The sequence below is a fragment of the Mesorhizobium sp. CA14 genome (assembly GCF_020165195.1).
Lineage (GTDB): Bacteria > Pseudomonadota > Alphaproteobacteria > Rhizobiales > Rhizobiaceae > Mesorhizobium.
In genome coordinates, this window is the sequence record NZ_JAIUHR010000021.1 from 57,672 (window position 1) to 110,810 (window position 53,139).

Annotated in this window: 42 protein-coding genes and 1 pseudogene (1 of these 43 cut by a window edge); 15 read left to right on the forward strand and 28 right to left on the reverse strand. The window is 62.7% G+C overall.

What is annotated here, in order from left to right:
* Together LB565_RS20550 and LB565_RS20555 are read left to right on the forward strand one after the other, a co-directional pair.
* Nucleotides 1–7,176, forward strand: partial view of an autotransporter-associated beta strand repeat-containing protein gene (locus LB565_RS20550; RefSeq protein ID WP_224587157.1) — the 3' portion only. Its footprint begins 4,344 nt before the window's first position; 7,176 of the gene's 11,520 nt are visible here — the last part of the coding sequence; the start codon falls outside the window, past its left edge; its stop codon occupies nucleotides 7,174–7,176.
* A gap of 113 nt (nucleotides 7,177–7,289) precedes the next feature.
* On the forward strand, nucleotides 7,290–7,835 hold the full coding sequence (locus LB565_RS20555) for an invasion associated locus B family protein (protein ID WP_224587159.1): 546 nt from the start codon (nucleotides 7,290–7,292) through the stop codon (nucleotides 7,833–7,835).
* Nucleotides 7,836–8,433: 598 nt separating this feature from the next.
* Here the strand turns inward: LB565_RS20555 and LB565_RS20560 are convergent.
* The 18 genes from LB565_RS20560 to LB565_RS20645 form a co-directional block, all read right to left on the reverse strand.
* A complete protein-coding gene (locus LB565_RS20560) occupies nucleotides 8,434–9,246 on the reverse strand; it encodes an NAD-dependent epimerase/dehydratase family protein (RefSeq protein ID WP_224587161.1) in 813 nt (270 codons plus the stop codon).
* 3 nt (nucleotides 9,247–9,249) lie between these two features.
* Nucleotides 9,250–10,452 carry a pyridoxal phosphate-dependent aminotransferase gene (locus LB565_RS20565; protein ID WP_224587163.1) on the reverse strand — a complete coding sequence of 401 codons (1,203 nt, stop codon included), beginning with the start codon at nucleotides 10,450–10,452 and terminating at the stop codon, nucleotides 9,250–9,252.
* Nucleotides 10,452–12,068, reverse strand: a complete 1,617-nt coding sequence (locus LB565_RS20570; RefSeq protein ID WP_224587165.1) for a hydantoinase B/oxoprolinase family protein — start codon at nucleotides 12,066–12,068, stop codon at nucleotides 10,452–10,454. The genes LB565_RS20565 and LB565_RS20570 overlap by 1 nt, the downstream gene beginning before the upstream one ends.
* Nucleotides 12,065–14,161 carry a hydantoinase/oxoprolinase family protein gene (locus LB565_RS20575; RefSeq protein WP_224587167.1) on the reverse strand — a complete coding sequence of 699 codons (2,097 nt, stop codon included), beginning with the start codon at nucleotides 14,159–14,161 and terminating at the stop codon, nucleotides 12,065–12,067. The genes LB565_RS20570 and LB565_RS20575 overlap by 4 nt, the downstream gene beginning before the upstream one ends.
* On the reverse strand, nucleotides 14,158–15,828 hold the full coding sequence (locus tag LB565_RS20580) for a thiamine pyrophosphate-binding protein (protein ID WP_224587169.1): 1,671 nt from the start codon (nucleotides 15,826–15,828) through the stop codon (nucleotides 14,158–14,160). Before LB565_RS20580 ends, LB565_RS20575 begins: the two co-directional genes overlap by 4 nt.
* Nucleotides 15,829–15,950: 122 nt before the next feature.
* Nucleotides 15,951–17,354 carry an FAD-binding oxidoreductase gene (locus tag LB565_RS20585; protein WP_224587171.1) on the reverse strand — a complete coding sequence of 468 codons (1,404 nt, stop codon included), beginning with the start codon at nucleotides 17,352–17,354 and terminating at the stop codon, nucleotides 15,951–15,953.
* 53 nt (nucleotides 17,355–17,407) lie between these two features.
* Entirely contained in the window at nucleotides 17,408–18,163 is a 756-nt protein-coding gene (locus LB565_RS20590; RefSeq protein WP_318012179.1) for an amino acid ABC transporter ATP-binding protein, read from the reverse strand.
* A gap of 9 nt (nucleotides 18,164–18,172) precedes the next feature.
* Nucleotides 18,173–19,252, reverse strand: a complete 1,080-nt coding sequence (locus LB565_RS20595; protein ID WP_224587173.1) for an amino acid ABC transporter permease — start codon at nucleotides 19,250–19,252, stop codon at nucleotides 18,173–18,175.
* Between the two features lie 5 nt (nucleotides 19,253–19,257).
* Entirely contained in the window at nucleotides 19,258–20,421 is a 1,164-nt protein-coding gene (locus LB565_RS20600; protein ID WP_224587175.1) for an ABC transporter permease subunit, read from the reverse strand.
* A 97-nt stretch (nucleotides 20,422–20,518) separates the two neighbouring features.
* Nucleotides 20,519–21,553 (reverse strand): amino acid ABC transporter substrate-binding protein, encoded by a 1,035-nt coding sequence (locus LB565_RS20605; protein WP_224587177.1) that lies wholly within the window; start codon nucleotides 21,551–21,553, stop codon nucleotides 20,519–20,521.
* A gap of 88 nt (nucleotides 21,554–21,641) precedes the next feature.
* Nucleotides 21,642–22,589: a LysR substrate-binding domain-containing protein gene (locus LB565_RS20610; protein WP_224587180.1), complete on the reverse strand. Its 948-nt coding sequence runs from the start codon at nucleotides 22,587–22,589 to the stop codon at nucleotides 21,642–21,644.
* Between the two features lie 81 nt (nucleotides 22,590–22,670).
* Nucleotides 22,671–23,420: an SDR family NAD(P)-dependent oxidoreductase gene (locus LB565_RS20615; RefSeq protein ID WP_224587181.1), complete on the reverse strand. Its 750-nt coding sequence runs from the start codon at nucleotides 23,418–23,420 to the stop codon at nucleotides 22,671–22,673.
* Between the two features lie 10 nt (nucleotides 23,421–23,430).
* The gene (locus LB565_RS20620) at nucleotides 23,431–24,141 is read right to left on the reverse strand and encodes an SDR family oxidoreductase (protein WP_224587184.1); all 711 of its coding nucleotides are present in this window, start codon (nucleotides 24,139–24,141) and stop codon (nucleotides 23,431–23,433) included.
* A 294-nt stretch (nucleotides 24,142–24,435) separates the two neighbouring features.
* Complete coding sequence (locus LB565_RS20625; protein WP_224587185.1) at nucleotides 24,436–25,224, reverse strand: FadR/GntR family transcriptional regulator; 789 nt, start codon at nucleotides 25,222–25,224, stop codon at nucleotides 24,436–24,438.
* A 56-nt stretch (nucleotides 25,225–25,280) separates the two neighbouring features.
* Nucleotides 25,281–25,628 (reverse strand): RidA family protein, encoded by a 348-nt coding sequence (locus LB565_RS20630; protein ID WP_224587188.1) that lies wholly within the window; start codon nucleotides 25,626–25,628, stop codon nucleotides 25,281–25,283.
* Between the two features lie 13 nt (nucleotides 25,629–25,641).
* On the reverse strand, nucleotides 25,642–26,448 hold the full coding sequence (locus LB565_RS20635; RefSeq protein ID WP_224587189.1) for an SDR family NAD(P)-dependent oxidoreductase: 807 nt from the start codon (nucleotides 26,446–26,448) through the stop codon (nucleotides 25,642–25,644).
* Nucleotides 26,441–27,253 carry a shikimate dehydrogenase family protein gene (locus tag LB565_RS20640; protein WP_224587191.1) on the reverse strand — a complete coding sequence of 271 codons (813 nt, stop codon included), beginning with the start codon at nucleotides 27,251–27,253 and terminating at the stop codon, nucleotides 26,441–26,443. The genes LB565_RS20635 and LB565_RS20640 overlap by 8 nt, the downstream gene beginning before the upstream one ends.
* Nucleotides 27,254–27,256: 3 nt before the next feature.
* Complete coding sequence (locus tag LB565_RS20645; RefSeq protein WP_318012180.1) at nucleotides 27,257–28,147, reverse strand: 2-hydroxy-3-oxopropionate reductase; 891 nt, start codon at nucleotides 28,145–28,147, stop codon at nucleotides 27,257–27,259.
* Between the two features lie 109 nt (nucleotides 28,148–28,256).
* Between LB565_RS20645 and LB565_RS20650 the strand changes: the two genes are divergently transcribed.
* Nucleotides 28,257–29,021, forward strand: coding sequence for an HpcH/HpaI aldolase family protein (locus tag LB565_RS20650; protein WP_224587195.1), 765 nt, complete (start codon nucleotides 28,257–28,259; stop codon nucleotides 29,019–29,021).
* A 14-nt stretch (nucleotides 29,022–29,035) separates the two neighbouring features.
* Nucleotides 29,036–30,253 (forward strand): NAD(P)/FAD-dependent oxidoreductase, encoded by a 1,218-nt coding sequence (locus LB565_RS20655; RefSeq protein ID WP_224587197.1) that lies wholly within the window; start codon nucleotides 29,036–29,038, stop codon nucleotides 30,251–30,253.
* 494 nt (nucleotides 30,254–30,747) lie between these two features.
* On the opposite strand, the gene LB565_RS20660 is transcribed toward LB565_RS20655, so the two are convergent.
* Nucleotides 30,748–31,782: a LacI family DNA-binding transcriptional regulator gene (locus LB565_RS20660; protein ID WP_224587199.1), complete on the reverse strand. Its 1,035-nt coding sequence runs from the start codon at nucleotides 31,780–31,782 to the stop codon at nucleotides 30,748–30,750.
* Nucleotides 31,783–31,964: 182 nt separating this feature from the next.
* Between LB565_RS20660 and LB565_RS20665 the strand changes: the two genes are divergently transcribed.
* The 10 genes from LB565_RS20665 to LB565_RS20710 all read left to right on the forward strand — a co-directional run bounded on the left by LB565_RS20665 (nucleotide 31,965) and on the right by LB565_RS20710 (nucleotide 41,155).
* Nucleotides 31,965–33,011, forward strand: coding sequence for a sterol desaturase family protein (locus LB565_RS20665; RefSeq protein ID WP_224587201.1), 1,047 nt, complete (start codon nucleotides 31,965–31,967; stop codon nucleotides 33,009–33,011).
* A 95-nt stretch (nucleotides 33,012–33,106) separates the two neighbouring features.
* Nucleotides 33,107–34,072 (forward strand): sugar ABC transporter substrate-binding protein, encoded by a 966-nt coding sequence (locus tag LB565_RS20670; RefSeq protein WP_224587203.1) that lies wholly within the window; start codon nucleotides 33,107–33,109, stop codon nucleotides 34,070–34,072.
* 206 nt (nucleotides 34,073–34,278) lie between these two features.
* The gene (locus tag LB565_RS20675; RefSeq protein ID WP_224587238.1) at nucleotides 34,279–35,223 is read left to right on the forward strand and encodes an ABC transporter permease; all 945 of its coding nucleotides are present in this window, start codon (nucleotides 34,279–34,281) and stop codon (nucleotides 35,221–35,223) included.
* Nucleotides 35,220–36,242, forward strand: a complete 1,023-nt coding sequence (locus LB565_RS20680; RefSeq protein WP_411970676.1) for an ABC transporter permease — start codon at nucleotides 35,220–35,222, stop codon at nucleotides 36,240–36,242. The genes LB565_RS20675 and LB565_RS20680 overlap by 4 nt, the downstream gene beginning before the upstream one ends.
* 75 nt (nucleotides 36,243–36,317) lie before the next feature.
* Nucleotides 36,318–37,163 (forward strand): ATP-binding cassette domain-containing protein, encoded by an 846-nt coding sequence (locus LB565_RS20685; protein ID WP_224587205.1) that lies wholly within the window; start codon nucleotides 36,318–36,320, stop codon nucleotides 37,161–37,163.
* Nucleotides 37,164–37,236: 73 nt separating this feature from the next.
* Nucleotides 37,237–38,241, forward strand: a complete 1,005-nt coding sequence (locus LB565_RS20690) for a Gfo/Idh/MocA family oxidoreductase (RefSeq protein WP_224587207.1) — start codon at nucleotides 37,237–37,239, stop codon at nucleotides 38,239–38,241.
* Nucleotides 38,238–39,197 carry a sugar phosphate isomerase/epimerase family protein gene (locus LB565_RS20695; protein WP_224587209.1) on the forward strand — a complete coding sequence of 320 codons (960 nt, stop codon included), beginning with the start codon at nucleotides 38,238–38,240 and terminating at the stop codon, nucleotides 39,195–39,197. The genes LB565_RS20690 and LB565_RS20695 overlap by 4 nt, the downstream gene beginning before the upstream one ends.
* 12 nt (nucleotides 39,198–39,209) lie before the next feature.
* Nucleotides 39,210–39,518 carry a MocE family 2Fe-2S type ferredoxin gene (locus LB565_RS20700; RefSeq protein WP_224587211.1) on the forward strand — a complete coding sequence of 103 codons (309 nt, stop codon included), beginning with the start codon at nucleotides 39,210–39,212 and terminating at the stop codon, nucleotides 39,516–39,518.
* 6 nt (nucleotides 39,519–39,524) lie between these two features.
* The gene (locus LB565_RS20705) at nucleotides 39,525–40,304 is read left to right on the forward strand and encodes a TIM barrel protein (RefSeq protein ID WP_224587213.1); all 780 of its coding nucleotides are present in this window, start codon (nucleotides 39,525–39,527) and stop codon (nucleotides 40,302–40,304) included.
* A gap of 26 nt (nucleotides 40,305–40,330) precedes the next feature.
* Complete coding sequence (locus LB565_RS20710; RefSeq protein ID WP_224587215.1) at nucleotides 40,331–41,155, forward strand: 3-methyl-2-oxobutanoate hydroxymethyltransferase; 825 nt, start codon at nucleotides 40,331–40,333, stop codon at nucleotides 41,153–41,155.
* An 899-nt stretch (nucleotides 41,156–42,054) separates the two neighbouring features.
* Here the strand turns inward: LB565_RS20710 and LB565_RS20715 are convergent.
* The 3 genes from LB565_RS20715 to LB565_RS20725 form a co-directional block, all read right to left on the reverse strand.
* Nucleotides 42,055–42,804: a glucose 1-dehydrogenase gene (locus LB565_RS20715; protein WP_224587217.1), complete on the reverse strand. Its 750-nt coding sequence runs from the start codon at nucleotides 42,802–42,804 to the stop codon at nucleotides 42,055–42,057.
* Nucleotides 42,805–42,890: 86 nt separating this feature from the next.
* A complete protein-coding gene (locus LB565_RS20720; RefSeq protein ID WP_140839134.1) occupies nucleotides 42,891–43,895 on the reverse strand; it encodes a sugar-binding protein in 1,005 nt (334 codons plus the stop codon).
* A gap of 52 nt (nucleotides 43,896–43,947) precedes the next feature.
* A complete protein-coding gene (locus LB565_RS20725; protein ID WP_246680072.1) occupies nucleotides 43,948–44,817 on the reverse strand; it encodes an ABC transporter permease in 870 nt (289 codons plus the stop codon).
* Between LB565_RS20725 and LB565_RS20730 the strand changes: the two genes are divergently transcribed.
* Complete coding sequence (locus tag LB565_RS20730; RefSeq protein WP_224587242.1) at nucleotides 44,801–44,953, forward strand: hypothetical protein; 153 nt, start codon at nucleotides 44,801–44,803, stop codon at nucleotides 44,951–44,953. The genes LB565_RS20725 and LB565_RS20730 overlap by 17 nt on opposite strands.
* A 111-nt stretch (nucleotides 44,954–45,064) precedes the next feature.
* On the opposite strand, the gene LB565_RS20735 is transcribed toward LB565_RS20730, so the two are convergent.
* The 6 genes and pseudogenes from LB565_RS20735 to LB565_RS20760 all read right to left on the reverse strand — a co-directional run.
* Nucleotides 45,065–45,805: an ATP-binding cassette domain-containing protein gene (locus LB565_RS20735; RefSeq protein WP_224587222.1), complete on the reverse strand. Its 741-nt coding sequence runs from the start codon at nucleotides 45,803–45,805 to the stop codon at nucleotides 45,065–45,067.
* Nucleotides 45,806–45,996: 191 nt separating this feature from the next.
* Nucleotides 45,997–46,164, reverse strand: a pseudogene (locus LB565_RS20740) (IS5/IS1182 family transposase); the annotation flags it as partial.
* A gap of 637 nt (nucleotides 46,165–46,801) precedes the next feature.
* On the reverse strand, nucleotides 46,802–47,257 hold the full coding sequence (locus tag LB565_RS20745) for a hypothetical protein (RefSeq protein WP_224587244.1): 456 nt from the start codon (nucleotides 47,255–47,257) through the stop codon (nucleotides 46,802–46,804).
* 267 nt (nucleotides 47,258–47,524) lie between these two features.
* Nucleotides 47,525–48,862: an HlyD family type I secretion periplasmic adaptor subunit gene (locus LB565_RS20750; RefSeq protein ID WP_224587224.1), complete on the reverse strand. Its 1,338-nt coding sequence runs from the start codon at nucleotides 48,860–48,862 to the stop codon at nucleotides 47,525–47,527.
* A 19-nt stretch (nucleotides 48,863–48,881) separates the two neighbouring features.
* Nucleotides 48,882–50,582, reverse strand: coding sequence for a type I secretion system permease/ATPase (locus LB565_RS20755; RefSeq protein WP_224587227.1), 1,701 nt, complete (start codon nucleotides 50,580–50,582; stop codon nucleotides 48,882–48,884).
* A gap of 181 nt (nucleotides 50,583–50,763) precedes the next feature.
* Nucleotides 50,764–53,139: Ig-like domain-containing protein (locus LB565_RS20760; protein ID WP_224587229.1), on the reverse strand; the 2,376-nt coding region annotated here is incomplete at its 5' end.

Genomic DNA, 53,139 nt, shown 5'->3' on the forward strand with positions numbered 1-53,139 from the left:
TCCAGCGCTGCGGCAACCAACTTGGTGCTCAATGGCGGCACGCTGCAATATATCGGCGGCGCCGGCAGCACGGACCGCCAGTTCACGCTTGGGGCCAGCGGCGGCACTCTCGATGCCTCCGGCACAGGCGCGATCAATTTCACCAGCACGACGCCGGTCACATTGTCGGGAACGGGCAACCGCACGCTCACGCTCGCCGGCAGCAACACGGCCAACAACTCGCTTTCTGCCCGCATCGACGATCCATCCGGGGGCGTCACGTCGCTGACGAAGTCCGGTGCCGGCACGTGGGTCTTGAACAACACGACCAGCACCTATACCGGCGTCACGACGATCAGCGGCGGCGTGCTTGCGGTCAGCAAGCTGGCCGACGGCGGCCAGGCGAGCTCGATCGGAAAGTCTACCAATGCCGCGACGAATCTGGTGATCGGCAGCGGCTCGACGCTGCGCTATACGGGTGCGGGCGACCAGACGGATCGCCTGTTCACATTGCAGACCGGCATCAGCTTCATCGAATCGTCGGGCACCGGCGCGATCGTCTTCAAAAACACCGGTTCGGCCGCCTATACCGGCAGCGGCAACCGCACGCTGGCGCTGGGCGGCACCAATACCGGGCTCAACACGATGGGCGGCACCATCATCGATGGTCCCGGCGGCACGACCACGCTCGCCAAGAACGACAGCGGCACCTGGGTGCTGACCGGCAACAACACCTTCACCGGCAACACGGTCGTCAATGACGGTAACCTGATCATCGGCAATGGCGGCACCACCGGCAATGCCGGCGCCGGCAACGTCATCGTCGCCAATGCGAGCTCGACGCTGTCCTTCAACCGCTCCGACAGCTTCAGCTTCACGGGCACGCTGAGCGGTGCCGGCAACATCGCCCAAATCGGCACCGGCACGACAATCCTCACTTCGGCAACAAACGCGATCGGCGGCAGCACACGCATCGACGCCGGCACATTGCAGGTGAACGGCAGCCTGACGAGCAGCGGGGGGATTACGATCAACGCTGGCACGCTGCAGAGCAACGGAGGGGGCGCCTCCATAACCACACCGACGATCACGATGAACTCCGGCTCGAAGCTCAACGTCGGCGGCGGCACGGTCCAGGCAGCCGGTGGCACGCAGACGCTGTTCACGGGCGGGACCGGCGGCGCCACGATCAACTTCACTGGCGGCACGTTGCTCGGCAACGGCACGCTGGGCGGAGGCGGCAACATTGTCAATCTCGCCGCCGGTTCGCTCAATACCGGCGCAGCCGCATTGAATCTCGGCAGCGGCAACGACACTTTCCTGTTGAGCGGTCTTGCGACGATCGCCGGCGTCGGGGTGGACGGCGGCGGCGGCTCCGACACGCTGCAGGTGACCACCACCTTCAGCCGTACGCTCAATGGCGCTCAGATTACCGGTTTCGAAAGCTTGAACAAGCAAGGCGCCGCCACCCTCACGCTGACGGGCGATCACAGCTACACGTCCGGCACGACGATCTCGGCCGGCACGCTGCAGATCGGCAATGGCGCCGTGGCCGGCGCGCTGGCGACGCCGAGCGTGACCAACAATGGCACGCTCGCCTTCAACCTGAACAACACCTACGCCTTCGACGGAGCCATCTCCGGCACCGGTTCGGTCAACAAGCTCGGCACCGGCGTGACCACGCTCACCGGCAACAACACCTATGGCGGCGCCACCAACGTCAATGCCGGGACGTTGCTCATAAACGGCAACCAGTCGGCCGCGACCGGACAGACCAATGTCGCGAGCGGGGCGACGCTGGGCGGCACCGGCACGATCGGCGGCAGCGTCACCGTCGCCGACGGCGGCACGCTAAGCCCCGGCGGGGCCGGCAACGCTCCAGGCACGCTGAGCATCAACGGCAATCTCGCGCTGGGGAACTCCAACCTCAACGTCAACTTCGGCCAGGCGAATGTCGTCGGCGGCGCGCTCAACGATCTCGTCAATGTCGGTGGCAACCTGACGCTCGATGGTACGCTGAACGTGACCCAGAGCCCGGGAGGGACCCTGGGTCCCGGCGTGTATCGCATCATCAATTATACCGGCTCCCTTGCGGATAACGGTCTCGCCGTCACGGATCCCAACTATTTCGTGCAGACCGCGGTCGCCAACCAGGTCAACCTCGTCAATTCCGCCGGGCTGACGCTCAGCTTTTGGGACGGCAATGCCGGCCCCCACTCCAATGGTGCGGTGGATGGCGGCAGCGGCACCTGGCGCGCGGCCGGCGACCAGAACTGGACCGACGCCACGGGCACCTTCGCCGCGCCCTTCGCCAATGCCAGCTTCGCCATCTTCCAGGGTGCTGCCGGGACGGTCACGGTCGACAACACCAACGGCCAGGTGCAGGCGGCGGGCATGCAGTTCGCCACCGGCGGCTATCTCATCCAGGGCGGCGACGTCGCTTTGGTCGGGCCGCAATCGACCATCCGCGTCGGCGACGGCACCGCAGCCGGTGCGGCCTATGTGGCGACAATCACCTCGAACCTCACCGGCAGCAGCCAGCTGCTGAAGACGGAGCTCGGCACGCTGGTGCTGTCCGGCGCCAACAGCTACAGCGGCGGCACCGCGATCAATGGCGGCACGGTTCAGGTCGCCTCGGACGCCAATCTCGGCGACGCGTCCGGCGGCCTTTCGCTGAACGGCGGCACGCTGCACACGACGGCCGATATCGTTTCTGCCCGCGCCGTGACGCTCAATGCCGGCGGCGGCACCTTCGACACCGACAGCGCGACCAGCCTGGCGCTGACCAACATCGTGAGCGGCGCCGGAACTTTGACCAAGGAAGGTGGCGGCACGCTGGTCCTCAGCGGCGCCAACAGCTACCAGGGCGGCACCGTCATCAATGGCGGCGCCGTCGAAATCACAGCCGATGCCAATCTCGGCAACGCAGCCGGCAAGGTGACCTTCGATGGCGGCACGCTGCATCAGACCCTGTCCAGCATCGTGACCGGACGTTCCGCCACCCTTCAGACGGGCGGCGGAACGTTCCAAGTCGACAACGCCTTGCAGTGGGAAGGCGCGGTCGACGGGGCAGGGGCGCTCACCAAGACGGGAACCGGCGCGCTGTTCCTTTCCGCCGACAATACCTATGCCGGCGGAACGACCATTGCGAGCGGCACGTTGTTGCTGGGCACCGGCGGCACGACTGGCTCGATCCTCGGCGATGTGGTCGACAACGGCACGCTCAGCTTCAACCGCGCCAATCTCTATGCTTTCGGCGGCACGATCTCCGGCAGCGGCGGCGTCAGCGAGGACGGCACCGGCAACACCGTGCTTACGGCCGACAATAGCTACGCCGGCACCACGCTGATCGCAGGCGGCGGCGGGCTCTACATCAACGGCAACCAGAGCGCCGCGACTGGATTGACCAACGTCAACAATGGCACGCTCGGCGGCAACGGCACCATCGGCGGCGATGTCTTCGTCGACGTTGCGGGCCGGCTGGCCCCCGGCGACCTCGGCTCCACGCCCGGCACCCTCACCATCAATGGCAAGCTCGACCTGGCCGACGGTTCGAACCTTGATTACTCGTTCGGTCAGGCCGGCGTCGTTGGCGGCGCCTATAACGACCTCGCGGTCGTGCATGGCAATCTGGCGCTCGACGGCACGATCAACGTCACCGAAGCCTCCGGCGGCAATTTCGGCCCGGGCATCTATCGCGTCATCAGCTATGACGGCGCTTTCGTCGACAATGGGCTGAACAGCAACTCGCCCAGCCATATCGTGCAGACCTCGGTCGCAGGCCAGGTGAACCTGGTCGATATCAGCGCGATGACCCTCAACTTCTGGGACGGCGATGCCGGGCCGAAGGCCAATGATGGCGTTGACGGCGGCAATGGCACATGGCGGGCGGCCGGCGACAACAATTGGACCGGCTCCGACGGCGACATAAACGCCGCCTTCTCGAACGGCAGCTTCGCAATCTTTGCAGGTAGCGCTGGGACGGTGACGGTCGACAACACCAACCGCCAGGTTCAGGCCGCGGGCATGCAGTTCGCCACCGACGGCTATCTCGTCCAGGGACAGGATGTCGATCTGGTTGGATCTCAGGCGACGATCCGCGTCGGCGACGGCACCCTGCCGAGTGCAGGGTACACGGCAACTATCAATTCGAACCTCACCGGTGTGAGCCAGCTGGTGAAAACCGATCTCGGCACGCTGGTGCTTGGCGGCACCAACAGCTACTCGGGCGGCACCGCCATCAACGGCGGCATGCTGCAGGTTTCGGCCGATGCCAATCTCGGCGACGCGGGGGGCGCTTTGTCGTTCGACAATGCCGCGACGCTGCAAAACACTGCCGCGTTCAGTTCGGCACGCGATGTGACCCTCAACGCCGGCAGTGGCACGTTCCAGACAGACGCCGATCTCACGCTCTCCGGCGTGCTCGTCGGCGCGGGCGGCTTCACCAAGACGGGCGGCGCGGTGCTGACACTGACCGGCACCAACACCTATGCCGGGCCGACCACCGTGGCGGCGGGCGGGCTCTATGTCGACGGCGACAACGGCCTGGCCACGGGACTTACCTCAGTCGAGATCGGCGCCACCCTTGGCGGCAAGGGCACGATCGGCGGCAACGTCACGGTGGCCGACGGCGCGACGCTGTCGCCGGGATCTGCCGACGGCACGCCGGGCACGCTGGCGATCGCCGGCGATCTGACGCTCTCTGGCGGCTCGATCCTCAACTACAGTTTTGGCCAGGCGAATGTCGCCGGCGGAGCTCTCAACGATCTGACCACCGTCGGCGGCGATCTCGTGCTCGACGGCACGCTCAATGTGACGGTCTCGCCAAGCGGAACCTTCGGTCCCGGTATCTACCGCGTGTTCCATTACAGCGGGACCTTGACCAATAACGGGCTGTCCGTCGGCTCCATCCCGTCCTCGAACTACTTCGTGCAGACGTCCGTCGATCATCAGGTGAACCTGGTCAATGCAAACGGGCTGAACCTGAACTATTGGGACGGCGATGCCGGTCCGAAGTTCGACGGCACCATCAACGGCGGCAACGGCACCTGGCAGAGCTCGTCAGGCAACGACAATTGGACTGAAGACACCGGCTCGATCAACGCAGCCTATTCGGACGGCGTCTTTGCCATCTTCGCCGGCCAGGCCGGCGCTGTGACGGTGGATAACGGGGTCGGGCAGGTAACGGCGGCCGGTATGCAGTTCTCGACCGACGGTTATGTCATCCAGGGCGGCGACATCGGTCTCCTCGGGCCGCAGTCGACGATCCGGGTCGGCGACGGCAGCAGCGCGGGCACAGGCTACACGGCCACGATCGCGTCGGCGTTCACCGGCAGTGCCCAACTGGTGAAGACGGATGCCGGAACGCTGGTGCTGACCGGCACCAATAGCTACACCGGCGGCACCGCGATCAATGGCGGCACGCTGCGGATCTCGGCCGATGCCAACCTCGGCGATGCGGCGGGCGGGCTCTCCTTCGACGGCGGCACGCTCAACACCACCGCCAGCTTCGCCAGCGACCGTGCCGTCGACGTCCTCGGCCAAGGCACGATCTCGACCGATGCCGCGACCACCTTGACCCTGAACGGGGCATTGACCGGATCGGGCGCATTCAACAAAGCAGGAGATGGAACGCTTGTCCTGACGTCCGCTGGCTCGACCTTCTCGGGATCCACCTCCGTCCAGCAGGGCACGCTCGCGGCGGGCGCTGCGGACGTGCTGAGCCCCTTGTTCGCCTTCACCGTCGCTTCCGGCGGCACGCTTGACCTTGCCGGCTTCGACCAGACGGTGGCTTCGCTCAACAACAGCGGGGCGGTACGGCTTGGTGCTGCGGCACCCGGCACGGTGCTTACGCTGAGCGGCGGCTATGTCGGCAATGGCGGCAAAATCCTCATCAATGCCGCGCTGGACGGCGATGCTTCTGCGACCGACAGGCTGGTCGTGCATGGCAGCACCTCGGGCACCGGCATCCTGGCGGTCAGCAATGTCGGCGGCGCGGGCGCGCAGACCAGCGAGGGCATCAAGATCGTCGATATCGACGGTAGCTCGGCCGGCACCTTCACGCTCGCCGGCGACTATGTCTTTGAGGGCGACCAGGCCGTGGTCGGCGGCGCTTACGCCTACCGGCTCTACAAGAACGGCGTCAGCACGCCGGCCGACGGCGACTGGTACCTGCGCTCCACGCTGATCAACCAGACCGGTCCGCTCTATGCGCCAAGCACGCCGCTCTACGAAGCCTATGAAGGCGTGCTGCAGAGCTTCAACGAACTGGGCACGCTGCAGCAGCGCATCGGCAACCGGACCTGGGGCGAGAGCGCGACGCCGCAGGGCGCGGATGTGCCCGGCCAGGGTCCGGTCGACGGCAACGCCATCTGGGCGCGCATCGATGCCGCGCATGGCAAGTTCGAGCCCAAGACCTCGACCACCGGCACCGACTACGATGTGACCACCTGGAAGCTCAATGCCGGCGTCGACGGCCTGCTGCATGAGAGCGAGGCCGGCATCCTGTTGGGCGGCATCACCGTCCATTACGGCACCGTCTCGTCGGACGTGTCGTCGACCTTCGGCACCGGCTCCATCTCGGCCACCGGCTACGGTGTCGGCGGCACGCTGACCTGGTTCGGCAACAGCGGCTTCTACGTCGACAGCCAGGCCCAGGCGACCTGGTATGACAGCGACATCAACTCGGCCGTGCTGGGCAAGCTTGCCGACGGCAACAACGGCTTCGGCTATGGCTTGAGCATCGAGAGCGGGCAGAAGATCGCGCTGCGCTCCAACTGGTCGCTGACCCCGCAGGCGCAGCTTTCCTACTCCTCGGTTCGCTTCAGCAGCTTCACCGATCGGTTCAGCACGGTCGTGTCGCCCGGCAGCGGCGACAGCCTGATCGGCCGCCTCGGCATCTCGGCCGACTATGAGGACCAGTGGGCCGACAGCGCCGGGCAGGTGAGCCGGGCGCATGTCTACGGTATTGCCAACCTTTACTACGACTTCCTCGACGGAACCGATGTCGATGTCTCGGGCGTGAAGCTTTCCAGCCAGAACCAGAAGCTCTGGGGCGGCGTCGGTCTCGGCGGCTCGCTCGACTTCGGCGACGGCAAGTACTCGGTCTATGGCGAGGCGCTGGCCAAGACCAGCCTGGCAAGCTTCGGCGACAGCAATGTCATCAGCGGCAAGCTCGGCTTCAGCGTGCGCTGGTAGCGGCGTCGACGAGGCACCGGCATAGCTTGGTTAAGCAATACAATGCGCGCTGTTGTGCGCATTCTCTGTCGTTCGCATTCTGGCGGTCCGACTTTTTGAGAGATGGAAACGAGATGAAACGAAACAGACGAATTGGTTATGCCACGCTGATCGCCGCAAGCTTGCTTTCGCTTGCGGTCGCATTCGCGCAAGACACGGCGGCCCTCCCGGGAGGCGCGACCTCGCTCAGGGAAGGGCATGCCGACTGGACTGTCTCCTGCAATCTCGCCACCCAGAACGGCGCCGGCGTGAAGGTGTGCGCGCTGTCGCAGGAGCAGACCGACAGCCAGTCGCGCCAGCGCGTGCTGGCGATGGAACTGCGCCCAGCCGGCGAGGCCGTCCAGGGAACGCTGGTGCTGCCGTTCGGCCTGGCGCTGGACCAGGGGGTGACACTGCAGATCGATGACGGCCCGACTCTGCCGCCGCTGCGCTTCCGCACCTGCCTGCCCGGCGGCTGCATCGTGGATCTGAGCTTTGACGCGGAGACCCTGGCGATTCTTCGTGAAGGCAAAAGCCTCAAGGTCAAGGTGATTGCGGACGGCGGCAAGGAGACGGTGCTTGCCCTGTCGCTGAACGGCTTCCCCAGCGCCGCCGACAGGACGGTCGAGCTGTTGAAGTGACACCGTTGGCCGTTTCGTGACGAGCCGGTTAAGCCGAGATCCACTTGGGCTTAAATTAGGCCGAGTGTCTCAATCAACGCCCGGCTTTCGGCCGCTGCATGCAAGGTCCGCTTTTTGCCCAATTATCACCAGCAGGATGGTTGAGAGACTGTGGGTTCAGCTAGATAGGCTGCGGAACCATGCGGAAAGATACGAGAAAGTTCTCGATTTACGCCACAAAAAACTCAACAAAATCAACGGTGCGAGGTCGCCCTCCGGGCCCACCAAAACATCCCGTAACCGATTTGTTGTGGCTATATTTTTTGAGAGTGGCCCACAATGTCGACTCGAACCCCCTTCGTTTGAAGAACCTCGAAGCGTTTTTACGCATTTCAAGGACATCGAATCGAGCCAGGCATCGCGAGTGCTGAACTCGAGTGACCGTTGTCGCGTTTCCGCGAAATCGGCGCGCTTCTGATAATTCAGTCCGCGGACAATCGCTTTGGGTCCGGGCCAGGTATTGCTGGCATCAGTCTGAGAGATTTCGCGCATGCGAAGCGCGTTCTGTGATGCCAGTTGGCGTGATTAAACCACATGTTACTCCCGCTGTCGTAAATCGTCATACTGGCGTATCGTCAGGGTGGCCAAGCTCGCAGAACCAGCCTCCGAGATACTTCACCGACGGTCTGGTTGGATCGGGAACTGGGGTCTTTGCCTCGACTGTGGCGCGAAACGGTTCGGCGCTGTCCTGCGGGATAAAGCCGAGGTGGTCCGCGCCGCTGTTGTCGACCATCTTTAGCTTGTTGTTGGAAATGCCGAAGGAGATCGTATGGCCGACGCGCGGCGCGGTCAGCGATGCTTCGACCAAGCGCACGCAGTCGGCGAAGGAGAGATACGACCACAGCATGCGGCGGTCGGCCGGCTCGGGGAAGGACGAAAAGATGCGCAGGCATACCGTCTCGATGCCGAACTTGTCCCAGTAGAGCCGGCTGAGGCTTTCAACGAAATTCTTCGACACGCCGTAGAGGCTATCCGGGCGCACCGGCGCGTCGACGCCGATATGCGCCTCGATCTCGTGATAGCCGATGGCATGCACCGACGAGGCGTAGATGACACGCTTCACGCCGTGTTTCCGCGCGCCTTCGTAAATGTGGTAGGAGCCCCGGATGCTGGAATCGAGGATGGTCTGCCACTCGCATTCGAGCGGCGCGCCGCCGAAATGCACGATCGCGTCGCAATCCTTGGTCGCGGCGATCGTGGCTTCCATGTCGGCGAGATCGAAGACCGCTTCCTCTTCGTGAGGCGCGAGATCACCGAACGGGTGGCGCCCCGCCAGGCGAATCGTCTTTGCCAGCGGCACCAGCCCCTTGCGCAGCTCTGACCCAAGCCGGCCGGCGGCGCCCGTGATCAGGATACGTTCGTAATGCGGCATCGTTTACTCCACTTGCGCGACGGCGGCATTGATCCGCGCGATCGCCTCGGTCAGCGTCTCTTCGCTGGTCGCGGTCGAGATGCGGAAATAGGGTGACAGTCCATAGGCAACGCCAGGCACCGACGCCACCCGACCTTCGCTCAGAAGGTAGTTCGATACGGCTGCGTCGTCTTCCAACACGACGCCCTTGGGCGTCTTGCGGCCGATCAGGCTGGCACAGCCGATATAGGCGTAGAAGGCGCCTTCCGGCGCCGGCAGTGTCAGCCCGTCGATCTTGCGGATGCCGCCCACAACCAGATTGCGGCGGGACTGGAACGCCTGCCGGAAGCGGGCTACCTCATCCTGCGGACCGTTGAGCGCGGCTACGGTCGCGGCCTGCGCGATCGAGCACACCGAGGTGCAGGACTGGCTCTGGATCGTCGACATCGCCTTGACGAGCGGCGCGGGTCCCGCCGCGTAACCGACGCGCCACCCGGTCATCGCGTAGGATTTCGAGACGCCGTTGACGATCAGCGTGCGGTCCTTGAGCTCCGGGCAGGCCTTGCCGAAGGAAACGAACTCGCGTCCATCGAACAGGATGTGCTCGTAGATCTCGTCGGAAAGGATGAGCACCTGCGGGTGCTTTGCCAGCACAGCCCCCAGCGCCTTGAGGTCTGATTCCGAATAGACCGCGCCGGACGGATTGCCCGGCATGTTGAGGAAGAGCCACTTCGTCCTCGGCGTGATCGCCTTTTCCAGCAGCGCCGGAGTGATCCGGAAGCCGCTGGTCTCCGGGCACTCGACGACGACAGGTGTGCCGCCGAGCAGCTTCACCATTTCGGGATAGGAGACGAAGTATGGCGCCGGTAGGATTGCTTCGTCGCCAGTTTCCAGGGTCGCCATCAGCGCGTTGAAGATGATCTGCTTGGCGCCGTTGGCCACCACGATGTCATCGGCCGCGTAGTCGAGTCCGTTCTCGCGACGGAATTTTCCCGCTATGGCTTCGCGCACTTCGACTGTCCCGGCAGCGGCGGTATAGAGAGTCTGGCCGGCCTTGGCGGCGAAATGCGCGGCATCGATGATGTGGAGGGGCGTCGGGAAATCGGGCTCGCCCAGGCCGAGGTCGATCACGTCCACGCCCTTGGCGCGTAGCGCCTTGGCGGCCTGCGATGCCGCCATCGAGGCCGAAGGCTTCACCACCGAGAGGCGCGAGACAATATAGCTCATCAGTCGTTCTCCGTGATGTAACCCTTGGACCGGTCATTGGCTCGTGCGGCCGCATTGCGTTTGACCGGATCGCCATAGCCGCCGCCGCCCGGCAGTTCGAGGATCAGCCGGCGTCCGGCCGGCACATGCTGCCAACCCTTGGGCCGCATCCTGGTGCCGTCGTCGAGCTTGACCACGCCGGCAACGCCCGGCTTGCCGCCGTTGCGGCCGTGGGCCGGATGATTGACGCGGTCGAACATGGCCGAGAAGTCGAATTCGTGGCCCTCGATGGCGGCGATCTCGATAATCTGTCCCAGCCCGCCGCGGAATTCGCCGTCGCCGCCGGAGTTGGGCCGCAGCTCCTTGCGCCAGATGACGATCGGGCCGGTATGCTCGGTGGCCTCGATCGGCATGGTGTGCACGCCGGACGGGAAGGCTGTCGCCGACAAGCCGTCGAGTTCGGGGCGCGCGCCCATGCCGCCGGAGTTGAACATCAGCACCTCGGCGCGGCGGCCGGATCCGCCTGCAACCGGGCGTGCCGAAATGTGGATGTTCCAGAGGGCCCCGGCGCCTTCAGCGAGGATCTTGCCAGGCAGCGCCTTGGCGAAGGCGCCCAGCACGAGATCGGGCACCATGTGGCCAAAAATGTGCCTGAGCGCCACCGGCGCCGGTCGCACGGCGTTCAGGATGTTGACCGGCGAAGATACGGTGAAGAAGGCAAGCGAGGCGGCGTTGTTCGGGATGTCGGGCGCCACCATGCATTTCAGCGCATAGCAGGCGTAAGCCTTGCTGTAGATGATCGGGCAGTTGATGCCCCAGCGGCTCATCGGGTCGGTGCCGGTGAAATCGACCTCGACATGGTCGTCGCGGACCGAGACGGTGGCCGCAAGCTTGATCGGCTCGTCATAACCGTCGGTCACCAGCTCGTTCGACCAGCTTCCCTTGGGCAGCGCCTCGATGCGTTCGAACATGGCGTCGCGGGTGCGCGAGAAGATGAAGTCGCCGAGCCCGTCGAGGGAGGTGAGGCCGATCTCCTTCATCATGTCGACGAGGCGGCGGTGGCCGACCTCGTTGCAGGCTGCAAGCGAATAGAAATCGCCGACGACCTGGTTGGGTTCGCGGACATTGGCGCGCAAGATGCGGACGAGATCGAGATTGACCTTGCCCTTTTCCGCGAACTTCATGATCGGGATCTGGATGCCTTCCTCATAGACCGACTTGCCGTCGGCTCCGAATCCGCGCCCGCCGACATCGACGACGTGCGCCGTGCAGGCGAAGAAGGCGACGAGCTCGCCATTGAGGAAGGACGGCGACACCATGGTGATGTCGTGCAGGTGGCCTGTGCCCAGCCAGGGGTCGTTGGTGACATAGGTGTCGCCCTCGAACATGTTCTCGCGCGGGATCTCGTTCATGAAATGCAGCACGGCCTCGGCCATGGTGTTGACGTGACCGGGCGTGCCGGTCACCGCCTGCGCCAGCATCTGGCCACGCGGGTCGAACACGCCGGCCGACAGGTCGCCGGATTCGCGCACGGAGGTCGAAAAGGCGGTGCGCAGCAGGGTCAGCGCCTGCTCCTCGACCACCGAGATCAACCGGTTCCACATGACCTGCATGCGGATTTCGCCAATATCACTCATGCTTGGCTGCCTTTGCGGATCAAAAGGATCGCGCCGTCGCTCTGAATAACGGCGTCGAAGCTGGTGGTGACGACGGTGGACGTCTCGCGCTCGACGATGACGGCAGGTCCCGCGATGCGATCGCCCGCGCAAAGTGTGTCGCGCTCGACAATGCCGTAGCTGCGCGGCGCGCCGCTGACCGGATCGAAGACTTCGCGCGTCGTTGTGGGTTCGCTCGATTTCTTGCCGGCGGTGAGTTCGTGCCTGACGACGGCGGGACGAACATCAGTTGCCTTGACCGACCAGGTGACGATCTCGATCTCCAGCCCGTCGAGCCCTTCGATGGCTCGGCCGAAGAAACGCTGGTAGTTCTCCTCGAACAGTTCCTTGAGTTTGGCGACGGCATTTTCGTCGAACGGCTCATCCGCCAGCGGCACAGGAATTTCCCAGCCCTGACCGGCATAGCGCATGAAGGCGGTGATTTCGCAGACGATCCTGCCACTGGCGCCGGTGCGCACAAACCCCTCGGCTGAGGCTTTGAGATCGGCGAGCAGGGCATTCACTTCCATTGACTTGAAGCGCGACAGGCGCGTCAGTTTCGAGGCCAGCGCCTCGTAGCCGAACGGCGCCTTGAGGAAGCCGATCGCCGATCCAACGCCGGCGCCGCGCGGCACGATGCACTGATCGATGCCGAGCTTTTCGCAAAGCCTTGCCGCATGCAGAGGCGCTGCGCCGCCAAAGGCGATCATCAGATTGTCGGAAATGTTCTTGCCGTTCTCGACGGCGTGGACGCGGGCGGCATTCGCCATGTTCTCGTCCACCACCTCGCAGACGCCGAAGGCCGTCGACATCGCATCGAGCGACAGGCGCTCGCCGACATCGCGCAGAATTGCCTGCTCGGACGCGGAGGTGTCCAGCTTGATCGCGCCACCGGCGAAATTGTCGGGATCGAGCTTGCCGAGCACCAGGTCGGCGTCGGTGATCGCCGGGCGCTTGCCGCCGCGGCCGTAGCAGGCCGGACCAGGTTCCGAGCCGGCGCTTTCCGGCCCGGTCTGGATGCGCCCTATGGCGTCGACCCAGGCGATGGAGCCGCCCCCGGCGCCGATCTCGATCATCTCGATCACCGGAATGGAGATCGGCATGCCCGAGCCCTTCGAGAAGCGATAGGTGCGGGCCACCTCGAACGTCCGCGCCGTGCGCGGCGCGTAGTCCTCGATCAGGCAGATTTTTGCGGTGGTGCCGCCCATGTCGTAGGAGACCACCTTTTCCAGGCCGAAGCGCCGGGCGATGTCTGCTGCGAAAATGGCGCCGCCGGCCGGGCCGGACTCAACCAGCCGGACAGGAAATTCCGAAGCGGTCTCCACCGAAATCAGGCCGCCGCCGGAATGGATCATGAAGACCGGGCAGTCGGCGCCCATATCCTTCAGGCGCGTCTGCAGGCGGGCCAGATAGTCGGCCATTTGCGGCCGCACATAGGCGTTGGCGCAGACCGTGTTGAAGCGCTCGAACTCGCGCATCTGCGGCGAGACCTCGGCGCTGATCGAAATTGGGATGGTGAGCTTGCGAGCGAGGATCTCGCGAGCGCGGCGCTCGTGGTCGGGGTTGGCGTAAGCGTGGATGAAGCCGATCGCCACCGACCCGAAATTTTCAGCAGCGATCCGATCGGCAATCGCTTCGAGCGCGGCCTCGTCGAGAACCTGCAGTTCCTGGCCCTCGGCGCCAATGCGGCCCTTGACCGTGAAGCGATCCTCGCGCGGGATCAGCGGCGTCGGCAGTTGCAGGTTGAGATCGTACTGCTCGAAGCGGTTTTCCGTCCGCATCTCGATGACATCGCGAAAACCTTCCGTCGTGACCAGTGCGGTCCTGGCGCCGCGCCGCTCGATCAGCGCGTTGGTGGCGAGCGTCGTGCCATGGATGATGATGCCGATCTCGGCTGCCGAAATTCCGGCATCGCGGATCACCACCTCAATACCGTCGAGGATCGCCTGCTCGGGCGCCGAATAATTGGTCAGCACCTTGGCGGAAAACATCGTTCCGCTGACATCGAGCGCGATATCGGTGAAGGTGCCGCCAATGTCCGCGCCGAGACGGATGCCGTCTGATCTGGAGGTCATGCCTTGGCCTTCTGCGAAGCGAGTGCTGCGTCGCGCATCTGGGAAAGGGTCTGCCGGGGCGTGAGCGCTTCGGGCGAGATAACGATATCGAGAACTGCGCCGGTCGCGGAGCTGAGCGCCCGCTCGAATGCCGCAACGAAATCCTGTGTCGCTTCGACGCGCTCGGCGTGGAAACCATAGGCCTTTGCCAGCGCCACGAAATCCGGGTTCTCGAGCGAGGTACCGGAGACGCGGGCAGGGTAGTTGCGCTCCTGATGCGCGCGGATCGTGCCGTAGATGCCATTGTTGATGATGAGCACGATCGGCTGTGCGCCGGCCTGCATGGCGGTGCCGAGCTCCTGGCAATTCATCTGGAAGTCGCCGTCGCCGGCAAAGCACACAACTGTGCGCTTCGGAAACGCGACCTTTGCCGCGATCGCTGCCGGCAGGCCATAACCCATGGCACCGGATTGCGGGGCGAGCAGCCGGGCTTGCGGTCCGAATTTGAAGAATTTGTTCGGCCAGACAGTGAAGTTTCCCGCGCCGTTGGTGAGGATGACATCGGCTGGAAGACGCTCACGCAGCCAGGCGCTGACTGCCACCATATCGACCGGGCCTGGCTGCACAGGCGCGATGAAGGTGCCTTCATAGGCCTTGCGCGCCGCAGCGCGCCAATCGACCCAACTGCCGTTGACCGGGGTGAGCGCCTTGGCGAAGGCGTTCGGGCCGGCATGGATGCCGATCGTCGGCACATAAATCTTGCCGATCTCCCGGTCGGAGCCGTGCACATGGATCAGTCTTTGACGTGGTACCGGAACCTCGAGCAGCGTGTACCCGTCGGTCGTCATCTCGCCGAACCGCACATTGACGGCCAGGATCACATCCGCATCGCGGATCAGCGTCTTGACGTGCGCAACCATGCCGACGCCGGCCTCGCCGACAAAGACCGGCGAATGGTTGTCGAACTGGTCCTGATAACGGAAAGCGGCGACGACGGGGATGTCGGATGCCTCGGCGAAAGCGCGGAGCGCGGCGCGTCCATCCGCGGTCCAGTTGGCACCGCCCATGAGCAGCACCGGCCTCTCCGCCGAAGCCAGCATCTCAAGTGCCGACACGATTGCCTCTTGCGAGGGAGCGGCTTCGGAGATCGAGGCAGGGCCGTTGAGCGGGGCGGCTTCGGTCGCGGTGGTCAACATGTCTTCCGGCAACGCGACCACGACGGGGCCGGGCCGACCCGTCAAGGCGGTGGTCCAGGCGCGCGCGATAATCTCGGGAAGTCGCGCGACGTCGTCGATCTCGACCGCCCATTTTGCGACCGTCCCGTAGACTGCCCGGTAGTCGATTTCCTGGAAGGCTTCGCGGCCCTTCATGTCGGTGCCGACCTGACCGACGAACAGGATCATCGGCGAGCTGTCCTGCATCGCTGTATGCACGCCTATGCTGGCATTGGTCACGCCCGGGCCACGTGTTACGAAGCAGATGCCTGGCGTCCCCGTCAGCTTGCCGTAGGCGGCGGCCATGAAAGCTGCGCCGCCTTCATTGCGGCACAGCACATAGTCCAGTTTGCCCTTGGTATCGTGCAGTGCGTCGAGAACGGCCAGATAGCTTTCGCCAGGAACGCCGAAGCTCTTGGTCGCGCCCAGGCCGATGAGGCACTCGACAAGAAGGCGACCGCCATTGCGGACCATGCTTCGACATCCTCTTGGAACTTGCGGCAAGCGAACCGAGCCTGCCTTTCGGGATTCATACCTGCACTCTGGCGGATCGGAGCGAAATCAAGAAATGCGGTCCATTCGAAAGTTTTTCTTTATTATCCCGCGCGCACCAGCACGCCGGGATTCATCGTGCCGAGTGGATCGAACGCATCCTTTAGTCGCGCCATGAGAGCCCGCTCCGCCTGACTTCTGTTCCGTTCGGCCATGGCGATCTTGGCGCGACCCAGACCATGCTCAGCGGCAAAGCTGCCGCCCATGCCGGTGACTAAAGCAGCCAGTGCCTCGGCGAACGCTGTGGCCTTGCCGTCGAAATCGGCGCGGCCCTCCGGCGGCGATAGATTGTAGTGGATGTTGCCGTCGCCGAGATGCCCGAACGGATTCATCCGCACGCCCGGAAGAATGTCGCTGCATAATTTCGCGCCCGCCTCGATGAAGCGGGCGATCGCGCCCGGCGGCACGGAGATGTCGTGCTTGAGCTGCTCGCCCTCCAACCGCTGGCCTTCTGGCTGTTCTTCGCGCAGGCGCCAGAACTGCTCCCGCTGCGCGCCCGAATTGGCCAGCGCGCCATCCACGACAAGGCCTTGCTCCATGCCCCATTCCAGCGCCGAATTCAGGATCTCGTCGAGCGGCACCCGCGGCGAACCCGAGGCCACTTCGACGAGCAGATAGACGTCGCCGCGTGTCTCCAACTGATAGGCGAGATCGGGCAGGTGCTTGAGCGCCAGCGCCAGGCCGACATCCGAAAAGAATTCGAGGCCGGCGAGGAATTCTCCGGCCTCGTCGCGCAGGAAGGCGCCGAACGAAACGGCCGCGGCGAAGTCGGACACGACCAGCAGCGCGCTCGCCCGCTGCTTTGGCGTGGGATAGAGCCGCAGCACTGCGCGCGTCACGACGCCGAGCGTGCCTTCGGCGCCGCAGTAAAGCTTGCGCAATTGATAGCCGGCATTGTCCTTCTGCACCGCGCGCAGACCGTCCCACACCGCACCGTCCGGCGTCACAACCTCGAGGCCAAGCACAAGGTCCTGCATCATGCCGTAGCGAAACGCCTGGCTGCCGCCGGCGTTGGTGCCGATCAGGCCGCCGATCCTGGCGCTTCCTTCGGCGCCAAGATGCATCGGGAACATCAGGCCATGCGGCTCAAGCGCCTCGTGCAGCGCGGCGAGCACGACGCCCGCGTCGACGAGGATCGACCCGCTCTCCGGATCCGGTTCGCCGATCGCCGTCATGCGCGAAAGCGAGACGATCACAGCGTTCGGCCGATCGGCGACGGCGCCGCCGCACAGGCCTGTATTGCCGCCTTGCGGGATCACCGCCAAGCCCGCCTCCCTGCATGCCTTGACAACCGTCGCTACTTCAGTGGTGTTCGCCGGCCTGGCGACGCCCAGCGGGGTGACACCATATCGGTTGAGCCAGTCGCGCAGGTAGGGCTCGGCGTCAGTGCCCGAAAGCCAGCCTTTCGGTCCGAGAATCTCACTCAGAGTGGTGACGGGGTCGTTCATTGGGATACCTGCAACGTGCGGCACGCCGCGTATAGACAGCAGCGGCACCCGGCTCAATGACCCAGGACCTGCGACAGGAATTGCCGCGTGCGCTCGCTTCGGCAGGAGGTGAAGAATTCCGCCGGCGGCGCTTCTTCGACGATCTCGCCGCCGTCCATGAAAACCACCCGGTCGGCAACGCGGCGCGCGAAGCCCATCTCGTGGGTGACGCAGATCATCGTCATGCCTTCAGAGGCAAGCGTGACCATGACGTCCAGCACCTCGGCGATCATTTCAGGATCGAGCGCCGAGGTCGGCTCGTCGAACAGCATGAGTTGCGGCTGCATGCAAAGGGCGCGCGCGATCGCGACACGTTGCTGCTGGCCGCCGGAGAGCTGGCCGGGAAACTTCATCGCTTGTTCGGGGATGCGGACCTTCTCAAGATAGCCCCGGGCCGTCGCCTCTGCTTCCGCGCGCGGCCGCTTGCGCACCATCATCGGCGCGATCATGCAGTTCTCCAGCACGCTCATGTGCGGAAACAGGTTGAAGTGTTGGAACACCATGCCGACTTCGCGCCTGATCCCGTCGATGTTGCCGACATCGTCGTTGAGCTCGGTGCCGAGCACGGTGATACGTCCGCCATCGTGCTGCTCGAGCCGGTTGATGCAGCGGATCATGGTGGATTTGCCGGAGCCGGAGGGGCCGCAGACGACGACCTTTTCGCCCCGCTGCACGCACAGGTTTATCTTTCGCAGCGCGTGGAACGAGCCATAGTATTTGTCGAGGTCTTCGATATGCACGGCAGCGCCGGGTGACTGGGTCGAATTCACTTGGGCTTCCTATCGTTCGCCGACCGACATGCGCCGCTCGAGGAAGGCGCCATAGCGGGACAGGCTGAAGACGAAGACGAAATAGATCATGGCGATGAAGGCATAGACCTCGACATAGGCGAAGCGCCATTCGCCGGTGCCGTAAGCGGCGTTGCCCGAAGCCAGGATCTCGAAGAAGCCGACGATCACCACCAGCGAAGTTTCCTTGAACGAGATGACGAACTGGTTGATAGTGGCTGGTAGCGCGTTGCGCATGGCCTGCGGCAGCAGGATGCGGCCGATGCGTTGCCAATAGCTCATGCCGAGCGCCATGGCGGCTTCTTCCTGCCCCTTCGGCACGCCTTGCATGCCGCCTCTGACGATCTCCGCCTGATAGGCGGAGAAGAACAGGGCGGAGCCGAAGATCACCCGGTAGAGTTTGTCGCCTACCATCCATTGCGGCAGCGCGAAGGGCAGGACGACGGCGAAGGTGAACAGGATCGAGATCAGCGGCAGCGAGCGGACGCCATCGATGATGAGACCGGTGGTGCGCGATATCCAGGGCAGGTCCGAGCGGCGCAGCAGCGCCAGGCAGATCGCCAGCGGGAAGCCGATAAGGCAGGTGGTGACGAAGATGAAGAGGGTGAGCGCCAGCCCGCCCCAGGCTTCCTCGCCGACATGGGGCAGGCCAAGCACGCCGCCCTTCATCAGCACGTAGTAGAGGCCTGCCCCGGTCCCCCAGACGAGCGCGATGCGGCGGCCTGTCCAGAAGGCTGGAATGCAGCTCAGCACCGTCATCACCACCACGGCTATACAGGCCAACGCCGAACGCCATTGCTCCTCGAAAGGATAGAGGCCGAAGAGGATGATGCGCCACCTGGCCGCGATGACCGACCAGCACGCTCCCGCCGCCGCCTGGCAGGCCTCGGGCCCGCCGCTTGTCGTGAACACGGCCGAGAAGATCGCCCAGTTGAGCAGCTTCCACACGACGAAAACCATGATTGCCAGGGATATCAGCGAGAGCAGTGTCTGAAGCGGCGTCGCGAAGAAGCGACGCCTCAGGTCTTCGAGCCTGCCCGGGGTAGGGGGAGCGACAATGACCATCTCCATCTCTGTCATCCCCTCAGTTGATTGCCCTTCAGGGCAATGGCCTTGTTGACGCGATTGAAGACGGCGGCGAGGCTGAGATTGATGCCGAGGAATCCGGTCATCAGGATGCCGATCGCTTCCAGCGTCTGGCCCGAGTGGTTAATCGTCAGCGCCACGATCATGAAGAAGTCGGTGAAGCCGACCGCAATACCCATGGTCGTCGCCTTCATCAGCCAGACATACTGGTTGGCGAGGATCGGCAGCATGGCGCGCAGCGCCAGCGGCAGCCGCACCAGCGTGAAGACCCGCCAGGGGCTGAGGCCGAGCGAGAGCGCGGCCTCCATCTGGCCCTTGCCGACAGCCTTGAAGCCGCCGCGCACGATCTCGGCGATGTAGGAACCGCCATAGATGGCGATGGCGATGGCTAAAGCGGAAAACTCCGGCGGAATGCGCAGGCCTCCCTTGAGATTGAGCCCTTGTAAGGCGGGGAAGTCGAGCAGCGGCAGGTCGGGCAGGCGGCCAAACGCGAGGATGACGGCTGCAGTGGCCAGTGCGGTCGCCGCCGCGGTGAGCTGAATGCCAAGCCGCTCGCCGATCGGTTGGCTGAGGCGCGATGTTCGTCCGAGCCAGGCAGGAAGCGCGACGGCCGCGATTATGGCCACGACGGCTGCCACCAATGCCGCGCGCCCGACATTGGGGATCGGCAGGTAGAGGCCGCGGCTGGTCAGCAGCATGCCGAAGGCCTCATGTGCTGCACGCGGCGTCGGCAGATGGGTGATCACCGCGTACCAGAAGAAGACCTGAAGGATCAGTGGGATGTTGCGGAAGATGTCGACATAGGTGCGGCCGAGCAACCGCGCCAACTCGTTCGAGGAGGTGCGCGCCAGGCCGACTATCGTTCCGACGATCGTCGCCAGCATCAGCCCGACGGTACCGAGAAACAGCGTGTTGACGATGCCGATGAGGAAGTACCACCAATAGGGGTCATTGGCCGTGGCAGGCAGCAGCGAGAAGTTCACGTCCCAGCCCGTCGACTTGAACAGGAAGTCGAAGCCGGACGTGATGCCTTGCTCAGCAAGGTTCCGCCTGGCGATCATCACGCAGGCGAGGACCAAACCGCTAAGCGAGCCGACGTAAAGAACCTGCAACAGCGTGTTGCGGACCCTCTGATTTCTCAGCAGGCTGATCATCGGCATCTTCCCAAATTGGCGCCGGCTCCGCCCGGCAGGAAGCCGGGCGAGGCTCGAAGCGATGCGATAGGAACGGATCAGTCGATCACCAAGGGGATCAATCGATCACCAGCGGGAACAGGACGCCGCCATTGTTCCAGAGGTTGGTCAGCTCGCGATCCATCTTGTAGGGCGAGTTCTTGCCGAGATCGCGATCGAAGATCTCGCCATAGTTGCCGACCTTCTTGATCACGTTGTAGGCCCAGTCGTCGGACAGGCCGAGACCCTTGCCCATACCAGGGGTGACGCCAAGGAATTTCGCCACTTGCGGCGAGGTCGGCTTGGTCTTGAGCTCGTCGACGTTCTTGGAGGTGATGCCTTCCTGCTCGGCGAAGATCAGGGTGCTCAGCGTCCAATTGGCGATGTCGACCCAGTTGTCGTCGCCCTGGCGCATGATCATCACTTCGGGTTCGACGGCGAGCACGTCGGGCAGGATCACATGGTCCTCGACCTTGCTCTTGGCGATGCGGGCGATGGCCAGCGTCGGGCCCCATTGCGCATAGAGATCGCAGCGGCCGGAGAAATAGGCCTGTTCGAGTTCTTCGGTCTTCTCGATCAGCACCGGCTCGAGCTTGATGCCGAGCTTCTGGGCGTAGGCTGCGACCTGCTGCTCCTGCGAGGTCCCGGCGGGGATGCAGATCGTGCCGCCATTGGCGTCCTTGAGCGACTTCAGATTGAGCTCCTTATGCGCCATTACCTTGGTCGTGCCGAGGTAATAGGACATCGAGAATTGCAGGCCGAGCTCGGTGTCGCGGCTGAGCGTGCCGCCGGACGCCTTGATGATGATGTCGACGTCGCCCGACTGGAGCGAAGGCCAGCGCTGCGCCCAACTGATCGGCACGACCTTCAGCTTCGCCGGATCGCCGAACACGGCCGTGGCCATCGCCTTGCAAAGGTCGATGTCCATGCCCTTCCAATTGCCCTTGTCGTCCACCTCGGCGAAGCCGAGATAGGAGCCATCGTGGCCGGTGCAGTTGAGCACGCCGCGGGCCTTCACGGTCTCCAGCGTCTTGCCGCCGGCGGCTTGCGCCGGTGCCGCCAGATGAACGAGGCCCAGGGCTATGGCAGCGGCCCCCCATTTGGTCATTTTCATGTTTGTTGTCTCCACTGTTGAGGTTGTTCCGTTTCTTGTTGTTGGAGCCCCACAAGATTGCTTCGGAGCCCGGTCTAGAAGCCGCTCCCTATTCGGAAAGCGGAGTCGGTTTCGGCAAGGAGAGCTTGAGGTCGCTGCGCCAATCCTGCTGTGCCAGCCAGCGATGCAGCGCGGCCACCGCCTTCACGCGCAGATGCCCGCGCGGGACGACGAGGTAGAAACCGGGGACTTCCTCCGGCTTCATGTCGGCGATGGCATCGCGGCCGATCGGCGCGACCAGCGCGCCGGAGCGGAAATCCTCCTCGGCGTCGATGACCGAAACCAAACCGACGCCGATGCCTTGCAGGGTCGCCCGGCGCATGGTTGCCGCGTCGTCGAAGCTGACGCTGCGGTCGCCATCCGTCAGCTCTACGCCGAGGTGTCGCAATATGTCCGGCCACAGGCGCTTCGACTTGACGGTGTCGAGCAGCGTGAATTTCGTCAGATCATGCGCCGACTTGATCTTCTCGCCGATCGCCGGCGTGCAGCAGATGATCTTGGGGTCCGGCACAAGCAGGGTGGTCTCGTAGTCGGGCCAGTTGCCGTAGCCCCACTGCACCGTCATATCGATGTCGTCGCGCCCGAAGTCGGGCAGGTCGACCATCGTGGTCAGGCGAAGGTCGGCGCCCGGCAGGATCTCGCGGAAGAGCGAAAGCCTGGGCAGCAGATAGTGCGTGGCGAAATAGGGGCTGGCATTGAGGTTGATGCGATCGCGATAGTTCGACTTGGTGACGCGGCGCACGCCCTCGGAGAATTCGTCGAAGCCCGCCTTGACGTAGTGCGAGAGCAGGATCGCCGACTCGGTCAATTCGATCGAGCGGCCCTTACGCTCGAACAAAGTGACCTGCAGCGTGTCTTCCAGGAGCTTGATCTGCTGTCCGACCGCCTGCGGCGTCACTAGCAGCTCGTCGGCGGCCTGCCGAAAGCTCTTGTGCTGCACGACCGCGTGGAAGACGCGCAGAGCGTTGAGCGAGGGAAGGCGAAGCTTGCCGGTCATGGTGAATTCCGCCTCCTTTCGTTCGAGACTCCATCGGTCATGCACTGCTGGATATCAGCCGTGCCCGGCTGGCGAAGTTGGTCAGGCGTAGATGTAACCACCTGAAACGATGACATTTTCGCCGGTCATGTAAGTGTTCTTGGGGCCGCCGGTCATGAGCACCCATTCGGCGATTTCGGTCGGCTCGGCGCCGCGGCCGAGCGGGCTTGCCTTGGCCAGCTCCTCTAGGAAGCCGAGCGCCTTCGCCTTCTCGGTCGCCATGCCGGCCGGCGCGACGGAGTTCACCAGGATGCCGTCCTTGGCGACGTAATGGGCGAAGGACCGCGTCAGGCTGACGACCGCTGCCTTTGTCGCCGCGTAATGGGCGTTCTGCGGATGCGCCTTGAAGGCGTCGACGGACGTCAGGTTGACGATGCGGCCACGCACTTGGGCTTTCGGTTCCTGTGACTGCATGTGGCGGACCGCCACCACCATCATATGGTAGGTGCCCTTGATGTTGATGCCGTTGGAGGCGTCCCACTCGGCATCGGTGATCTCAAGCAGCGGCCGGCGCGGATAGATGGCGGCGCAGTTGATCAGCGTGTCGACGCGGCCGAGCTTGGCCACGATGGCATTGAAAGCGGCATGGCATTGCGGGCCGACCTGGATGTCGCAGGTTGCGGCGGCGGCCGGCAGGCCCTTGGCCTTGGCCGGGGCTAGCGCGCTCTCCGCCGCTGCCTGGTTGATGTCGATGATGCCGATCTTGGCCGCCCCGGCCTCGACAGCCATTTTGGCCAGGAGCGCGCCGAGGCCGGCACCGCCGCCAACGATCAGAACGGAAAGGTCTTTCATCCTGTTTTCCTTACTTGGTGCCGCTCGGTGAAGTTGGCCAGGTCGGCATGATGTCGAAACGGGTAACGTCGGCCCATGCCGGGAGCGCGAGCACCGCAACGACCATCCTGGCCACGTCATCGGGCTGCACCACTTTGCTGGCGTACATGGCGGCGCGTGCCTTGGCGTCGAGGATGTCCTGGTAGAGCTGCGTCTCGACGCGGCCTGCGACGATCTCCGTGACGCGGATGCCGGACGGGGAAAGATCGGCGCGCAACGCGGCGGCAAAACCGGAGATCGCCGCCTTGGTTGCCGCATAGACGGCAATGTTGGAGAACGCGGCGTGGCCCGCGACTGAGCCGGTGAACAATATGTGGCCCGACTGCCGCTCGCGCATCTGCGGCACGACGAGCCGGGTGAGCAGGATCGCCGCGCTGAGATTGACCTCAAGAGTAGCGTCGATGTCGGCGATCTTCATGTCGGCGAAATTGCCGAGCGGCGGCATGATGCCGGCATTGTTGATCAAGACGTCGATGGTGAGATCCGCCAGCACCGATTCCAGAGCCTCGCGGTCGGTGACGTCGACGGCGATGGGGACGATGCCCGGGCGCTCGGCCTGCAGCTCCTTCAGCGCTGCTTGGCTGCGACCGATCGCATAGACGTCGTAACCGGCGTCGCTCAACGCGATCGCCATGGCTCGTCCTATGCCGCTCGTCGCTCCGGTGATGAAGGCTGTCGCCACGTGGGCCTCCCCATTTGCGGCTTCCCCATTGCCTGACCTTGAGTGTGCGGCGTGGGCCGACGCCGCGAAACCAAGAAAACCAGCAAAAAGGAAAGATAAACTTTCGAAAGCCTTGCTGCCGGCCGGAATATTCCAACGTGCCTGTGCGACCGCAAACGCAGCCAGTTCAAGGAAAACAACGTCATCAGCGCGCGAGAGTGGGTTGTCGGCCGCAAACTGAGAAAAAACATGGCTTTCGCAAACGGCTGGCGGGGCGCGCAACGACGGAGGCGAACGACATCGAAACCGGCCAAACTACCCGGCCGTCGGCACGGGCTTTCGCAGGTCGGTGAAAAGCGAGGCCGCAGCGGCTTTCTGCTCCGCTTCGGTTGCCTGGATGCCCGAGGCTTTCGCCAGCGCGCGCACGCGTCCCAGGCTGTTCTGCAGATGCTTGCGCATCGCCTGGCGGGCTTTGCTTCCGTCCTGCCTTTCGATGGCATCGACAATGGCTTTGTGCTCGCTGTGGATGCGCGCGTAGTAACTGTCCTTGAGTGCCGGCTCGACTACATAGCCGAGTTGGAAACGCGGCACGATCATCGGTCCGAGATAGGCGAGGAAACCATGAATGAATTCATTGCGCGCCGCCTTGGCGATCGCGAGATGGAAGTCGTAGTCGTAGTGAATCTGAACGGCGGCGGGGTCCGCATGCCGGGCGTCGATGTCGTCCATCATGACGCGGATATCGCGTGCCTCCTTGTCGGTCCGCCGTTCCGCGCAGAGCCCGGCGGACTCCACTTCAACGCTCAGCCGCAATTCGAGCAGCGCGATGGTCTCCGGCAGGGTGCGCAGCGCCTCGTCGGGAATCGAAAAATTGCGCGGGGTCGGCGTTTCGCTGACGAACATGCCGCGCCCCTGCTGCGGCACAACCATGCCTTCTGAGCGCAGCCTCGCCACCGCCTCGCGCACGACCGTGCGGCTGACATCGTATTCGGCGCAAAGCTCCGCCTCGGTCGGCAGCTGTGCGCCGGGCTGCAACTGACCGGAGCGGATCTTTTCGGCCAGGCTCTCCGCCACCAGGGTGGAAAGCGGCTTGCGCTTCGTCATTGAGGTCCTTCCGTTCAAATTCAGAATCGGGATGATGCCCGAACCGGCAAGACCATTCAAACCGCCGCGGTGACGATCAGTTCGACCAGCATGCCGGGCTTGGCCATCCGTCCTTCGCCAGAGGAGCGCGCCGGCGCATGCTCCTTCGGCATCCAGGTGTCCCACACCGTATTGACCTCGTCGAAATCGCGCACGTCGTCCAGCCACATCTGGACGTGGAGGATGCGGGTCTTGTCGGTGCCCGCCCTGGCGAGCAGCGCGTCGATCTTGCCGAGTACTTCACGCATCTGGTCGGCCGCGGACTGGCCTGGTCTCGCCACCTGGCCGGTGAGGTAAAGCGTGCCGTTGTGGATGACACCGTGATGAATGCGGGTGTCGAAGTCGAAGCGCTGGATGTCGCTCACTGGGTTTTCCTCGTCAGATCGCCGGTGTCTGCCGGATGGGGTTGCCCTGCAGGTATTGCGCGTAAGGCGCCTGGACGAGCCAGCCGGCATCGACGGGCAGCGTGACGCCGGTGATCGAGGCGGCGCGGTCAGAGCAGAGGAACAGGGCCGCCTCGGCAACGTCGCGCGGCTCGATGAAGCGGCGCAGCGCGGTCGTGGCCTGGATGGCTTGCGGGTTGCGCTCGCCCTTGGCGATCTTGGCCTTCAGCCCGTCCGACAGCGTGTAGCCCGGCGCCACGGCGTTGACGCGAACGCCATGGGGGCCGAGTTCCGCCGCAAGCACCTGTGTCAGCGCCAGCACCGCGTGCTTTCCGGGCGTGTAGGCCGGCAGCGACAGCGGCGCGAAGGAGGCGAGCGAGCCGACATTGAGGATCGCGCCGCGCCCGGCCGCCGACATCAGTCGGCCGAACACTTGGCAGCCGAGTAGCGTGCCGCGATAGTTGATGCGCCACATCTTCTCGTCTTCGTCGAGATCCTGGTCGAGGACGTGCTTGCCGCTCTGCAGGATGCCGGCGCAGTTGACCAGGATGTGCGGAGTGCCGAACGCGCTCACGACTTCCGTCGCCAGAGCCTCGACGGAGACGGGATCGGCGACGTCGGTCTGGACGAAGAGGGCGCGCGGCGCGCCGCCACTCTCGCAGGCATCGGCGGCTTTCTTGCCCCGAACAGCGTCGCGGCCAGACACGACAACCTGATAGCCGTCTTCTGCGAAGCGCTCGGCGATCGCGCGGCCGATCCCGGACGTGCCGCCGATGACGACGGCGCTCGATACGTTAGCCATGGCGGCGGTCCTTCCGCTCGATGTCGAAGAATTCGGCCATGGCCTCGACCTGGAAATCCATCATCGGGCGCCCGGGCTGGATGCGGCAGCCGACAGCCTTGGCCGCCTTGAGAAGCGCCGTCTCGGCCGGCTCCATGATGATGTCGACGACCGTCATATCCGACGTCAGCTTGCTCACATCCATCGGCAGCGGATCGCCGGCTTTGAGGCCGGACGGCGTGGCGTTGATCGCAATATCCATGCCTGACGGGTCGGGTTGGCCGACCTCGATGCGGCAGTTGGGAAAGGTCGTGTTGACCAGCGCGGCAAGCTTTTGCGCGCGCTCCTTGTCGATGTCGGTCAAACGGATTTCCGCCGCGCCTTCCTCGGCAAGGCAGTAAGTCAGCGAGGCGCCAGCGCCGCCGGCGCCGACCTGGAGGATGCGCTTGCCGGCGATCCGGTGTCCGCCCGCCTTCAGCCCATCGATGAAGCCGACTCCGTCGAAATTGTCGGCATACCAGCTGCCGTCCGGCTGGCGGCGCACCGAATTCGCGCTCTGCACGCGCGCGGCGCGATCATGGGCGGCAGCGCATTTGTGGTAGACCGGAACCTTGTAGGGCACCGAAATGATCACGCCGCGGATATTTTCCGCCGCAGTAATGCCGGCCCAGAAAGTATCGAAATCCTCCGGGCGGCAGCTCAGCGGCACCATCAGGCTGTCGAGCCCCTTCTGCTCGAAGATATCGTTGAAGATACCAGGGCTCTTCGCATGACCCACAGGATGGGCCAGCATGACGAAGACATCGGCCTTGCCGGTTCCGCGCATCGGTTATTCCTTTCCGTTTGACAGTTCGTGACCGCTAAGGGTTTCGAGGGCCCGCACAAGGGACGAATGATCCGCCTCCGCGCCGCCAGCCTGTGCCGAACAGGCGTTCATCAGCTGCTGCGTCGTTGCCGTGCCCGGCAAGGCGACGCCAAGCGCGCGGGCGCTTTCTAGCGCGAGGTTGAGATCCTTCTGATGAAGCCGGACGCGAAAGCCTGGCGCGAAGGTGCGGGAAATCATGCGCTCGCCATGCACTTCGAGCACGCGGGAAGAAGCAAAGCCGCCCATCAGTGCGGCGCGAACTTTCGCCGGGTCGCAGCCGGCCTTGCTGGCAAAGACCAGCGCCTCGGCGACGGCTTCGACGTTGAGTGCGACGATAATCTGGTTGGCGATCTTGCAGATCTGGCCGGCGCCGTTCTTCTCGCCGATCAAGGTGATGTTCTTGCCGAGCTTCTCAAAGATCGGCAGCGCGCGCTCGAACTCGGCGGCCGGCCCCCCGACCATGATGGTAAGTGTGGCCGCCTTGGCGCCGACCTCGCCGCCGGAGACGGGCGCATCGAGATAGCCTGCGCCGGCTTCCCTGATCCTTGCCGCGAATTCGGCGGTGACGATCGGGCTGATCGAGCTCATGTCGATCACCAGCTTGCCGACCGAAATTCCTTCGAGCACCCCGTTCCGTCCGAGCAGGACGCGCTCCACGTCGGGCGTATCCGGCAGCATGGTGATGACGATCTCGGACATCCGCGCCACCTCGGCGGGGGAGGCGACGACTGTTGCCTTTAAGTTCCTTGGAAGAGGGGAGCGGTTCAGGACCGTGACGATCTCGTGCTCCGCATCGGCGAGATGCCGCGCCATCGGCGCGCCCATGACGCCAAGCCCGATGAAGCCGATTTTCATACGCAACTCCCGTTCCGCGTCAGAGCGCCTTGCAGTTCAGATTTGAGATATGATATAGGACATCATACAAATTTCAATGCACCTTCTTTAGACGGGGACCGATCGCAAAATGCAGGAGCGGATCAATTCGCTAAAGGCGGCCGTTCAGGCCGGCCGGGCTCATATCGGCGTCTGGTGTTCGCTGGCTTCGGCGCTCACCACCGAGGTGGTGGCGGGCTCCGGAGCGGGCTGGCTGCTGATCGACGGAGAGCATAGCCCGAACGATCTGCGCAGCATTATGGCGCAGCTGCAGGTCGCGGCAGCGTTTCCTTGCGAGGCAGTGGTGCGCCTGCCCTCCGACGATCCCAATCTGATGAAACAGGCGCTTGATGTCGGCGCCCGCAGCCTGATGCTCCCGAATGTGCGCACGGCGGAGCAGGCGCGTACAATCGTCGCCGCGATGACCTACGCGCCTGCCGGCTTCCGTGGCTTCTCGGTCGGTCACCGCGCCAACGCGTTCGGTCGCATCGCCGGCTATCACGCCAAGGCACGCGAGCAGCAGCTGCTAGCCGTGCAGATCGAGGACGAAACTGGCGTCGCCAATGCGGCAGAGATCGCAGCGGTCGAGGGCGTCGATGTTCTCTTCGTGGGGCCAGGCGACCTTTCAACGAACATGGGCGCGATGGGCAATCCAGGTGCTGCGCATGTGCAGCAGGCGATTTCATCCGTGCACAAGGCCGCGGCTTCGGCAGGCAAGGCGAGCGGTATCCTGGCTCCCGCAAAAGCCGACGCGGACCGTTATCTCGCCGATGGCTTCACCATGGTGGCCGTCGGATCGGACCTCGGTTTGCTGGCGCGGGGGTCGGACGCCCTGATCGCCTCGTTCAACCGGTAGAGCGGAGAACAGTCGTGGCGGTCCCACCCTATAAAGCCCCTTCGCGCAACGCATATGATATCGTCATCGTCGGGGGAGCGGTCGTCGGTTCCTCGACCGCCTATTGGCTGAGCCAAGCACTCGGCAACGGCGCTTCGATCCTCGTCGTTGAACGCGATTCGAGCTACCAGTTCTCCTCGACGGCGCTTTCCACCAGCGCGATCCGCCAGCAATATTCCAATCCGATCAATGTGAAGATCAGCCAGTTCGGCATCGAGATCATCCGCACCTTCCAGGAGAGGATGGCACCATTCTACCCGAATGAGACGGCCCCCGATCTCGGATTCAAGGAACACGGATATCTCTATTGCTGCTCCCCCGAGGGGGTGGACTCGGCCAAGGAGCGGGTCGAGCTGCAGCGCAGCCTGGGCGCTCACACAGTCTTCCTCGATCCGGGCGCGTTGAAAGAACGTTTTCCGTGGCTGAATGTTGATGACCTCGGCGGCGGTTCGTGGGGTTCGCGCGAAGAGGGCTGGTTCGATTCGATGGGCATGCTCAACGGCTTCCGCCGCGCGGCGCGCGCGAGCGGCGTCGAATATCTCGACAATGCCGTGACGGCGCTGGACGTCCTTGACGGTCGGGTCGTTGCCGCGCGACTTGCGACCGGCGAAAGGATTGCTTGCGGAACGCTGGTCAACGCGGCAGGTCCACGCGCACAGCAGGTCGCCGCCATGGCCGGCCTTTCCATCCCGGTCGCGCCCTACAAGCGCTACAGTTTCGTTTTCGCCAGCGCCAATCCGATCCCGGGCAGAATGCCCAACGTCATCGACCTTTCCGGAACCTTCGTGCGGCCGGAGGGCGAGCTTTTCCTCACCGGCAACACGCCGCAGGGCGATGGGCCTGCCGACTACGACGACTTCGAAATGCATTTCGAGGAGTTCGACGACTATATCTGGCCGGCGCTGTGGCACCGCATTCCGGCCTTCGACGCGCTAAAGGTGCAGACGAGCTGGACCGGTCACTACGAATACAACATGCTCGACCACAACGGCATTGTCGGCTTCCATCCCGAGGTGAGAAACTTCATGTTCGCCAATGGCTTCTCCGGTCACGGTCTGCAGCAGTCGCCGGCGGTTGGCCGGGCGGTGTCGGAGCTGATCGTTCACGGCGCTTTCCAGACGCTCGACCTGTCGCCATTCTGCTATGAGCGAATTCCGCGCAACGAACCGTTCCTCGAGGAGGCGGTGATCTAGCAGGCGTTTTTCGGTAACTTACTCACTGGTGCCGGGTAATTGGCATTCGCCTGAGAGAAATGTGACATGAAAATTGCCCACCAAGTCCAGCACATGAAGGATCGGATGATTGAGGCTGGCGCATTGGAAAAAGCAGTGTCGGTCAGCAAGACGGTAGCAAAAAATGACTCAACCCCGTCACTTCGATCGCGGCTCAATGCGGTTTCGGTTAGGTTGCGGAGCCTTTTAAGGGCTTAGGATTTGACACTCCAGGGGCGAAACCTAACGGCCGTTGAGACAGGGACGCGGAGTCACGCCCCTTATGGCCTCCCTACGAATATGTGCCCAGCTGGCGTTGGCGAAAGGTCGTCGGAGATTTGGTTGTGCACGCGCAAAGCCGAGGAAGCATTGCCGGTCCCGGGCTACCCGGCACCACTGCGCCTCATGTCGGCCGCCCCTATTTGCCTGAAGGCGGACATTCGGACGTACAATGCGGTCAGCATCTGCGACGCGCCTCAGATGTTCTCCGGCGTAACTATTTCGAATGGTATCGACCGTTGCAGCGTGGCCAGCTGTGCCTGTGGGCTGATGACGTCGATCATTGTCTGCACGAGAAGGGCCGATGTGGCTTCGAGAGGATGACAGAGAGCTGCAGTGATCAATCCTTCCGAAAGACCTCTGCGTGTCTCGGGTCCGATGTCGCGGCATACCACCTTGATAGCTGAGCGCCTTTCCGGTGTGACCTCTTTTAGCGCGCGTAGCACACCTGTGATGCCGCCACCGACAATCAGAATCCCCACAAGGTCTTCAGTCGTCTTCAGCAACTCGGCCACCATGCGGTAGGCTTCGCTTGGTTCCTCATGCGTGGGGCGGCTTTCCTCGACCGTTAGCCGAGGCGCGTGCTCGCGCAGATAGGAGCGGAAGCTGGCGTCCGAGACATCCTGGCATTGGTACCGGTGGTTGCCGATGAAAACCGCAATGCGGCCCGGGCCTTGGGTGGTTTGCGCCATTAGGAAGGCCGCGGTCCGCCCCAGCTTCCAATTGTCAGTACCCACATAAGCCGCCCTTTCGGGCGCGGACTGATCCGTGATGTATGAAACGACCGGCTTTCCCACCTCCTTCAGGGCGCGAATGGCCTGACCAACGATTGGGTGATCGGCCGCGACGACCGCGACAGCGTCGCATTCCTCGCCGAGCGCGATAAGACGGTTCGAAATGGTTTCCGGCGTCAAAACATCCACGAAGTCGACGACAGGATCGATGACCTCGTCCCGACGCTCGCGACAAGCGGCAACGATCTTCTTGCCGAACAATTGGTAGAGGTCACGAGTCGACTGCTGGAGCAGAAAACCCAATCGGTAATGCGGCGATATCTTGCGGGCCCGATCGTCGATCGCCCGGATGCCGTAAAATCCGATTTCCTCCGCTGCGCTCTGCACGCGTTGGATCGTCTTCGGCCGCACCGAAACGGTGCCGCCCAAAATTCTGTTCACGGTCGCCACCGATACGCCTGCCGCAGTGGCCAGATCCTGGATTGTCGGCCGCTTCATGAACGTCCGTTCCTATCGTATCATAATGATTGATACTAAATGATACAAATGCAACTTTGATCTTATTTGTGCCTTCTCCGAATATCAACCCTCCGATATGAATTGCGCCAAGCTAGGGCTCGGCTAGGGCTAGGTCCGAACTCCCGAATATCAGACCGATCCGGCCAGGAGGCAATGCCGCGATGGATGACCTTCAGTATGGTACACGCGACAAGCGCGGCAACTGGGCGCCGCACCGCCGCGCCGAGCCGGCGCCAATCTGGCACCGCCCCTTCAATGCAAAAAAAGTGGTGGCCTGGATCCCGGAGTTTTTCTGGCCGTGGAACACGTTCCATCTCGCCACGGCGCTCATTTGGGTAAATCTGCTCATCCCGAGCTGGCAGAGTCTGGCGAGCTTCTCGTTGCTCAACTACCTTTGGCTGTACGGCCTCAACGCTGCAGGGATTTTTCTGTTCTACGGCTTCTTTGAGCTACGCTACTACATCCAGCGCAAGCAGCAGAACCGCTTCAAGTACAATCCGAAATTTCCTTCGGACGCTCCGTCCGATGTGTTCTGGTTCCAAAGCCAGAACATCGACAATTTCGCCCGCTCGTTTTTCGTCACGATACCGCTGTGGACGGTGGTCGAGATCGTGATGCTGTGGGTCTATGCAAACAGCTGGGCGGTCTGGCTGCCATGGACGACGAACTGGCTATACCTGTCGTTCCTGGTGCTTATCGCGCCAGCGGTGCACGAGATCTATTTCTTTTTCCTGCACAGGGCGATCCATTGGCCGCCGCTCTACAAATGGGTGCATTCGGTCCATCACAATTCGATCAACCCGAGCCCGTGGTCGTCGTTATCGATGCATCCGGTCGAAGGCCTCCTCTATCACGCTGAGGCCTGGCTGCACCTGTTGATCCCATCCAACCCGGTCTGCGCCTACTTCACGCTGCACGGCGCGGGTTTCGGCGCAGTGAACGGTCATCTCGGTTTCGAGATCTTCGAAATCACAGACAAGGTCAATCTCGATAGCCATTCCTACGTGCACTACCTGCACCACAAGTATTTCGAGGTGAACTACGGCGGCGACGGGCTGGTGCCCCTCGATAAGCTGTTCGGCACCTGGCACGACGGCAGCAAGGAAGCCGACGAGGCCATGAAAGCGCGCTTCCGCAAGAAGAAAGAAAAGATGCGGGGCCGCCAGGAAGGCCGCAGTGATCCGGCGTCTGGAATGCCGGCGGAATAACGAAGCAAAATGCTGTTTCGGCCGAGCCCGTGAGGAGCGGGCCTGGAACAGGAAGACTTTTGTCGAACCCTGCGGGGTAATCTGGGAGGAAGACCATGAAGCTTTTCAAGACACTCGTCTCGACAGCGGTGCTGATCGGGTTCAGCGCCGGCGCGACGCTCGCCGCCAACATCTTCGTCGTCGGCGGCAAGCCGGACGATCCGTTCTGGTCGATCGTCAAGCGCGGTGCTGAAGACGCCGGCAAGGTGGTCGAGGCACAGGGCGGCAAGGTCACCTGGCTCGGGCCGCAGAACTACGACAATCTGGGTGTGGACGCCGCAGAGCTGATCCGGCAAGCGATCGACCAGAAGGCCGACGCCATCGTTGGGCCGGACTGGGTGCCGGAAGCCATGGACCCCGCGTTCAAAGCGGTGAGGGATGCAGGCATTCCGCTGATCATCTACAATGCCGGCGGGCTGAAAGCGGCCGATCGTCTCGGCGCCATGAACTATGTCGGCTCTGACGACTACAAGGGCGGCGTCGCGGCCGGCGAGTATCTCACCAAGGCCGGCAACAAGGAAGGCGTCTGCATCAACACGCTGCCAGGCGCCGCCAACATCGAGGCCTTTTGTGGTGGCTTCAAGGAAGGGATGAAGAACGGCGGCGGCGAAGCCGACGTGCTGCCGTTGCCGGCCACCTCCTTCGGCTCGGCCACGGCCGTCGCGCAGGCGGTCAAGGCCTATCTGCTGCAGCATCAGGACGTGAACGCCGTCTTCACCATCGGCAACGTCGATGCGAATTCCGCCATGAACGGCATTACCCAGGCCGGGAAGGTCGGAAAAGTCCACCTGTGCGGCATGAATTTCGACGAGACCATCCTGAACAACATCAAGGGCGGCCAGCAGGACTGCGCGATCGACCAGCAGGGTTACCTGCAGGGTTATCTCGCCGTTGCGATCCTGAATGGCCACGTCAACTATGGTTTGTCGGTGCCCACCCGTGAGATCCTGACGGGACCAGGCGTCATCGACAAGGCGAACGTCGACGCCACCATCGCCGGCGTGAAAGCAGGGACGCGATAATCCTCCCGCCTGGGCCGCCCCGCTTCTGCTGCGGGCGGCCCCTTTCCTTTTCTCGGCGTCGGCCTCATCGTGGCCGGCGCATGTTCGCGGATTACCCAATGGCACATCCCGTGACGACCAAATCAATTCCGGCGCCGGACCGAACGCAGGTCGGATTGGCCCTCGGACGGCTCGCGCGGCGGCCGGAGTCGGGCTCGTTCCTCGGCATGCTCGCAGTGCTCCTCTTCTTCGGCGTGTTTGGCGGCGGCAATTTCCTGTCGGCCGCTGGCACGGCGAGCTGGCTGAACATCGCTTCCGAGATCGGGATCATCGCGCTGCCGATTGGGCTGCTGATGATCGCCGGAGAACTGGACATCTCGGTCGGCGCGGTGATCCCCGCGGCATCGCTCACCGCTGCCATCGTCTCGGGCCACTATGGGCTGCCCGATTGGCTCGGCATAGCGGCGGCGCTCGGCCTTGGCCTCGCGGTCGGCCTCATCAACGGCCTGTTCGTGACGAAGACGACCATCCCGTCGCTCATCATCACCATCGGCACCATGTTCGGCACGATGGGTCTGACGCTGGGCCTCACCGTCAAGATCGCCGGCAGCACCGGCGTCTCGCTTGTGCCCGATCCCTTCATCAAGGCGATTCTCGGTGACTATCTCGGCGGCATGTTCCAGGTCACGATCCTGTGGTGGGTGGTGTTTGTCATTGGACTGTTCTGGCTGCTGCACGTCTCGCCGATCGGCAACTGGATCTATGCGCTGGGCGGTGACAAGGAGAGCGCGCGCAATGTCGGCATCCCGACCAAGCGGCTCACCATCGGCCTGTTCATGTTATCCGGCTTCAGCGCCGCCTTCGTCGGGGTCAGCGAGGTGATGGTCTATCAGAGCGCGCAGGTCCTGGCGGGCCAGTCCTTCATCTTCAATTCCATCATGTGCGTGGTCATAGGCGGGGTCCTGCTCACGGGCGGTTTCGGCTCGATCGTCGGCATCGTCTTCGGCACGCTCACGTTCTCGATCGTGAACCAGGGCATCTATTTCACCAGCCTCGATCCCAATGTCGGCAGTGTCATCATCGGCGCGCTTCTTCTGATCGCAGTGCTGACCAACGACACGTTCCGCCAGCTGGCGCTGAACTATTCGTCGAAGAGCGGAGGTCAGTCATGATGGACGCAATCAAGTCCGTGCTGCGTCGCCCCGAAGCCGGCTCGGTCCTCAGTCTCCTCGGTGTGGTGCTGTTCTTCGTTCTGTTCGGCGGCGCCAATTTGGGCGCGCTGGTCGGGGCAGCGAGCTGGGTCAACTTCGCTGCCAACCTCGGCATTGTCGCCATTCCGGTCGGTTTGTTGATGATCGCGGGCGAACTCGACATTTCCATCGGCGCCTTGATCCCGGCGGGTTCGATGACCACGGCCATCCTGAGCGGCTATTATGGCCTGCCCATAACTGTTGGCATTGCCGGTGCGCTTGCGGTCGGTGCGGTGGTCGGTCTCGTGAACGGTCTGCTGACCATCCGCACCTCGGTACCTTCGCTGATCGTCACGCTTGCCACGCTCGTCGCCATGCAGGGCGTGGTGCTCAGCGCCTCGGTCCTTCTGACCGGCAATGCCAGCGTGGCGCTCACCGCGCCTGACTGGGCAAAATTCCTGTTCGGACAGCTGATCGGCGGCAGTCATCAAGTCATCATCGTCTGGTGGGTCCTATTCGCCGCCATCATGAGTTTCGTCCTGCACAAGACGCGCTACGGCAATTGGCTCTTTGCAATGGGTGGCGACAAGGTCAGCGCCCGCAATGCCGGCATCCCGACGGACCGCATGACCATTGCCCTGTTCGTGCTGTCCGCGCTCAGCGCAACTTTCGTCGGTGTCTGCCAGGCGATCCTGTTCAACTCCGCCCAGGTCTCGGGCGGCATGAACTTCATCTTCAATGCCATCGTGTCCGTGGTGATGGGCGGTGTGCTGCTGACCGGCGGTTTCGGCTCGGTTGTCGGCATCTTCGTCGGCACCATCACCTTCGCCATCGTCAGCCAGGGCATCTATTTCACCCAGATCGACCGGAACTGGTCGAACCTGATCATAGGCGTGATGCTTTTGCTCGCGGTGCTGATGAACCAATCGTTCCGCGACCTGGCGCTCTATTTCCGACCGCGGCGCAAACAAGGCCTGCCGCGGGAGCCGGCGAACCCATGAGAAACGAATTTTCAGATCAGCCCCCGCTTGGCCGAGCACCTCGGCGCAGCCGGATGCAGATGAAGAGATGATGCCATGAACGACAAACCTGCCATTCTCGAACTGAGGAACGTCAATAAGTCCTTCGGACCGATAGACGTCCTGCACGATATTTCGCTGAGGGTGCGCGTTGGCGAAGTGCTTTGCCTGCTCGGCGACAACGGCGCCGGCAAGTCGACGCTCATCAAGACGCTGGCCGGGGTCCACAAGCCCACAAGCGGCCAGATCCTGATGGATGATGAGCCGGTGACCTTTACCGGACCGAGCGACGCGCAGGGGCGCGGAATCGCGACGGTGCACCAGTTCGGCGGAACGTTTCCGCTGATGAGCATCGGACGCTCCTTCTTCGTCGGCGTCGAGCCGACCAAAGGTTGGGGTCCGTTCAAGATCTACGACCGCAAGCGCGCCAACGAGATCGCGGTGAAAGCGGTCCGGGATTTCGGCATCACCCGTATCGATGACGGCGACCGCTTGGTCGGCGGGTTATCGGGTGGCGAGCGCCAGTCGCTCGCTATTGCCCGCGCCGTGTATTTTGGGGCGCGCGTGCTAATCCTGGACGAGCCTACCGCGGCGCTCGGCGTCAAACAGGCCTCGCATGTGCTGCGCATCGTCAACGAGGCCAAGAAGCGTGGTCTGGCGGTGATCTTCATCACGCACCAGGTCATGCACGCCATGGCCGTCGGCGACCATTTCGCAGTGCTGATCCGCGGCGCCATCGCGGCCGATTTCCGCAGAGGCGAAAAATCCCGCGAGGAGATCACGGATCTGATGGCCGGCGGCGAGACCATGGCTGACCTCGAAGCCCAGGTCGAAGGCTACTTAGAAACACATGAGGGGCACCCGCCGTCGCTCCAGGTTCTGGAGGGTCCAACCGCGCACTAGACTTTACGAAGGTATTCCCAGCCTGGCGCCGCTCCGTGCCGCCCATAATTCGAAGAACAGAAACAGGACAGAAATGACAATCCGCATTGCAGTGATCGGCGCCGGCCTGATGGGCGCGGATCATGCCAAGATCGTTGCCGAGGAGCTGCCCGGCGCAACCCTCCAATTGGTTTGCGATATGGACGAGCAGCGCGCCCGTCGCGTTGCCGACGCGTGCGGCGCCTTTGACATTGCCACGGACCCGAAGGGCAGCATCGCGCGGCACGACGTGGACGCCCTGATCATCGCCAGCCCCGATTTCACGCATGCGCCGCTTTCGATGGCCTGCATTGCCGCCGGGAAGCGAGTTCTGTGCGAAAAACCTCTTTCACAGTCGTCTGCCGATTGTGTTGCCGTGATGGAGGCGGAGCAGAAGGCTGGGGCGAAATTCGTCCAGCTCGGTTTCATGCGACGTTACGACCGTTCCTACAAGGAGATGAAACGGGCGCTTCAAGAAGGCCGTCTCGGCCGCGCGCTGATGATGCATAATTTCCACCGCAATGTCGAAACGCCGGCTGCCGATTTCACCGGCGCCATGGCCATCACCAATTCCGCTCCGCATGAATTCGACGTGGTGCGCTACGTGCTCGGAACCGAGTATGCGTCAATTTCCGCATTCCAGCCGAGCCGCTCCGACGCACGCGTGGCCCCCGTCGTCATGGTGCTGGAAACGGTGGACGGCCAGCTCGTCAACATCGAGATCAACAACAATGCCGGCTATGGCTATGACGTTCGCGCCGAACTGGTCGGCGAGCGCGCCACCGTTGCGACCAACAACGTCGCCTATACCCGCATGGAGTCGGCGCTTACCCAAACCACAAGCTACGACGCCGACTGGCGGACCCGCTACTACGATGCCTACCGCCGCCAGAATCGCGACTTCCTTCGATTCGCCATCACCGGCGAGTTCCCCGCGACCGCCTCTAATTGCTGGGACGGCTATTGCGCCGCCGTCGTTGCCGAGGCGGGCGTGCAGGCGCTGAGGGAAGGCCGCCGCTCACCCGTCCAGATGATTGCAAAGCCGGAGTTCTACGCGTGAAGCTGGGTTTCGTTTCAGACAGTCTCGGCAACCTGCCGTTCGAGGCGGTGCTCGACCATGCCCAGCGCATGGGCGTATCCGGCATCGAGGTGAACACTTGCGGCTGGTCGACCGCGCCGCATTTCCGGCTATCGTCGATGCTGGGCAACAGGGAGGCCCAGAAGCGATTCGCTGGAGCGTTCGAGGAACACGGGTTGGAGATCATCAGCCTAAACGCCAACGGCAATCCGTTGCATCCGACCGATCATTCCCAAGGCGAAGGATTGAGGGATACCATTCGCGTCGCCGGTGAGATGGGCATCCGCACCGTCTGCACCATGAGCGGCCTGCCGGCCGGCAGCGCCGGAGACAGCATGCCGAACTGGGTCGTGTCCTCTTGGCCGCCGGAAACACAGACCATCCTCAAATATCAATGGGAAGAAAAGCTGATCCCGTTCTGGACCGAAATCGCAGCGCTGGCAAAGGCAAACGGCGTCGAGCGCATCGCGCTCGAGCTGCACGGCAATCAGTGTGTCTATAACGTGCCCTCGCTCCTGAAACTTCGAGCAGCGGTCGGACCTGTCATTGGCGCGAATCTGGACCCTTCGCATCTGTTCTGGATGGGCGCGGAACCTCTCGCTGCCGCCGAAGCGCTGGGGGCAGCAGTTTATCATGTCCATGCCAAGGATACGATGCTCAACAGGCCCGTACAGGCAACGACGTCGTTACTTGAAAATGGTAGCCTGATGGACATTCCGGCGCGCTCCTGGAGCTACATCACGCTGGGCTTCGGCCATGGCGAGCAGTGGTGGCGGCAGTTCTGCTATCGACTCAAGATGGCCGGCTATGACGGCTGGCTTTCCATCGAGCACGAGGACGTGCTCCTGAACTCGCTGGAGGGGCTCGAAAAGTCCGTCGCGCTCCTCCAGGGCGTGATGCCGTCGGCTCCTGCAGACTTCAAACCACAAGATATCTGAGGAGAAACGCATATGCCCTGGGTAGACGCTTGTGCCGCCGAAGAAATCGAAGCCGAGGAAGCCAAGCGCTTCGAGAATGGAGGCCGCACCTTCGCGATCTTCCGCAACGACGCGGATGAATATTATTGCACGGATGGACTTTGCACCCACGAGAAGATCCACCTTGCCGACGGCCTGGTCATGGGCAACACGGTGGAGTGCCCCAAGCACGCTTCCGTTTTCAACTTCACGACCGGCGAGGTGGAGACGCCACCGGCCTGCGAGAACCTCAGAACTTACAGGACCAAGGTCGAGAACGGCCGCGTCATGGTCGAGGTTTGAACTGTCATGGGCCAACCGTTCCAACTGGCCGCCTGCGCCGAGATGCTTTGGCGTGATCGTCCGATGGCTTGGCGCGTCGCACGGCTGCATGAAATGGGTTTCGGCGTCGGATTGTGGAATTGGCCGGACCACGACATCGCGGCGCTCGAGAAGACTGGCGCGAGCTTCACGATCATGAACGGCTATCTCGTAGGACGGCTCGCCGACGGTGAAGGCGCCGACATGCTCTTGAAGTCAGCTTCCGAGACCGCGAAGGTCGGAAAGCGCCTCGGCGTTGCCCGGTTGAACCTGCATGGCACCGGACTCGGCGAGAGCGGTATTCCCATCGTCAAGGCCGAGGTCGAGACCGGCCCGATGTGGTTGAAGGCGCGCGATACACTGAATCGTATCTGCGACATGGCCGAGGCTGAAGATGTCGTCTTCACGCTCGAAAATCTCAACCTGCTTGACCACCCTGGCTGCCCGTTCGGCTCGACGGCATCGGTGTTGGCTTTGGTGTCGTCGATCAACAGGCCTCAACTGCGGATCAATCTCGACCTCTATCACACGCAGATCGGCGAGGGCGACATCGTGCGCTGGTGTCAGAGGTGTCTCCCGTTCATCGGCGAGGTGCAGGTCGCCGACAATCCGGGTCGTTGCGAGCCTGGGACCGGAGAGATGAACTGGCCATACATCGCAAGAGCTCTGTTCGACATGGGATATCGCGGGGCAGTGGGGCTGGAAGCCTTTGCGAAAAATGATCCGGAAGCAGCGCTGGACGCTTTCCGGCGGGCGTTCACGATCTGAGAAATGAACTGCGGCGGAGGCTGAGCATGGGCATGTATCACAACCGTCCTCATGTCGAGGACATCCGCAAGATGAAGAGAAATGGACAGAAGATCTCCATGCTCTTCGTCAGCACGCCCGACGAAGCCTCAGCAGCATCGGCAGCGGGCATTCACATGCTTTCGATAGAAGGCCGATACTTCGACAAGGAGATGCGGGATGCGGCCGGCAACTGTTTCGTGCAGGTCGGTCTGCCTTATGGCGGCTGGGGCAGTTTTGGCGGCCGTCCGCTCGCGACGGCGGAGGACTATCTGCGTGCCGCGTTCCACTTTGCCGGCATTGGCGGCGACGCCTTCTACTGCGCCGCCTCCTATGACATCCAGAAGGCGCTCTGCGACAATCACCTCCCTGTCGTCGGCCATATTGGCCTGATCCCTTCTTACATCACCTGGACGGGCTGGCGCGCAGTCGGCAAGACGGCGGACGAAGCGATGCGCTTGTGGCGGCACACAAAGAAGCTTGAGGAGATCGGAGTCTTCGGGGCTGAATTGGAAGTCGTCCCGGACCGGATCGCGAAATTCCTGACCGAGAACTCGTCATTGGTGATGCTTGGCATGGGCGCCGGCAAACATGCGGATGCGCAATATCTCTTCACCGAAGATGTCTGCGGCTACGGCAAGAACCACAAGCCGCGACATGGAAAGGTCTACCGAAATCTAAGTCCTGAGTTGCAGAAGATTCAGGACGAGCGCATCGCGGCATTCAGAGAATACAGGGTCGATGTCGAGTCTGGCCGGTACCCAGGCTATGAGCACACCGTTCCGATCGGAGATGCCGAGTTCGACAGCTTCATGCAAGCGGCCAAACGGTGAAACGATGCCTCCGGAGCTACTCACGTCATTACCAGCAGGCGCCAAGCAGCCGGTAGTGCGAAGCACCAAAGCGCCAACTCTCGCCGAGCTCAAAACAATGATTGCAAAGAAGGAGCTAATACTTCCGGCGAAATTGGAGACAGCGGCTCGCCTGATGTTCTCGAACCCGGACTACGTCGCCTTCGAGAATTCGGTCTCGATCTCACGCCGGTGCAACGTATCAACGACGACCTTATCTCGCCTTGCTCCGCGCCTCGGCTTCAGCTCCTTCAAAGAAATGCAGAATTGCTTTCGCAATGATATCCTTGATCGAAAGGGCAGCGGAAACCGAGCTAACAAAACAACTGCATCGATCGCCAGACCCTGAACTGCATTTTACTAGCTGGCGACGTCAGGTGGGCTTTCTAATCTGGCTCCTAGAAGCCGACGGTCCGCTTCCGGCCTCATTGCGGCCATTCCAGAAATTGGGCGGGCTCATACGGAGGCATACGGGAAGCTTCGGAGTTTTGGCCCACAAAAAAAATAATAAAATCAACAATTTAAGTACGTCCTCCGGGCCCACCAAAACATCCGCATAAGCCGTTATTCTCGCTGTATTTTTTGAGAGTTGCCCATAACATGGGCTCGAACCCCCTCTCGTTTGAAGAACCTCGAAGCGCTTTTAGGCATTTCAAGGACATCGAATCGAGCCAGTTCATCGCCAGTGCTGAACTTGAGCGACCGTTATCGTGTTTCGGCGAAATGGCACGTCTGACGTTCAGACCGCGGTTTACAGGATGGCAATCGCGGCAATGGTTGCGCTGCCATCCGGTGGCGGAGGCGGGATCGACGCAGGTCGTGCCACAATCTGGCTGGCGCCGTCGTGATCGGGCTGTTCTCCAGCGCCTTGCCGTTCTGGCTCAGAGGGAAACCGATAGTCCGCCGTCAACCGTCAGCACATGTCCATTGACGTAAGCGGCAGCGTTAGAGGCGAGAAACACCACGGCTCCGCCGAGTTCCTCAGGCTGCGCCCAGCGGCCCGCGGGGGTTCGTGCCTCGACCCACTTGGTGAAAGCCTCATCGTTGATAAGCGCGGTATTGAGCTCGGTGGCGAAATAGCCGGGGGCGATCGCGTTGATGGTTATGCCGTGACGGCCCATTTCGGCGGCGGCGGAGCGCGTCAGCCCATGCAGGCCGGCCTTTGCCGCCACATAGGCGTGAATGGTGGGACGGCCAAGGACCGCCGCAACGGATCCAGTGTTTATGATGCGCCCGAATTTGTTTGGCAGCATGAGGCGCGCTGCATCACGCATCATGCGAAAGCAGGCCGAAAGATTGACGGCAATCACACGGTCGAAATCCTCGTCCTCCCATTCGACCAAAGGCCTGCGATGCTGGATGCCGGCGTTGTTGATCAGAATATCGAGGCGGCCGCGGCGTTCGACGATCCCTTGGAGCGCCGCTCTTGAGATCGCCGCGTCGGTAACGTCGAACGGCAGGGCTTCGGCCCCGATGCTGTCCGCCGCCGCGGAGAGGGCGTTCATGCCGCGGGCGTTGACGATTACCGTCGCACCGTTTTCCGCAAGTGCTTTGGCCATGGCGAAGCCGAGGCCGCGCGAAGCACCGGTGACCAGTGCGACACGGCCGTTGAGCGAGAACAATTCCGACATTGAAACCCCTGGAGCGAGATGAGAATGCTTCAGTTTAGCCGCATCTCGCTCCAACGAAAGGGCGGGAGTTCCTCCCGCCCAAAGCCCTATTTGGCGACGCAGGTATCCGCCGTCTGCGGAGTGCAGACGTCGAGGCCGGTGTAGGTCGGGTCAGCCGGCGGAGCTTTGCCGTCCTTCATATCCTTCAATGCCATCATCGTCTTGTAGCCCATTTCGAACGGCCGCTGGCCGACCTGGCCAAGGGAGAGACCTTCCTTCATCTGATCGATCTGGACGGGAAGCGTGTCGGCGACGACGAGGGCCAGGGCCTTCGAGGCGATCTTGTCCTTGTACGGGGCTACCGCAGCTCGGTTGGCATCTGGGATGAACTGCGGGAAGCCACCGGTTGGGATGAATGCGTCGAGGTTCGGGTTTTTCCCCATGATGTCCTCGAATTGCTGCACCGAAAGCGGGAAATCATCGTTGGTATAGAGCGGACAGCCTTCGATTTCGGTCCAGCCATTCTGGCCCGTCAGCCGGTCCCCGGGCGAGGCTGCCGATTTGGTGCCCGAAAGCGTATCGCGAATGCCCTGCATGCGCTCATTGTGGTTGGCCGCCGCCGCGCCGCCCGACTGGATACAGATCGTGCCGCCCTTGGGCTTAATCTGCATGGCAAGCTTGGCAAGGTTCACGCCGATCTCATAATTGTGGGTCCCGATATAGGCGGCGCGAAGATCCTTGTTCTCGGGCAGGAGGTCGGAATCCCAGGTGAGGACCGGGATGCCGGCTTCCTTGGCGGCCTGCAGCGCGACTGCCATCGCCGCGGCATTCGATGGCGACACGGCGATGCCGTCCACCTTCTTGGCAACGAGGTCCTGCACGATCTGTACCTGCTCGTCGCCGCCGCCATGCTCTCCGGGGCCGATATACATGCACTCCAGGGCCCCATTGGATTCGGCTTCGGCTTTCTTGCAGCCGTCGCGTGCCTGGTCGAAGAAAGGATTGTTCATGTTCTTCGGCACCAGGGCGAAGGTGTATTTCGCCTGGGCGCCGGAAACGGCGAGCACCATTGCGCCAAGCGCCACGGCCGCCGTCAGCAGATGCTTTTTCATGGGACGTTCTCCTCCTTTGGTGTGATCCCGCAGGCCTCCCGCCGGCGGGTTTCTAACGGCTTCGTTTGGGCATCAAGGCTGCCAGCGACGCTGCGAGCATCGATCTGCCGCCGGTTTGCATGCCCAAAAGAACCGCAAGAACGATGAAGGCGCCCACGAAGGCACCCTGCCAATTTGAATCGATGCCGGCCATCAGGAGTGCATTCCTGATCACCTCGAGGAAGGCCGAACCGATTATCGCGCCGAACGCCGTGCCGGCGCCGCCCATGAGGCTGGCTCCGCCAATGACTGTCGCGGCGATCACGCGCAGCTCATAACCTTGGCCCATGGCGTTGATGGCCGAGCCGTTGTAACCAAGCAGCAGCAGCGAGGCGAGCGAAGCGGTGAAAGCCGAGAAGACATAGGCCTGGAATTTGATCCAGTCGACCGGCACGCCGGTAAGCCGGGCGGCCTCCTCGTTACCACCGATGGCAAAGAGATGTCGGGCCCAGGCAGTGAAATTGAACACGAAGCCGACGATCAGCGCGAGAATCACCATGGTCCAAAACTGCGATGACAGTCCCGGTATCCAGTGGGGTGCCCAGTCCTGCGGCCCATGCAGCGGCCATCTCGCCTGACCGATCGCCTTCACGATCGGAGCATCGGGCCCGAATTGGTAGAGCATCTGGTTGGCCGAGAACACGACCGCCAGCGAACGCGCCACGGACAGCATCCCGAGGGTGACCACAAAGGACGGCATTCCGACATAAGCAACAAAGAACCCGTTGACCGCGCCGCAGGCCAGACCGGAGAAAAGGCCGATGGCGAAGGCGACGTACCAAGGATAGTGCCAGGTCAGGAACAGGCCGGCGACGATGGCCACCAGGCCCATGATCGAGCCGACCGACAGATCGATGCCGCCGGTGATGATCACCACCGTCATGCCGAGCGCCATGAGGCCGAAAGGTGCGAAGTTGCGCGTGGCGTTGGCGACGTTTTCGGAGGTGCCGAAGCTCGGCTCGATGGCTGTCATCAACATGACGAGAGCAATGAGCGCGATCGTCACCCAGAATGGCTGACTTGAAACCACACGCTGCAGCGCCGTCTTCTCCTTGGTCGGGACGAAGTCCGCCATGGCCGGGCGGCCGGTTTCCACGAGCGACTCCCTGACACTAACCGACTGCCGAGCACTATTCGCCACGGATGGCCCCCGTTATGAGTCCGGTGACTTCCTCGGGCGAGGTGTTGTCGACCTGCTTGTCGGCAACCTTCGAACCTCGCCTCAGCACGATGATACGATCTGCCACGGCGAAAACGTCAGGCATGCGGTGGCTGATCAACATGACCCCGACCCCTTGCGCCTTGAGGCGTCGGATCAATTCGAGCACTTCCGCCACCTGGCGTACGGAGATCGCGGCGGTCGGTTCGTCCATCAACACCAGCTTGGCGTTCGAAAGCCGGGTTCGCGCGATGGCTACCGCCTGGCGCTGCCCACCCGACATCTTCCTGACCAGGTCGCGCGGCCGGGTTTCCGATTTGAGTTCCTCGAACAACGCTGCCGAGCGGTCGATCATCGCCTGCTTGTTGAGCACCCTGATCGGCCAGAAGCCCTTCTTGATCTCGCGGCCAAGAAAGACGTTCTGCGCGGCCGTCAGATTATCGGCGAGCGCCAGGTCCTGATAGACGACTTCGATTCCCTTGGCGCGGGCTTCGACGGGTTTGTGGAAGTGACAAACCTCGCCGTCCACGACGATTTCGCCGTCGTTCGGCGGGAAGTTCCCGGCCACCGTCTTGACTATCGTCGACTTGCCGGCGCCATTGTCCCCCATGAGACCCACGACTTCGCCCCGCTCTACCTGGAAGCTGACGTCGGTCAGGGCCTGGATGGCTCCAAAGTTCTTGGAAACGCGGCGAACTTCAAGCACCGGCATCGCGGTCCTCCCCGGGCAACATTTGCCAACCTTGTCCCGGACTTATGCAAGACAGCTAATCAGCGAAACGCATTCAACACAATCATTATTAGATCAAGATTTTCGGGGCGTTGGTGCGGCGACGCGACTTGCGGCGCAATAGGATCTTTGATGCCGCCTATGCTCAGCTTTGTGTGCAACGAACGGACTCCCGGGCGTGCACAGGCCAGCATGCGGTTGAGAACAGCGCAACCGATGGCAACCTCGATCTTTTGGGCGGCAAAGGAGCGGGCCTGTAAACGTCGGACGATGTGTCCCTTGTAGCGCCCGATGGCCGTTTTCGATCAAAGCTGCTTTCCGTACCCTGTGGCAGCCTGCCAAGGAGATGGCGCAGGACTGGCATGAGCATGCAACGTCCGTGATTTTCTCGCGGCACTACGATCGATGAAGGTCGGTCCGTCTTCTGAGATCGAGGGACGGAGCGTCGTTGAATGGATCGCATAGGGCGAAAATTGGCTTGAGCGCGCCGATCCACGGTCAACGGCGTCGATTGGAATTCAGGCAGATCGCCGCCATCACCGATTGGACCACCAAAATTGATTAAAAGGCGTGCGCAACGCATCAGAAGGGATGCGGGCCTCGTAATGCGAGGTTCCACGATCTTCGCAGAGATTAACGGACAGCTCGCTGACTTTTCAGCGCTCGTACCCGCTATGATCAACATGCGTTCGTTGTGTCGGGAAAGACAGAGATTGCGAAAGCTAGTCCATATCCTGGTCCTTAGGTTCGCCAGACCATACGAGCTCATACGAAGGATACGGGTTGGCTAACCATCCGCTAAACCATTGATTTTCTTCGAAACTCTCACACCCTCCGGGCCCACCATATTGATAAATATCAATGGCTTACACCAAAATCGTAAAATTTTAGTGTCATTGCAGGTGGTTAGCTGGGCAGGCCTGCTCAATTGTCGGTCACGTTGTCGAATTTCCTTCTTTGTTATCGCACCAGCAACACTTAACGCAGAGCTTCTGGGTCGAACGGGCTTTGATCGACGGGTGCGGTAGGGTGCGGCGAAGGCGTGCCAAACGGGAAGGTCCGTAAGGCGTCGGGTTGATAAAGGAAGATTTCGATGATCGCCAGTAGTCCTTCGTAGATCGAAGGTCCGGGCTGACCCACGCCGCTTCCCAAACCTGGTTCGGAATTCGCGCAGCCAGTGCTGCCTTGGGGTAGAAAGCGCCCGTAGTGGTGGACGACCATGTCGGGCGTGTCTTGGATGGCATAGCTGGCCTGCTCGTAGGAGCCCGTCTGCTTCAGAATATGAGTCGCCAGGGCGTCGCGCACATTATGGGGTCCGTCTTGTTCGCGGTCATCCGCCAGCTCCTCGACCTTGTCAACGGCAATGGCAGTCGTTCGGACGAGGGTCTCGCGCTCAAAGTGCGCGCCGGCGCGCAGCTCCGTGAGCAGCCTCAAAAGGGGCTCGCCACCGAGCGCGCTAAAGCCGACAAGGAGCTCGTGGCCGATAGGCGCTGCCGTTCAGACCAGGGCTTTCCAGCGCTGCCAATAGGAGTGAAGTGATGCTTGCATCGTCCTGTTTCGCCAGAGCTGACAGCGCGGCGCACGCGACGAACGGATCGGCAGAGTGCGCAAGCTGGTCATGTCGCTCGGTGTCGGACAGTTCCTTGGCAGAATGCGGGGGCTGGGATTATGAGACCGCACAGAGGCTTAGCGTAGCACAAGTTACTTTTGGCGGAAGGAGGAATGAACCGAGGCAAGAAGTGGGCTCAGGATATAGTCGAGAGCGGTGCGCTCCTCGGTGACGATCATCACGGAGGCGGGCATTCCCGGATAAAGCGCGATCTGTGGGGCTGCGGCCAGTTCGGCCGGGTCGACCGCAACGTCGGCGACGTAGTAGGGGAATCCGGTTTTGCTGTCGGTGACGCGATCTGCTGAAATGCGGGTTACACGTCCATGGATAATCGGAATGGAACGCTGCTTATAGGATGTAAAGCGCACTTCCGCCATCATGTCGGATCGCAGGCTTGATATGTCCTCGACGCGCACCTGCGCCTGGACGACTAGCGAGTTCCGCGTCGGCACGATGTCGAGGATCGTCTGCCCGGGGGCAACTATCGCACCAGTCGAGAAGACACTGAGGTTCATCACCTGGCCGTCGTAGGGCGAGCGGACCACGGCCCGATCCACGGCGGTTTGACTCGCAAACATCTTAGGCACAAGGTCTGCCAGCTGCGATTGCGTATCGATCAGCATTGCCGAGAGCTTGGCGCGGCGTTCGTTGGTAAGCTGTGCGATCTGGCTTTCGAGTTCGGCCTTGTTCTGGCGGTTCCCCGCGATCTCGCCTAGAGTCTGGTCTATCAGGCCTTGCAAGTCGGAGGCGGAGCGGTCGAGCTCAAGGATGCGCGTGCGCGTCGTCAACCCAGCCTTCAGCAGCTTGTTGAGGCCCGCCTTCTCGTCGATGGTGGACATCAGCTGCGCGCGAAAGGATTCGACGCGCGCCTGCTTGCCGTCGATCTGCTCATCGAGTTCTGCGATCCGCTTCTGCAGAATCTGCCGGGCGCCTGCCATCGAGGCGCGCTGGCTTTCGAGATCGGCGATCTGGCTGGCCATCGCGTCCTGCAGATACGCCTGATGCTCGACAGTCATGTCCTTCGGAAAAGCGACCGCCTCCTTGCCGTCCAGCTCTGCCCGGATGCGGGCATCCGTCGCGCGCAACAAAGCATATTGCTGGGAATAGAGATTGAGCTCGGATCGGTTCTTTGTGTCGTCCAGCACCAGCAATATGTCGCCGGTCTTGACGATGTCGCCGTCCTTGACGTGTATCTCCTTCACCGTACCGCCATCGAAGTGCTGCACGCTCTTGCGATTCCCTTCCACCTTCACGACCGCGTCCGCGAGCACCGCGCCGTTCAGCGGCGCAATGGCGGCCCAGCCCCCGAAAATGCCGAAAAAGGCAACGATGATCAAAAGGCCGACGAGAGTGGGCGCCTTAATCGAATCCGAGGCGATGGGGCCGGTTTCGTCGGGCAGGCTGCGATAGATAAAGGCGCCGTCGCTCAACGATCTCTCCTGACCCGGCTCATTGCGTTGCCACCACGGTCGGAGCCGCGCGCTGGTTGAGCAGCGCCACGATCTCGTTCCGCATGCCGAAGGCTTCGACCGCACCCTCACGTAACAGAAGGATCTTGTCGACATTCGCGATCGTCGAGGGCCGGTGCGACACGATGATGACCGTGCTGCCGCGGCGCTTGAGCTCAATCGCGCACTCGCTCAGCGCGCGATCTCCGTCGGCGTCGAGATTGGAACTCGGCTCGTCGAGAATGATCAGCTTCGGCATCCCGAACACCGCACGGGCAAGCGCTATCCGCTGCCGGTAGCCACCCGACAGCACCGCGCCGCCTTCGCCGATCTGCGTCTCATAACCCTGCGGCAGCCGGATGATCATGTCGTGCACGCCCGCCAAGCGGGCGGCCTCGACGACCTCCTGGTCGACATTGGTCTTGAAGCGCCCGATGTTGGCGGCGACGGTGTCGGAGAAGAGCTCGATGTCCTGCGGCAGGTAACCGATATGGTCGCCGAGCGCGTCTCGACCCCATTGTATCATGTCGGCGCCGTCCAGTCTGACGGTTCCGCGGCTGGGCTGCATGACGCCGGCCAGGTGACGGGCCAGCGTGGATTTGCCCGCGCCGGAGGGGCCGATAATGCCTAGGGCCTCGCCAGCCTCGAGCCGGAACGAGATGTCGCGCAACAGAACCTTTTGCAGACTGGGAATCGCATAGCTGACCTGCTCGACCGAGATCTTGCCTGTTGGCCTCGGCAGATTGAACGAACGGTCGCTGCGCGCATCGCTATCGACCAGCTTGCGAACCCTCGCGAGCGCGCCGCGCGCCAGGACAAGACTGCGCCACACGCCGACGATCTGCTCGACGGGTTGGAGGCCCCGGCCCAGCAGAAGGCTGGCCGCGAAAATAGAGCCGGCACTCGTTTGCCGTTCGATGACCAGATAAGCGCCAAGGCCGAGGATGAGCGACTGCATGGTCAGCCGAAGAAACCTGATCAACCCGGACATAAGTGCGGCGCGGTCGCTGGCGTCTGCCTGACGCCGAAGCGCCAGGTTTCGATCGCGTTCCCAGCGGCGGATGAGGCCGTCGAGCATACCCATGGCACGGACGACTTCCGCGTTCCTGAGACTCATCTCGGTGAAGGCGTAATTGGCTGTTGCCAGGTCATTGGCCTGCTTCAGCGGCCCGCGCACCAGATATTCGTTGCCCACCGCCATTGCAATGAGCAGCAGCGACGAGCCGAGCGCGAAGAACCCCAGCCACGGGTGCAACAGGAAGATGATGGCGATGTAGATCGGCGACCAAGGCAGGTCGAGCAGCGCATGGATGCCACTCCCGGTAATAACCTGCCGGAACGTATCGAAGTCGCGGATCGGCTGGCTCTGCGAGGATCCCGGCAAGGACGCTTCGAGCGAGTTGGCGACGACCTTCGCCGAAAGCAGCCGGTCGAGGCGTGCGCTGGCGCGGGTCAGGATCCTGGCGCGGACCAGGTCGAGGCCGGCTAGTGCAAGGAAGGCCGCCAGCAGCACGATCGTGAGCATCAGCAGCGTGGTTTCGCTGCCGCTGGTGACCACCCGGTCGTAGATCTGTAGCATATAGAGCGGCGAGGCGAGGTAGAGCAGGTTGATCGCCAAGCTGAACGCTGCCGCGACCAGGAAATAGTGGCGGCACGCCAGCAGCGCGTCCTTTACGATCTTGCTATTGCTGTTGAGACTCAATTACCCAGCGGAGAACCGCCCCCTGTCCAAGTGCACGCCCGGAGCCGATGTTACTCCAGATCCTTCAAACGACCACGCAGTCGGTTCCTTTACCTGCCGTAAACCTTAATTGGTAAGCTGAATCGGCGACCGGCCGACCCAGAAGGTGAGCCCCGTGGTGCCTGCGGCTCACCCTCAACGTTCACGCCACCAGACCGCTCGCCGTCAGACCATACTGAACCACCGTCCTACCAGCCCCGTCGTCGACAAGCGTGAAGCTGTGCGCATCGAAGATGCCGAGGAGGTGAAGCGTGGTATTGTGAATGCCGTCGGTCACGGTCAATGTTCCTCCAGTGCCGGTCGAATCCGCCTGATAGGCAGCCGACGTTCCCGCGCCGAACAGGATATCGCCGAGATCGATCTTGTCGTCGTTGGTCATGCCGCCAATCCTGCCGCTGAAGTCGAAGGAATCATCCAGTTGCAGCGTGCCGGCTGCATTCTGCGCGAAGGTCACATCCGCCGACGAGGCGGCGCCGAACTCCAGCTTCGACAAATTGCCGATCGTGGCGTCGCCCGTGCCGGTGACCTGGCCGTTGATCGTGATGTTGCCGCCATTGGCCCAGAGCAACCCGGAATTGGCGAGCGTCCCGGTGATTGTTAGGCCGCCGGAGCCTGTCGCCTCCAGCGTCCCCGAGTTGACGGTTGTGTTGGCGCCAGTGTCGATGACCAGCGTGCGGGTGCCGGTGGCGATGATCGTCCCCTGGTTGTTCAGAGACAGCAGTCCGCCTCCCAGTTGGCCGGCGCCCGAGATGGTGTTGTCGACATTGGTCAGGGTGACGTCGGCACTCGTGCCGGAGATGATGTTCCAGTCGCTGTCGGACAGGACGACCTGCCCGCCGCCCTGCAGGGTTGTGCCGTGCTGGATAAGCTGCAGCAGCGTGTCGCTGCCTGCGGAGTCGAGAGAGATGATGCCCGTATTGTTGATCGTGCCGCTCAGCGGCAGCATGGCGCCGTCGCCGATCGTCATGGTGCCGGCATTGTTGACTACCGGCGTCTGGTCGAAGACGAAATTGCCGTCCGTGAGCGCGCTCGAGTGGACGCCATCGAGCGTGATGGACTGCCCGTCGGCAAGCGCAATCACCGCATTGCCGCTGCCGTCGTCGGTCATGTGGGCCTGCACGTCGGCAAAGCTCTGGAAGCCGGAATAGCCGATCAGGTCGATCTTGTCCGCGGCCGTGTCGAAGCTATGCACCGTGTCGTTGCCGATCGGCTGCGCGAAGACGAAGAGGTCGTTGCCGTGCGAGCCGGTCAGGGTGTCGTCACCGGACCAGGCGAAGATGGGGCTTCCAGCAGCATACGATTCAAAATTGTCGGCAATGTTGGCTGAAGTTTGAGTCCCGTCTGCGTTAGCCCATGTCTCTGTTACGCTGAGCACAACAGCGCCGACGTAACCAGCAGCGGGCGTGACGCTCAACGATCCAACGTCGTTGGTTACGATTGACCATGATCCATCAGCGTTTTGGACGCCAGCATTCAGGGTCCAATTTGCCGGAAGGCCTGTCACAGTCACTTCGGTTGCAGAACCTGATTGTCCAGCAAAAGAGAATAACCCGAGGTTCGTGGACTCTCCCGATATTCCCGCGGGGGCAGTGTTCGTACTTACCCTCGTATTCCCAGCGTTGTCGTACTCCGTAACGACCAAGGTATGATTGTTCAAGCCCGCCTGCGAAAGCGTCCAAGTTCCCGCGCTTTGCAAGGATGCACTGTAATCGGTGTTAGTATTATTGTCATGAACCGTAACCTTCCAGACGTCAGCAGTATCTGTTGTGGCAGTGAGCTTGCTTAGCCCGTTGCTGTAGCTCCAGCTAAGCGTCGCAGGTGGCGTGGTATCGATCGTCACCGCCAGACTGGCCGAAGCCACGCTGGTGTTGCCGGCGACATCGGTCTGCTTGGCCGTCAGCGTGTGACTGCCACTTGATAAGTTCGAGCTGGTGATCGACCAGTTGCCGCTGGCGTCCGCTATCCCGGTACCAAGCACAGTCGTACCGTTGGTATCGTACAACGTCACTGTTGCACCCACCTCCGCCCCACTGCCGGTGAAGGTCGGCGTGGTCACTTTGGTGAGGTTGTCAGTGCTGGACGAACCGGTGTCCGTTGCCGCCGTCATATCCGGCGCAGACGGCGCAGAGGCCGTCTGGTCGAGCGTGTAGCTGTGGCCGGCGCCGGCGGTGGTATTGCCTGCGGTGTCGATCGTGCGCACCGACAAGGTGTTGGCGCCGGACGACAGCGTCACGCCGGACGCCGAGAAGGTCCCGCCACTGGCGCTCGCCGTCACCCAGGTGGTGCCGCCGTCGGCGCTGACCTGGATCGTCTCGCCCGCGCCGAGCGTGCCGGTATAGGTGCCGCTCACCGTCTGCGAGGCCGTGCTGGTGATGAAGTCGGTTCCCGAGCTGCCGGTGTCGACGCTGAGCGCCGTCACCGTCGCAGCCGCGCTCGGCGCGGTCTGGTCGAGCGTGTAGGCGTGGCCGGCGCCGGCGGTGGTGTTGCCTGCGGTGTCGATCGTGCGCACCGACAAGGT

Excerpts from the sequence above, each read along its gene's own strand:
- LB565_RS20625 (WP_224587185.1), bottom strand. The coding sequence starts at position 25,224 with ATGACGAAGCGCAAGCCGCTTTCCACCCTGGTGGCGGAGAGCCTGGCC.
- LB565_RS20735 (WP_224587222.1), bottom strand. The coding sequence starts at position 45,805 with ATGCCGGTGCTTGAAGTTCGCCGCGTTTCCAAGAACTTTGGAGCCATC.
- LB565_RS20725 (WP_246680072.1), bottom strand. The coding sequence starts at position 44,817 with ATGACGGTGGTGATCATCACCGGCGGCATCGATCTGTCGGTCGGCTCG.
- LB565_RS20640 (WP_224587191.1), bottom strand. The coding sequence starts at position 27,253 with ATGCGCGGAACCGGCAAGGCCGATGTCTTCGTCATGCTGGCCCATCCT.
- LB565_RS20665 (WP_224587201.1), top strand. The coding sequence starts at position 31,965 with ATGGATGACCTTCAGTATGGTACACGCGACAAGCGCGGCAACTGGGCG.
- LB565_RS20605 (WP_224587177.1), bottom strand. The coding sequence starts at position 21,553 with ATGAAAATGACCAAATGGGGGGCCGCTGCCATAGCCCTGGGCCTCGTT.
- LB565_RS20720 (WP_140839134.1), bottom strand. The coding sequence starts at position 43,895 with ATGAAAAAGCATCTGCTGACGGCGGCCGTGGCGCTTGGCGCAATGGTG.
- LB565_RS20615 (WP_224587181.1), bottom strand. The coding sequence starts at position 23,420 with ATGAAAGACCTTTCCGTTCTGATCGTTGGCGGCGGTGCCGGCCTCGGC.
- LB565_RS20675 (WP_224587238.1), top strand. The coding sequence starts at position 34,279 with ATGCTCGCAGTGCTCCTCTTCTTCGGCGTGTTTGGCGGCGGCAATTTC.
- LB565_RS20595 (WP_224587173.1), bottom strand. The coding sequence starts at position 19,252 with ATGGAGATGGTCATTGTCGCTCCCCCTACCCCGGGCAGGCTCGAAGAC.
- LB565_RS20660 (WP_224587199.1), bottom strand. The coding sequence starts at position 31,782 with ATGAAGCGGCCGACAATCCAGGATCTGGCCACTGCGGCAGGCGTATCG.
- LB565_RS20555 (WP_224587159.1), top strand. The coding sequence starts at position 7,290 with ATGAAACGAAACAGACGAATTGGTTATGCCACGCTGATCGCCGCAAGC.
- LB565_RS20680 (WP_411970676.1), top strand. The coding sequence starts at position 35,220 with ATGATGGACGCAATCAAGTCCGTGCTGCGTCGCCCCGAAGCCGGCTCG.
- LB565_RS20600 (WP_224587175.1), bottom strand. The coding sequence starts at position 20,421 with ATGATCAGCCTGCTGAGAAATCAGAGGGTCCGCAACACGCTGTTGCAG.
- LB565_RS20570 (WP_224587165.1), bottom strand. The coding sequence starts at position 12,068 with ATGAGTGATATTGGCGAAATCCGCATGCAGGTCATGTGGAACCGGTTG.
- LB565_RS20700 (WP_224587211.1), top strand. The coding sequence starts at position 39,210 with ATGCCCTGGGTAGACGCTTGTGCCGCCGAAGAAATCGAAGCCGAGGAA.
- LB565_RS20650 (WP_224587195.1), top strand. The coding sequence starts at position 28,257 with ATGCAGGAGCGGATCAATTCGCTAAAGGCGGCCGTTCAGGCCGGCCGG.
- LB565_RS20610 (WP_224587180.1), bottom strand. The coding sequence starts at position 22,589 with ATGACCGGCAAGCTTCGCCTTCCCTCGCTCAACGCTCTGCGCGTCTTC.
- LB565_RS20670 (WP_224587203.1), top strand. The coding sequence starts at position 33,107 with ATGAAGCTTTTCAAGACACTCGTCTCGACAGCGGTGCTGATCGGGTTC.
- LB565_RS20645 (WP_318012180.1), bottom strand. The coding sequence starts at position 28,147 with ATGAAAATCGGCTTCATCGGGCTTGGCGTCATGGGCGCGCCGATGGCG.
- LB565_RS20715 (WP_224587217.1), bottom strand. The coding sequence starts at position 42,804 with ATGTCGGAATTGTTCTCGCTCAACGGCCGTGTCGCACTGGTCACCGGT.
- LB565_RS20565 (WP_224587163.1), bottom strand. The coding sequence starts at position 10,452 with ATGAGCTATATTGTCTCGCGCCTCTCGGTGGTGAAGCCTTCGGCCTCG.
- LB565_RS20560 (WP_224587161.1), bottom strand. The coding sequence starts at position 9,246 with ATGCCGCATTACGAACGTATCCTGATCACGGGCGCCGCCGGCCGGCTT.
- LB565_RS20575 (WP_224587167.1), bottom strand. The coding sequence starts at position 14,161 with ATGACCTCCAGATCAGACGGCATCCGTCTCGGCGCGGACATTGGCGGC.
- LB565_RS20635 (WP_224587189.1), bottom strand. The coding sequence starts at position 26,448 with ATGGCTAACGTATCGAGCGCCGTCGTCATCGGCGGCACGTCCGGGATC.
- LB565_RS20690 (WP_224587207.1), top strand. The coding sequence starts at position 37,237 with ATGACAATCCGCATTGCAGTGATCGGCGCCGGCCTGATGGGCGCGGAT.
- LB565_RS20705 (WP_224587213.1), top strand. The coding sequence starts at position 39,525 with ATGGGCCAACCGTTCCAACTGGCCGCCTGCGCCGAGATGCTTTGGCGT.
- LB565_RS20730 (WP_224587242.1), top strand. The coding sequence starts at position 44,801 with ATGATCACCACCGTCATGCCGAGCGCCATGAGGCCGAAAGGTGCGAAG.
- LB565_RS20685 (WP_224587205.1), top strand. The coding sequence starts at position 36,318 with ATGAACGACAAACCTGCCATTCTCGAACTGAGGAACGTCAATAAGTCC.
- LB565_RS20580 (WP_224587169.1), bottom strand. The coding sequence starts at position 15,828 with ATGGTCCGCAATGGCGGTCGCCTTCTTGTCGAGTGCCTCATCGGCCTG.
- LB565_RS20710 (WP_224587215.1), top strand. The coding sequence starts at position 40,331 with ATGGGCATGTATCACAACCGTCCTCATGTCGAGGACATCCGCAAGATG.
- LB565_RS20585 (WP_224587171.1), bottom strand. The coding sequence starts at position 17,354 with ATGAACGACCCCGTCACCACTCTGAGTGAGATTCTCGGACCGAAAGGC.